This window comes from Algoriphagus persicinus, from assembly GCF_035156415.1.
Classification (GTDB): domain Bacteria; phylum Bacteroidota; class Bacteroidia; order Cytophagales; family Cyclobacteriaceae; genus Algoriphagus; species Algoriphagus persicinus.
Genome location: NZ_JAYEEY010000007.1, coordinates 57,672 through 115,342 on the forward strand (window position 1 = coordinate 57,672; position 57,671 = coordinate 115,342).

At 40.9% G+C, this 57,671-nt stretch carries 46 protein-coding genes (2 of these 46 cut by a window edge); 15 read left to right on the top strand and 31 right to left on the bottom strand.

Going from position 1 to position 57,671, the window contains the following annotated elements; genetic code table 11:
- A protein-coding gene (locus U3A58_RS07225; protein WP_323822736.1) for a hypothetical protein crosses the window boundary here: on the top strand, window positions 1-290 show its 3' portion. Its footprint begins 4 nt before the window's first position; only the last 290 of its 294 coding nucleotides appear in the window; its start codon lies off the left edge, out of view; it ends in the stop codon at window positions 288-290.
- 142 nt (window positions 291-432) lie between these two features.
- Here U3A58_RS07225 and U3A58_RS07230 read toward each other — a convergent pair whose 3' ends face one another.
- The 12 genes from U3A58_RS07230 to U3A58_RS07285 form a co-directional block, all read right to left on the bottom strand.
- On the bottom strand, window positions 433-1,599 hold the full coding sequence (locus U3A58_RS07230; protein WP_323822737.1) for an ATP-binding protein: 1,167 nt from the start codon (window positions 1,597-1,599) through the stop codon (window positions 433-435).
- A gap of 541 nt (window positions 1,600-2,140) precedes the next feature.
- A complete protein-coding gene (locus U3A58_RS07235) occupies window positions 2,141-3,721 on the bottom strand; it encodes a peptide chain release factor 3 (RefSeq protein WP_323822738.1) in 1,581 nt (526 codons plus the stop codon).
- A gap of 383 nt (window positions 3,722-4,104) precedes the next feature.
- Window positions 4,105-5,340 carry a sensor histidine kinase gene (locus U3A58_RS07240; RefSeq protein ID WP_323822739.1) on the bottom strand — a complete coding sequence of 412 codons (1,236 nt, stop codon included), beginning with the start codon at window positions 5,338-5,340 and terminating at the stop codon, window positions 4,105-4,107.
- 333 nt (window positions 5,341-5,673) lie between these two features.
- Window positions 5,674-6,984 carry an ABC transporter permease gene (locus tag U3A58_RS07245; protein ID WP_323822740.1) on the bottom strand — a complete coding sequence of 437 codons (1,311 nt, stop codon included), beginning with the start codon at window positions 6,982-6,984 and terminating at the stop codon, window positions 5,674-5,676.
- On the bottom strand, window positions 6,977-7,870 hold the full coding sequence (locus tag U3A58_RS07250; protein WP_323822741.1) for an ABC transporter ATP-binding protein: 894 nt from the start codon (window positions 7,868-7,870) through the stop codon (window positions 6,977-6,979). Before U3A58_RS07250 ends, U3A58_RS07245 begins: the two co-directional genes overlap by 8 nt.
- Window positions 7,871-7,887: 17 nt before the next feature.
- A complete protein-coding gene (locus tag U3A58_RS07255; RefSeq protein WP_323822742.1) occupies window positions 7,888-8,775 on the bottom strand; it encodes a hypothetical protein in 888 nt (295 codons plus the stop codon).
- A gap of 80 nt (window positions 8,776-8,855) precedes the next feature.
- Entirely contained in the window at window positions 8,856-9,971 is a 1,116-nt protein-coding gene (gene dnaJ, locus U3A58_RS07260; RefSeq protein ID WP_323822743.1) for a molecular chaperone DnaJ, read from the bottom strand.
- Between the two features lie 4 nt (window positions 9,972-9,975).
- Window positions 9,976-10,548, bottom strand: a complete 573-nt coding sequence (locus U3A58_RS07265; RefSeq protein ID WP_323822744.1) for a nucleotide exchange factor GrpE — start codon at window positions 10,546-10,548, stop codon at window positions 9,976-9,978.
- 77 nt (window positions 10,549-10,625) lie between these two features.
- Entirely contained in the window at window positions 10,626-11,621 is a 996-nt protein-coding gene (obgE, locus tag U3A58_RS07270; protein ID WP_323822745.1) for a GTPase ObgE, read from the bottom strand.
- Window positions 11,622-11,695: 74 nt separating this feature from the next.
- Window positions 11,696-12,268 (bottom strand): adenylate kinase, encoded by a 573-nt coding sequence (locus tag U3A58_RS07275; protein ID WP_323822746.1) that lies wholly within the window; start codon window positions 12,266-12,268, stop codon window positions 11,696-11,698.
- Window positions 12,269-12,283: 15 nt separating this feature from the next.
- A complete protein-coding gene (hpt, locus tag U3A58_RS07280; RefSeq protein ID WP_323822747.1) occupies window positions 12,284-12,820 on the bottom strand; it encodes a hypoxanthine phosphoribosyltransferase in 537 nt (178 codons plus the stop codon).
- A 9-nt stretch (window positions 12,821-12,829) separates the two neighbouring features.
- Entirely contained in the window at window positions 12,830-13,738 is a 909-nt protein-coding gene (locus U3A58_RS07285) for an aminopeptidase (RefSeq protein WP_323822748.1), read from the bottom strand.
- A gap of 172 nt (window positions 13,739-13,910) precedes the next feature.
- Between U3A58_RS07285 and U3A58_RS07290 the strand changes: the two genes are divergently transcribed.
- Window positions 13,911-15,197, top strand: coding sequence for an OmpA family protein (locus U3A58_RS07290; protein WP_323822749.1), 1,287 nt, complete (start codon window positions 13,911-13,913; stop codon window positions 15,195-15,197).
- Between the two features lie 481 nt (window positions 15,198-15,678).
- Here the strand turns inward: U3A58_RS07290 and U3A58_RS07295 are convergent, their stop codons facing one another.
- Complete coding sequence (locus U3A58_RS07295; RefSeq protein ID WP_323822750.1) at window positions 15,679-16,260, bottom strand: DsrE family protein; 582 nt, start codon at window positions 16,258-16,260, stop codon at window positions 15,679-15,681.
- Window positions 16,261-16,466: 206 nt separating this feature from the next.
- Here U3A58_RS07295 and U3A58_RS07300 point away from each other — a divergent pair, with 206 nt between their 5' ends.
- The 5 genes from U3A58_RS07300 to U3A58_RS07320 all read left to right on the top strand — a co-directional run bounded on the left by U3A58_RS07300 (window position 16,467) and on the right by U3A58_RS07320 (window position 26,861).
- Window positions 16,467-17,423, top strand: a complete 957-nt coding sequence (locus tag U3A58_RS07300) for a calcium/sodium antiporter (RefSeq protein WP_323822751.1) — start codon at window positions 16,467-16,469, stop codon at window positions 17,421-17,423.
- A gap of 22 nt (window positions 17,424-17,445) precedes the next feature.
- The gene (locus U3A58_RS07305) at window positions 17,446-19,593 is read left to right on the top strand and encodes a cation:proton antiporter (RefSeq protein WP_323822752.1); all 2,148 of its coding nucleotides are present in this window, start codon (window positions 17,446-17,448) and stop codon (window positions 19,591-19,593) included.
- A 171-nt stretch (window positions 19,594-19,764) separates the two neighbouring features.
- Window positions 19,765-22,167, top strand: a complete 2,403-nt coding sequence (locus U3A58_RS07310) for a TonB-dependent receptor (RefSeq protein WP_416377287.1) — start codon at window positions 19,765-19,767, stop codon at window positions 22,165-22,167.
- Window positions 22,168-22,247: 80 nt separating this feature from the next.
- Window positions 22,248-24,425, top strand: a complete 2,178-nt coding sequence (locus U3A58_RS07315) for a DUF5916 domain-containing protein (RefSeq protein ID WP_323822753.1) — start codon at window positions 22,248-22,250, stop codon at window positions 24,423-24,425.
- A 195-nt stretch (window positions 24,426-24,620) separates the two neighbouring features.
- A complete protein-coding gene (locus tag U3A58_RS07320) occupies window positions 24,621-26,861 on the top strand; it encodes a S9 family peptidase (RefSeq protein ID WP_323822754.1) in 2,241 nt (746 codons plus the stop codon).
- Window positions 26,862-26,909: 48 nt separating this feature from the next.
- Here U3A58_RS07320 and U3A58_RS07325 read toward each other — a convergent pair whose 3' ends face one another.
- Complete coding sequence (locus U3A58_RS07325; protein WP_323822755.1) at window positions 26,910-27,095, bottom strand: CPXCG motif-containing cysteine-rich protein; 186 nt, start codon at window positions 27,093-27,095, stop codon at window positions 26,910-26,912.
- A gap of 176 nt (window positions 27,096-27,271) precedes the next feature.
- Between U3A58_RS07325 and U3A58_RS07330 the strand changes: the two genes are divergently transcribed.
- Window positions 27,272-28,420, top strand: coding sequence for an ATP-binding protein (locus U3A58_RS07330; protein ID WP_323822756.1), 1,149 nt, complete (start codon window positions 27,272-27,274; stop codon window positions 28,418-28,420).
- Between the two features lie 227 nt (window positions 28,421-28,647).
- Here the strand turns inward: U3A58_RS07330 and U3A58_RS07335 are convergent, their stop codons facing one another.
- The 6 genes from U3A58_RS07335 to U3A58_RS07360 all read right to left on the bottom strand — a co-directional run bounded on the left by U3A58_RS07335 (window position 28,648) and on the right by U3A58_RS07360 (window position 36,179).
- Window positions 28,648-29,286, bottom strand: coding sequence for a GIY-YIG nuclease family protein (locus U3A58_RS07335; RefSeq protein ID WP_323822757.1), 639 nt, complete (start codon window positions 29,284-29,286; stop codon window positions 28,648-28,650).
- A gap of 12 nt (window positions 29,287-29,298) precedes the next feature.
- Window positions 29,299-30,099 carry a GIY-YIG nuclease family protein gene (locus U3A58_RS07340; RefSeq protein WP_323822758.1) on the bottom strand — a complete coding sequence of 267 codons (801 nt, stop codon included), beginning with the start codon at window positions 30,097-30,099 and terminating at the stop codon, window positions 29,299-29,301.
- 31 nt (window positions 30,100-30,130) lie between these two features.
- Window positions 30,131-31,246 carry an ADP-ribosylglycohydrolase family protein gene (locus U3A58_RS07345; protein ID WP_323822759.1) on the bottom strand — a complete coding sequence of 372 codons (1,116 nt, stop codon included), beginning with the start codon at window positions 31,244-31,246 and terminating at the stop codon, window positions 30,131-30,133.
- Window positions 31,243-31,734 (bottom strand): ATP-binding protein, encoded by a 492-nt coding sequence (locus U3A58_RS07350; RefSeq protein ID WP_323822760.1) that lies wholly within the window; start codon window positions 31,732-31,734, stop codon window positions 31,243-31,245. Before U3A58_RS07350 ends, U3A58_RS07345 begins: the two co-directional genes overlap by 4 nt.
- Window positions 31,735-31,937: 203 nt before the next feature.
- Window positions 31,938-34,556 carry an ATP-dependent chaperone ClpB gene (gene clpB, locus U3A58_RS07355; protein ID WP_323822761.1) on the bottom strand — a complete coding sequence of 873 codons (2,619 nt, stop codon included), beginning with the start codon at window positions 34,554-34,556 and terminating at the stop codon, window positions 31,938-31,940.
- A 366-nt stretch (window positions 34,557-34,922) separates the two neighbouring features.
- Window positions 34,923-36,179: a dipeptidase gene (locus U3A58_RS07360; protein ID WP_323822762.1), complete on the bottom strand. Its 1,257-nt coding sequence runs from the start codon at window positions 36,177-36,179 to the stop codon at window positions 34,923-34,925.
- Window positions 36,180-36,462: 283 nt separating this feature from the next.
- On the opposite strand from U3A58_RS07360, the gene U3A58_RS07365 reads away from it, so the two are divergent.
- The 6 genes from U3A58_RS07365 (at window position 36,463) to U3A58_RS07390 (ending at window position 41,938) form a co-directional block, all read left to right on the top strand.
- The gene (locus U3A58_RS07365) at window positions 36,463-36,702 is read left to right on the top strand and encodes a hypothetical protein (RefSeq protein WP_323822763.1); all 240 of its coding nucleotides are present in this window, start codon (window positions 36,463-36,465) and stop codon (window positions 36,700-36,702) included.
- Between the two features lie 153 nt (window positions 36,703-36,855).
- Window positions 36,856-37,110, top strand: a complete 255-nt coding sequence (locus tag U3A58_RS07370) for a hypothetical protein (RefSeq protein WP_323822764.1) — start codon at window positions 36,856-36,858, stop codon at window positions 37,108-37,110.
- Window position 37,111: 1 nt separating this feature from the next.
- A complete protein-coding gene (locus U3A58_RS07375; RefSeq protein WP_323822765.1) occupies window positions 37,112-37,996 on the top strand; it encodes an SMP-30/gluconolactonase/LRE family protein in 885 nt (294 codons plus the stop codon).
- 323 nt (window positions 37,997-38,319) lie between these two features.
- On the top strand, window positions 38,320-39,321 hold the full coding sequence (locus U3A58_RS07380; RefSeq protein ID WP_323822766.1) for an acyl-ACP desaturase: 1,002 nt from the start codon (window positions 38,320-38,322) through the stop codon (window positions 39,319-39,321).
- A 157-nt stretch (window positions 39,322-39,478) separates the two neighbouring features.
- Complete coding sequence (locus U3A58_RS07385) at window positions 39,479-41,017, top strand: carbon-nitrogen hydrolase family protein (protein ID WP_323822767.1); 1,539 nt, start codon at window positions 39,479-39,481, stop codon at window positions 41,015-41,017.
- 66 nt (window positions 41,018-41,083) lie between these two features.
- On the top strand, window positions 41,084-41,938 hold the full coding sequence (locus tag U3A58_RS07390) for a pirin family protein (RefSeq protein WP_323822768.1): 855 nt from the start codon (window positions 41,084-41,086) through the stop codon (window positions 41,936-41,938).
- Here U3A58_RS07390 and U3A58_RS07395 read toward each other — a convergent pair whose 3' ends face one another.
- The 11 genes from U3A58_RS07395 to bshC form a co-directional block, all read right to left on the bottom strand.
- Window positions 41,939-42,712, bottom strand: a complete 774-nt coding sequence (locus tag U3A58_RS07395) for a Rossmann-like and DUF2520 domain-containing protein (RefSeq protein WP_323822769.1) — start codon at window positions 42,710-42,712, stop codon at window positions 41,939-41,941.
- Between the two features lie 97 nt (window positions 42,713-42,809).
- Entirely contained in the window at window positions 42,810-43,721 is a 912-nt protein-coding gene (locus U3A58_RS07400; protein ID WP_323822770.1) for a DNA adenine methylase, read from the bottom strand.
- The gene (locus U3A58_RS07405; RefSeq protein ID WP_323822771.1) at window positions 43,711-45,192 is read right to left on the bottom strand and encodes a hypothetical protein; all 1,482 of its coding nucleotides are present in this window, start codon (window positions 45,190-45,192) and stop codon (window positions 43,711-43,713) included. The genes U3A58_RS07400 and U3A58_RS07405 overlap by 11 nt, the downstream gene beginning before the upstream one ends.
- 157 nt (window positions 45,193-45,349) lie before the next feature.
- The gene (gene lpdA / locus U3A58_RS07410) at window positions 45,350-46,747 is read right to left on the bottom strand and encodes a dihydrolipoyl dehydrogenase (protein ID WP_323822772.1); all 1,398 of its coding nucleotides are present in this window, start codon (window positions 46,745-46,747) and stop codon (window positions 45,350-45,352) included.
- A gap of 51 nt (window positions 46,748-46,798) precedes the next feature.
- Entirely contained in the window at window positions 46,799-47,152 is a 354-nt protein-coding gene (locus U3A58_RS07415) for a four helix bundle protein (protein WP_323822773.1), read from the bottom strand.
- A gap of 106 nt (window positions 47,153-47,258) precedes the next feature.
- On the bottom strand, window positions 47,259-48,797 hold the full coding sequence (odhB, locus tag U3A58_RS07420) for a 2-oxoglutarate dehydrogenase complex dihydrolipoyllysine-residue succinyltransferase (protein WP_323822774.1): 1,539 nt from the start codon (window positions 48,795-48,797) through the stop codon (window positions 47,259-47,261).
- Between the two features lie 87 nt (window positions 48,798-48,884).
- Complete coding sequence (locus U3A58_RS07425; protein WP_323822775.1) at window positions 48,885-51,677, bottom strand: 2-oxoglutarate dehydrogenase E1 component; 2,793 nt, start codon at window positions 51,675-51,677, stop codon at window positions 48,885-48,887.
- A gap of 239 nt (window positions 51,678-51,916) precedes the next feature.
- The gene (locus U3A58_RS07430) at window positions 51,917-53,581 is read right to left on the bottom strand and encodes a patatin-like phospholipase family protein (RefSeq protein WP_323822776.1); all 1,665 of its coding nucleotides are present in this window, start codon (window positions 53,579-53,581) and stop codon (window positions 51,917-51,919) included.
- Between the two features lie 239 nt (window positions 53,582-53,820).
- Complete coding sequence (locus U3A58_RS07435; RefSeq protein ID WP_323822777.1) at window positions 53,821-54,318, bottom strand: hypothetical protein; 498 nt, start codon at window positions 54,316-54,318, stop codon at window positions 53,821-53,823.
- A gap of 22 nt (window positions 54,319-54,340) precedes the next feature.
- Window positions 54,341-54,913, bottom strand: coding sequence for a 5-formyltetrahydrofolate cyclo-ligase (locus U3A58_RS07440; RefSeq protein ID WP_323822778.1), 573 nt, complete (start codon window positions 54,911-54,913; stop codon window positions 54,341-54,343).
- Entirely contained in the window at window positions 54,903-56,468 is a 1,566-nt protein-coding gene (gene bshC / locus U3A58_RS07445) for a bacillithiol biosynthesis cysteine-adding enzyme BshC (RefSeq protein ID WP_323822779.1), read from the bottom strand. The genes U3A58_RS07440 and bshC overlap by 11 nt, the downstream gene beginning before the upstream one ends.
- A 203-nt stretch (window positions 56,469-56,671) precedes the next feature.
- Here bshC and U3A58_RS07450 point away from each other — a divergent pair, with 203 nt between their 5' ends.
- Window positions 56,672-57,671, top strand: partial view of a M16 family metallopeptidase gene (locus U3A58_RS07450; RefSeq protein WP_323822780.1) — the 5' portion only. The gene runs 242 nt beyond the window's last position; 1,000 of the gene's 1,242 nt are visible here — the first part of the coding sequence; its start codon is at window positions 56,672-56,674; its stop codon lies off the right edge, out of view.

Here is a 57,671-nt window from a genome sequence, read left to right on the forward strand (position 1 = left end):
AAAATACGGAATTCAATATTCCATCTCAAATTCAAAAAGCCCATTCTATAGGAAGCATCGTGACGATGATCTCATTTATTATCAATGCTTTTGCAAGCAGAATTAGGGAGTTAGAATTTCTATCTATTTCGTTGATTATCGTCGTCTGTTTGACAATAATAGCCTCATCATATTACTTCTTTCAAAGTGTGAAGCATAAGGAAGAAATTGAAATACCACTCAAGAATAACATTGCCTTTATTATCAGAATAGGGATAAATCTTGGGCTGCTAGCGCTGATGATTCTTTAAAAAGGAGAATGCTTAATACTCCGAAGTAAAATAAAAGTCTATCTCAGGATAATTGTCCATCACCATCTGAAGCCAAACTTTTGGCTCGGCTATAAAAACAATGGCATCTGTTTTTCGGCACAAGGCAAAAAGTCAAAGATCACTACTGAAATAGCAAATCCAGTAAAATCCACTTCCAATTCATTACTTCGATACCACTGGATCTAGTTTGCTTCTGGTCACCAGCGTATAAAACTACCCCCTTTTCCTGACCGCTAAGTTGAAGCCAAAATTTTAAATTTTTAAAGTAATCTGAATTGATTGTCATTCCTGATTTGATCTCAATCGGTAGTAATTCAAGTCCTTTATCAACCACTAAGTCAATTTCATGACCAGTCTTATCCCTCCAATAAAAAAGATTGATCTCTTCCCCTCGGTTAGTTCTTAATTTTATCATTTCGGACACTACCAAATTTTCAAAAAGTGCTCCTCTTAGTGGATGCTGACTTAGCTGCTCAGGCATACTTATTCCCAGTAGAAAACTCACCAAGCCGGTGTCTAAGAAATAGACTTTGGGTCGCTTTACGATCATTTTATTAAAATTTTTGAAATGAGGTCGTAGCAGATAAATCACAAAGCTACTCTCCAAAACCCCAATCCACGACTGGATAGTCTTGCTATCCACACCCACTTCATTTCCTAAAGATGTCATATTCAGTTCCTGTCCGACTCTCCCCGCCAGTAACCTGACAAATCGTTCAAAAACAATCAGATCACTGATGTTTTTGATCTGCCGAACGTCGCGCTCTACATATGTCCGTAGATAGTTTGGAAACCAATCTTTAACGGGGATTCCCGGCTCATAAAGAGGCGGATATCCTCCTTTGAGTAATAATAAATTTTCATCTGGAATATCCTCCACCGATAGGTATATTTCACTTAAAGAAAATGGGAGTAATTGAAGAAATCCCACTCTACCTGCAAGGCTTTGGGTAATCGATTGTTGCAATAAAAAATTATTGGATCCGGTAAGAATAAATTGTCCAGGCTGAGGATTGAAATCCACGATTCCCTGCAGATAGGAAAACAGTTCCGGCGTACGCTGAACTTCATCAAGAATCGCGCCTTGTGGAAATGCAGACAAAAAGCCTCTAGGATCCTCCAAAGCAAATCTACGTTGATCAGGATCCTCAAGAGTGACGTAAGGTTTCTCCGAAAAAATAGCTCGAACCAAGGTGGTTTTGCCAGATTGCCTAGGGCCTATTACGGCAATTACTTTGAAGTATGTAGCTAATTCAATAAGCTTTTCTGTTGCTTTTCGAGAAATCATTCAGTAATATATGGAAAAATTCGGAATCCAATTCCGAATTTTTCCATATACCGACATTTCCCAACCTGATTAACAGATACAATTATTACAAAGTAAAAACAAAACTCAATCTCATAACAGTGAGATGTTACCTTATCTTCCTAGATATCACCTGCAAAAGCCTATTTAATGGGCAGAGATTTGAGTTTGAAGAGGTGTTTTTAACAGATCACTAAGCCTTCTTGGATATCTCAGTATGAAAAAAAATACAGACCTTAGTTTATCTCAAATCCAAAAAGCTCATTCCGTCGGAAGTGTGGTGACTATGATTTCTTTTATTTTGAGTATCCTTATTGGGAGAATAAATGGGCTAGAATTTCTAATCATTCCATTGATCATCATCGTCTCCTTGACCACTATCGGTTCAACTTATTTCTTTATTAAGAGTTTGAAGCACAAGGAGAAAATTGAGAAACCCCTTAATAATAACCTTTCCTTCATTGTCAGAATACTAATAAACCTAGCTATACTAATTCTTATCCTTCATTGAACAGAAGAATGTTTAATACTCCGAAGTAAAATGAAATTCTATCTCAGGATAATTGTCCATTACCATCTGAAGCCAGGCTTTTGACTCGGCCATAAAAACCAGTTTACCATCCTTATCGTGGGCGATGTGACGGTTTTTGGAGCGAACAAATTCATCCAACTGCTTCTTATCCTTACTTGTGATCCAGCAGGCTTTGTAGAGATTCATCGGATGAAACTCCACCGTGGCGTTGTATTCATTTTTCAATCGGAACTGTATCACTTCAAACTGAAGTTGGCCGACTGTACCCACGACCTTTCTTGATCCCATATCAAAAGTGAAAAGTTGAGCGACTCCTTCTTCCATGAGTTGCTTCAGGCCTTTTTCAAGTTGCTTAGTCTTCATCGCATCCTTATTCACCACTTCACGGAAGATCTCAGGAGAGAAACTCGGGATACCCACAAATTGCATGTCTTCTCCATCGGTAAGCGTATCTCCAATCTTCAGATTCCCGGTATCGTATAATCCGACAATATCTCCAGGGAATGCTTCATCGATCATTTCCTTATCCTGCGCCATAAATTGGGTCACATTCGAAAAGCGCAATGGCTTTGGACCACGCACGTGATTATATGGTTTATTTCGCTCAAAAGTCCCAGAGCAAATTCTCAAGAAAGCAATTCTGTTTCGGTGATTTGGATCCATATTGGCGTGGATCTTAAAGATAAAACCTGAGAACTTCTTTTCGTCAGGCTTCACTTCACGATCCTCCGTTCTACGGCTTTTTGGTGCCGGGGCTATTTTTATGAATGTATCCAGCATCTCATTGATTCCGAAGTTATTCACAGCTGAGCCAAAGAAAACCGGAGCCACTTTTCCCTCCAAATACTCTGTAGGGTCAAAATCTGGATAAACACCTTCAATCAATTCCACATCCTCCCGTAGTTGGTCGGCATAATTTTTCCCGATCAGCTCCTCCAGTTCAGGATCATTCACATTTTCAAATGACTGGCGCACATCGCTTAGCTTTCGCTGCGACGGAGTAAAAAGATTAAGTTTATGGTCAAACAAATTATAAACACCTTTAAAGCTTTTTCCCATTCCGATAGGCCAGGAAAGCGGTCGGCACTGAATATTCAACTTTTGCTCCACTTCTTCTATCAATTCGTATGGATCTCGCCCTTCTCTATCTAGTTTATTGATGAAGCAGATCACAGGTGTATTTCTCATCCGACAAACTTCCATGAGTTTCTCAGTCTGAATCTCCACGCCTTTCACGCAGTCAATCACCATAATCACTGAATCGACCGCAGTCAATGTACGGTAAGTATCTTCCGCAAAATCCTGGTGACCCGGTGTATCAAGCAGATTGATCTTGATGTCTTTGTATTCAAAACCCATGACAGAAGTCGCCACGGAGATGCCTCTTTGCTTCTCTATTGCCATCCAGTCAGATTTTGTCGCAGTATCGATTTTATTCGATTTCACCGCGCCGGCAGTCTGTATCGCACCACCAAAAAGCAGCAACTTCTCCGTCAAAGTGGTCTTGCCTGCATCAGGGTGAGCAATAATGGCAAAGGTTCTACGCTTTTGGATTTCTTCTTTCAAACTCATGGGAGACATCAAATTAAGGGGGCAAAGGTAGGGAAAAACCGCTAAAAATGAGGCCGGAGTTTTAAAGTTGAATTTAGGGAAATTTAGGATTTCCGAAGTACGAGTAACGAGATTCCTGATAGTGTTAAAATCTACCTATAATTCTGCGCGTTGTGAAAACGGAAGGGAAGCTAATGTTAGAGGTTCTTTGTCTGTTAAAACTTCATCATTCAGTATTCCTCATTCGAAATTCATTATTAAAAAGCCATCTCTTGCCCAAAATGGCAGAAGTTCAAAACCTTTTCTCTAATCTTCGATAAAGAACAATTCCGCCCATCTTGGGAATCCGAATTGGAGTTCAATAAACTCTCGTAAATCAAAATCTTAATTCGTAAATCCCGATGTCAATATTCCAGTATTCCTTCGGTAATAAACTGTGAGGCTCCTTCCTGACTTCCGTGCAGCAATATCCGAAAAGTAGTTCCCTTCCCAACTTCGGAGTGCTTGACGAAAATTCTTCCTCCATGGTAGCCTTCCACAATTCTCTTAGCCAGTGTGAGACCAAGCCCCCAACCTCTTTGTCGGGTAGAGAATCCAGGGTTAAAAACTCTTCTGAACATTTTTTTTTCCATTCCTTTACCTGTATCCGTGATGTCCACAATTACATATTTGTCACTATCCTGAAGAATTTCAATGTCAATTTGCCCTTTGCCTCGCATGGCATCAACGGCATTTTTGCATATATTCTCTATCACCCACTCGAAAAGCGGCTTATTCATCATGGCCTCCAGATCCTTTGAATCGGCCTGAATATTCAAGTCCACTTTCGTGGAAATCCTAGGCCGAAGGTAATTGATAGTCTCCTCGATCACCACATAGACATTTTCAGGTTGGATTACAGGCTTAGATCCTATACTACTAAATCGCTCCGTCACCATCCGCAACTTCACCACGTCCTTATCCATCTCAGTAATGATTTCCTTATTTTCTTTCCAGACTGGAGAATTGCGCAAGTAATCGATCCAAGCCATCAATGAAGCGATGGGAGTTCCTAGTTGGTGCGCTGTTTCTTTGGTCAGTCCCGCCCACACACGGTTCTGCTCAGCAATTTTGCTTTGGTTGAAAAGCGCATAAGCCAAGGCACCAAAAATCATGATAATCCCCAGCTGCACGTAGGGATAGTATTTCAGATTAATAAGCAATTCGGAATTTCTGTAAAACACCTGAATATCGGCCTCAGGAAGCAGGATAGGCTCGTACTCAGCCCGCATCTCCGCAAGTTCGCTTTTCAGCGTTTCTACAGAATCCTCGGCACTCGCATTATTTTTAAAAGGGATATTTCTGAATTCAATAGGATTGGCGGAATCATCCACCATGATGATAGGAATGGAGTAATTCTGCTGGATAATCTCCTGGTTGATAAAAGTCAGGTTTTCCATCGTAGTGGCAGCATATTCCAATGCACTGGAAAGCAATTCTATCTGCCTCCTCTCTCGCTCCCGAAGCTCCTCCACCAGACTATTGGTGTACCAGATTGAACCTGCCCCTATGACTAAGGAAGAAACAACCACAAGCCATTTGACTTGCTTCCTGTTGGTGTAAAAATCTAGTGATGTAAGGTCTTGAAATCTTTTTTTCATTAATCAACTTGAATTACTACCGTTACTAACTTCCCAATCACAAAGATAGTATGACTAGTAGATGGATTTTTCAGCAGGGAAACCAAAGACCTCCTGAGTAAATTTATACTTTAAATCAAGCTGAGAAAATTCACCAATTGAAATAAAGAAACGAATGAAATAGGAATTAAATCCAAAGAAAGAAAGATTTTGGGGAAAAAGCTTTCATCATGTGGAGAGAGACTTGCGATGTTTTCAGAATTTCATCACCAAAAAAGAAAATCCGGACTTCTAATCCGGATTTTCCTTTAATGAAGAATAGCTGGTGCAAAGCACAGCCACCTTTCTTAAAAATCAATTATTGGATTTGATCCACTTCCAAAGTGTTTTGTAGCTTGGCTTGGTTCCATGCATAAGAATTCCAATCCTGTAGATTTTTCCTGCCACCCAGGTAGTGAACAGAAATCCTATGATCAAAAGCCCCATGGATAAGGCTAGTTCCCAGAAAGGCACACCATAACTCACCCTTCCCATCATCGCAATCGGCGAAGTCAGAGGAACCACTGAGAGCCAAAATGACGTGGTGCTATTTGGGTCATTCAATACAAACACAAACAAGCCCATATAAGCAACAATCAACGGAATAGTCACCGGCAACATAAACTGCTGTGCATCCGAAGGGGCATCCACAGCCGATCCTATCGCTGCAAACAAGGCTCCATAAAGTAAATACCCACCTAAAAAATAGAATACAAAACTAAGCGCTATCTGAATATAATTGATGCCTGCGATTACCTGTAGGATTTCACCCATCTCTGTATTTTGAACCATACCTTGCGCCAATTCCGGATTGGCCAATTCCATAGCTTGCTGCTGCGGCATCTGCAAACCTAGAAAACCGGTCACAATCGTAGTCAGCGTCCCAATGAGTACAATCCAAATCAAAAGCTGGGTGAGACCTACTCCCGCGATACCAATTATTTTGCCCAACATCAGCTGAAATGGCTTGAGTGAAGACACCAATATCTCAACGATCCGACTGGACTTTTCCTCTATGACCCCCTGCATGATCTGATTGCCATAGATGAAAATAAACATGTAAATCAAAATACCCGCTACGAAACCTATCGCATAATTCACGGTGGCATCACTGACTGTTTCTGTTCCTTCTTCATCCAAGGTTATGGACTTGATCGCCACTTTGGTACGGACATCATTGATGATTTTTGGATCAATTCCACTTTCAAAAAGCCGCTGCTCTTCGATTTTCTTTCGCAGATTATTCTCCAAGTAGCTGATCAAGTTCATACTTGGATTTTCTTCTCCATAAAATGAAATCCCGGTAGGATCCTTTATGTCAAACTTGGGTATGTGTAAAAAGCCGTAGCGGTCCCCTTCCTGCACGAGCTTCTTGGCTTCCTCGGGACTAGCATCCGAAAATGAAAAGGCATATTGATCCGAACTTTCTAGGAAAAACAGTTTATTATCATCTACTACCTCGATGATCCTCAGCGCTTGACTATCTTCCTCTTCCAGAGCTATCCACACGAAAACCCCCATGATAGCAGGAAAAATCAATGGTGTTAATAAGGTGACGAGTAGAAAGGATTTCTTTTTGACACGAGCTACGTACTCTCGTTGAATCACTAACCAGACCTTATCCATTTTCTGTTGACTTTACCTGATGAATAAAAATTTCCTCCATGCTAGGAATCAGCTCCTGAAAGCGGTTCACTTGTCCGTATTGCATTAATTCATTGAGTAGCTCATTAGGATCCTTTCCGCTAAGTGGAAGTGTAAAGCTATAACTCCCCTCATCGTTCTTGGCTATCCACTCGGTAGGTAGATCTCTGTTAAGTTGATCTAGTGTAATGGAATAGACTTCTGGTCTATAGATTGATTTCACTTGCTTGATCGTACCATCAAGGATCTTCTTGGAGCGATTGATCATAGCTACTTGATCGCAAAGTAATTCTACTGATTCCATTCGGTGAGTACTCAGGATCACGGTAGTTCCTTTGGCTTTGAGCTCTAAAATCTCATTTTTGATTATCTCAGCATTCACGGGATCAAATCCTGAAAATGGCTCATCGAGAATCAAAAGAGGTGGATTGTGAATAATAGTGGAAATAAACTGGACTTTTTGAGCCATCCCTTTAGAGAGGTCTTCAATCTTCTTGTCCTTCCAAGTCTCCATTTCCAGCTTTTCCAGCCAGTATTTGATCTTTAGCTTAGCTTCCTGTGGACTCAGCCCCTTTAGTCTAGCGAAATATAGCATCTGATCCCAGACTTTCATTTTCTTATACAGCCCGCGCTCCTCTGGCAGGTATCCTATCGATCCAATATGCTTGGGCGCCAAGAGCTCCCCTTTAATGTAAACGTTGCCACTATCTCCATCGAGAATTTGATTGATTATTCGTATTAAGGTAGTTTTTCCTGCACCATTTGGGCCTAGCAGACCAAATACGACTCCTTCAGACACATTCAAATCTAAATCCGTAAGCGCTTTGCTGGCTCCGTAGGATTTATTAAGCTTTTCTATTTTCAGCATATTCCAAAAAGTAGGGATTATTCTACAGTTAATGAACCGACTCCTACATCAATGATCAATTCCATTAATCTCGGATCGGCAGCATCATAGCCCTTGGTGACATAGGTCCCTTTTTCAAGTGATTTTAAATATTTCGGCAAAGTTGTTTTACACATCGCCGTTGTTCTCATTTTTATTTTGATGGGAAAAGAATCAGAAGGTAAATGTAAATGAAGTGATCCGGCACCTACTGCGGCTATCACATGACTGGCATTGTGCATTCCATCAGAAAAATTGAGATCGATTTTACCATAATTAACCTCGAAAATCATTCTTTTGGCATTGGTGAAATTGGCATTTGTTACTACTACTGTTCCCATGTTCAAGGTCACCAAAAGTGTATCCATTTGAACCTGATTGGGGGATTCACTGCTGTAATTGATAGTCACGTCAGCACTGGCACTTTTCACTTTGAGTTGACTAATGGTGAGATTTGCCAAGTCAAAATCTGCCTTGCCCATTCCCAAATTAAAATCAAGATGATAAAGGAAATTGGTACTCAGGCCTACATTCCAGCTATGGGCAAAGTCATCCGATGCATTTGAGAAAAGTTTTGAAGTGATACTTTTTCCTAAGTTTTCAGACTCCACATTCTTATGAACTAGAGAGGTCTGAAGAATATTATTTGATACCTTCTGTGAAAAAACAGGGAGTATATTCGTTTGATCAAGGTGACCATGAATAAATACAGGGTCGGAAGATTTAGTTCGCCTAAGTTGGGTGGTACTTTTATAACTAGTGAACTCCAGAGCGACCATATCGAAGCCTTCCTTTTCTGTCGCTTTAAACTCTTTGACTAGTTGCGCCTTACTCACAGCTACCCATCCTATCATCATCAGAAAAAGCAGACACAATTTTCTAAGCATACGGTTAGGTTACGAGGCGACTATAAAAAGGTTTTTTAAAAATATAAAAAAAGCCAGAAATGATTCCGGCTTTTTTTGTATTAAAAAAACTCTTTCATCTTATCGAAAAATGATTTTTCGCTATTCTCTGGGTCAGGCTTGAAGTTATCTGAATCCCGAAGAATTTCTAATGTCTCTTTTTCCTCTTTAGATAAATGTGTAGGTGTCCACACATTAACCATGATAAGCTGGTCCCCCTTAGAATACCCATTGATATCTTTAATGCCTTTGCCTTTCAAGCGAAGCATTTTACCACTTTGAGTTCCCTGTTCAATTTTAATCTTCACTTTCCCTTCTATGGTGGGTACTTCTATGGAAGCACCCAGAGCTGCATCAATAAACGAAACATAGAGATCGTAAATGACATTGTTGCCATCACGCTGAAGGACCTTGTCCTCAATTTCCTCAATAACAATCAGTAAATCACCGGCAATTCCACCTGGAATCTCATTTCCTTTCCCAGACATACTCAGCTGCATACCTTCGGCTACACCTCCTGGGATATTGATGGATATCACTTCTTCTTTTATGATAAGTCCTCTAGCATCAGCTTCAGCAGGTTTTTTGTCAACGATCTGCCCACTTCCACCACACACACCACAGGTACTTGCTGAAACCATTTGGCCTAGCATGGTATTGACCACCTTCTTCAGTTGTCCTGATCCATGGCAGGCCGAACAAGACTTGAAAGTCACACCTTCAGCAATCAGATGACGTTTTACTTTAATCTTTTTTTCTACACCATTGGCGATCTCAGCAAGGGTCATTTTCATCTTCACTCGAAGATTTGTTCCTTTTTTGGTACGTCGGCCACCGCCTCCGCCGCCGAAGAAAGAACCAAATCCTCCTCCACCGCCGCCCCCGAAAATATCGCCGAATTGGGAAAAGATATCCTCCATGTTCATTCCGCCGCCGCCATATCCACCGGCACCGCCTACACCTTGATGACCAAATTGATCGTAACGCTGCTTTTTCTCTGGAGTACTTAGAACCTCGTAAGCCTCTGCTGCCTCCTTGAATTTATCTTCAGCTTCAGGATTGTCAGGATTCTTATCTGGGTGAAATTGAATAGCCAGTTTTCTGTAAGCTTTTTTTATTTCATCAGCAGATGCGGATTTTGTAACTCCAAGTACTTCGTAATAATCTCTTTTTGCCATAATATTATGCTCCTATCACCACTTTAGCGTGGCGTACTACTTTATCTCCTAAGACGTAACCTTTTTCGATCACATCGACCACTTTTCCTTTCGAATCTTCACTTGGTGCCGGGATCTGCGTGATTGCCTCCTGCGTTTCCGGATCAAAAGGCTTTCCAATAAGGTCTTCCATCGGTTTTAGGCCTTTTGAAGCTAGTATTCTTACTAGTTTTTGAAAAATAAGAAGGTTGCCATCTCTTACTTTTGACCCTTCCACTTCATTCTCACTTGCTTTGAACGCTCGCTCGAAATCATCGACCACAGGAATTAAATCCTTCAAAACTTCCTCTGAAGCAGTAGAAATAAGATCCAATCGCTCCTTGGCGGTTCTCTTTCTATAGTTCTCAAAGTCCGAATAAAGACGAAGGTATTTGTCCTTAAGATCAGCTACTTCATATTCTAGTTTGTTTTCTTCTGATTCAGCTTGAGGTTCTACCCCATCCAAATCCACTTCAGGAGTAGTCTTTTCAGCTGTATCCTCCTTGATCTTCTCGTCCTTGAGATTCATTTCTTGATCCACTTGTTCTTTATTATTCATAATTGAAATAGACAATAGTTGGCGCTATGGCTTCAACAATATTGTTGCCATAGCGCTTTCACTGACAAACTGACACCTTAACCTTCTTGAATAGCCTGCCAGATGAGATCCTTGAGCCTGTCAAGATTGAACTGCGAGACAGAAGAAATGAAAACGTGAGGAATCCCCTCAGGTACTTCCTTTGTCATTTCCTTCACAAGTTCATCATCCAGCATATCCGCTTTGGATATTGCTAGGAGTCTACGCTTATCGAGTAGTTCCGGATTATATTTCTCTAATTCTCCTAATAAGATTCTGTATTGTCCCCCAATGTCGACTGCATCAGCTGGCACCATGAAAAGTAAAATCGAATTGCGTTCTATATGGCGAAGGAAACGGATACCTAACCCTTTACCTTCTGCAGCTCCTTCGATGATCCCGGGGATATCTGCCATCACGAAGGATTGATCTCCTCGATAGGCAACCACACCGAGATTAGGCACTAGTGTAGTAAAGGGGTAATCTCCAATCTCTGGTCTAGCTGCCGAAATAGAAGAAAGAAGTGTGGACTTGCCGGCATTAGGAAAACCTACCAATCCAACATCTGCCAATAACTTCAGCTCTAAGATGATCCATTCTTCAATCCCCTCTTCGCCAGGCTGTGAATAATGAGGTGCTTGATTAGTCGAAGTTTTGAAATGATCATTTCCAAGACCTCCTCTTCCTCCTTTGGTAAGGATTACTTCCTGTCCATCTTCCGTGATTTCAAAGCGTTTCTCTCCAGTCTCCGCATCTTTTGCGATAGTTCCCAGGGGCACTTCTAATATCATATCCTTCCCGTCTGCGCCAGTTCTTCTTCCACCTTCTCCACTTTTGCCAGCCTCTGCTATCACATGCTTTTTATACTTCAGGTGGAGCAAGGTCCACACTTGGGTAGTCCCTCTCACTATAATATGGCCGCCTCTTCCACCGTCACCGCCATCAGGACCTCCTTTTGGGACATGCTTTTCTCTTCGAAAATGTGTCGATCCAGGCCCGCCAGCCCCTGATCGGGAGCAGAACTTTACGTAATCTATGAAGTTTGAATCAGCCATTTTTTGATAAAGAAAAAGGCTAAGCTTAAAAGCCTAGCCAAATATGAATTGCAAAATTAGGAAATTTAAGGCAATCAGTAGCTATCTATCACCGAAGTGATGTCTGAGAAGATTTGATCGATTTCTCCTACACCATTGATTATCTGGAGCTTGTTTTGCGCAGCATAATAATCTGCCACAGGAAGAGTTTCCTCCAAGTACACTTTAATACGTGTATTGATTTTCTCATCGTCCTGGTCGTCAACTCGGTTAGAGGTCTTGCCTCGTTCTTTGATTCTTGCTTTTAGTACGCTCTCGGGAACCTGCAATGCAATCATTCCATTGATTTCAAGATTATGCTTGGATAGCATTTTATCCAAAGCTTCTGCTTGAGCAGTGGTACGTGGAAATCCGTCAAAAATAAACCCGCGGGCATCTTTGATCTCATTGATTTTATCCTCGACCATGCTTATCACAACTTCATCAGGCACTAATCGACCTTCATTCATGTACTTTTTTGCAAGCTGACCAAGCTCCGTACCTTCCCCGAGATGCTTTCTGAAAAGATCTCCAGTGGATAAGTGAGTAAATCCGTATCTCTGAATAAGTTTTTCACTTTGAGTGCCTTTGCCCGCACCTGGAGGGCCAAATAATACAATATTATACATTCGTAAGTCTATTATTTAAGGAGTACTGAGTTGATAAATATCGGGTAGATTCCTACCCAACCCATCATAATCGAGGCCGTAACCGACCACAAATTTATTGGGAATTTCAAAACCCACATAATCTAACCCGTAATTAAACTTGAAAGCATCGGGTTTGTGAAGCAAAGTGACTAGGGATAGTTTGGCTGGTTTATATTCAGAAAGTGCCCTTAATAAATAATCCATGCTGATTCCTGTATCAACGATGTCCTCAACAATCAGCACATTTTTACCTTCAATTTTTTCTTCCAGCCCCAAAATTGAGCGAACTTTCCCTGTAGATACTGTACCAGAATAACTACTTATCTTAATAAAGGCTGTAGAAAGAGGCAAGTCAATATACCGGCAAAGGTCAGCCATGAATACAAAGGAGCCATTTAAGACCCCAATAATCACTAATTCTTGACCGGCAAAATCCTGAGTGATAGCTTGCCCAAGTCGGGAATTCCGCTGATTAATTTCCTCTGCACTGAGGTAGATTTCGAATTCTTTATCTTTTAATCTTATACTCATGCCAAATAATTATAGCCTGTCCACTAGATAAGGATAAATATTAACCATTGCTTCCAAGTCCGCCAATGAAACTTTTTCATCTGGCGTATGCACATTCTCCTCAGCTGCACCTATAAAACACCAGTCAATTGCATAGGGTGAAAACTGGACCTCTCTCCCATCACTACCTCCATGCTCTTCAACTTCCAACTGAAAGAGAACCCCACTCTCGATGGCGAGATCAAGAACTCTATCGAGGAACTTTTTTCTCGGGATAAATTTATCACGAATAGAGATCACAACTCCCTTGTGAAATTGAACACCCTCAGTAATCCAAGTGATATCAGAAATCAGTGCCTGCTTTATAGGAGCTGTCTCTTGTATGAATTTCAGTAGAAAAGGCATACTCCCTCCACCTTGTTCCTCATAGGTAGAGAAAACGACCCAACCATCTGAAATTGTTTCGCAAAGCTGTAATGCGGCGTAAATCCCTAACCTGTTGTCTAAATACGCCGCCTGAATGAATTCCTCATCCAATCGTATATTTTGAGCGAAAGATAGTCTGGTACCTGGATCAATTCCACGTGGAAAATCATGAGAAATCTCACTTTCATTACCTTTCAATTTACATGATATCTCTCCCAAAGAGTCTTTACCCTGTAAAACAGTGCCCTCAATTATCTCAGGACTACCAACGCTAATTAGCTGATTATGATACCTCGACATAAAGCCAATAGTGTCTATGTGGGCAAAAACAGCCGTTCTTGGTGCGCCAAATTTCAATAAAATACAATCATGAAAATTTCCACCCGAAAAGATTTCAGGTGAAACATTCCAATATTTCTTCCGTTGGGCAATATATTGTATAATAAAATCTGACGTTCTAGATTCATCACCCGAAACACTATTTTGTTTGAGGATTTCGAATAAAAATTTCATTGTGGCATAAATTATGTTAATATTTCATTCATATATTTGAAAAAAGGCAAGAATTTATTTTTTATCCACAATTGGGTTCTAAATAATTCAGCTAGATTTGTAGTAAATTAAAAGTTAATAAATTTGTATTCACATCAATCAACACTTAAAATTTGAACAAAAATTTTTTGTTATGAAAAAACTAATACTATCAACAATTATGGCAGGCGCTTTGGCATTCGGAGCTCATGCACAGGAATTCGACAAGTTCTCTCTTGAAGTGGGCGGAGGTTTTAACAAACCTATGGCTCCCTTAGGACCTAACTTCCTCTCTCCTACTTTAAACCTTGGCCATGTAGAAGTGGGCGCGAGGTACATGTTCAATGAGAAATTTGGCCTAAAGCTGGATTACGGGTTTGGATCTATGAAGGAGGCAGGAAACGAAGACGCTAATACTGGTTCTTTTGATACCAAATATTATCGTTTAGATCTTCAGGCGGTAACCAATTTAGGAAGAATCATGAATTTCGAATCATTCACTAGATCATTTGGTCTATTGGGTCATTTCGGAGCTGGTATCGGAAACGTCAAGCCACAGGAAAATCTTTACAATGACTTCACTGATGATGTTTACAACTTTATCATTGGCATCACCCCTCAATTGAAATTAGGCAAAAGTGTAGCATTAGTAGGCGATATTAGCACGATTATCAACGGTCGTCAAACCGTAACTTGGGATGGATCTACTGCAATCAGACCTGCTGTGGACAACGGCTTCTTCGGTGCAAACGGTACTTGGTGGACAGGTACAGTTGGACTTCAATTCTACCTAGGTAAAAATGAAGAGCATGCTGACTGGTACATCGCAGCTGACAAATATGCTACCAAAGAAGAACTTGCTACTCAGATCAACGGTATTAAAGATATGTTGAAAGATTCTGATGGAGACGGCGTTCCTGATTACCTAGATAAAGAGCCTAACACTCCAGCTGGAGCAAGAGTAAACTCTGCAGGTATGACTTTGGATTCTGATGGTGATGGCACTCCAGATCACATGGACAAGTGTCCATTCATTCCAGGTCCAGCATCAACCAATGGATGTCCTGTAGAAGAAGTACAAGAGCAAATTGATTTCTTCAAGAAAGCAATCAACGATGGCTATGTGAACGTGTACTACGCATTCGATAGCTCCAAGCCACTTGGATACTCTACTAGCGCAGCTAACTATGTATCTAACTTCTTGAAAAAGAATCCTGGCGTAAGTGTCGAGATCAAAGGATATGCAGATGAATTAGGCCCTGAAGACTACAACATGAAACTTTCTGAAAGAAGAGCTAAGTCAGTTTATGACATCTTAGTAGCTTCGGGAGTAAATGCTTCTCGACTTTCTTATAAAGGTTATGGTGAAGACACTAGCGTGGATAAATCTTCTGCTGATGCAAGACAACTGGCTAGAAGAGCTAGCTTCGAAGTGAAGTAATTTGCACAGACATAAATATTAAGTAAAAGGGCTCGATAAACTATCGAGCCCTTTTTTATTTAGATTCTGCCTTGTGATTTGTACAGTTGCGTTCTATGAAATTCTTCTGGGCTAATAATGAGTTCTTAAAAGAAAATCGGTCACTTGGGAGAGTGACCCAAAACCAAAACTATATTGTCAACGTCATAAGTAAAGTGAAACCTTTGATTTTCAAGTATTTTTAGTCCGTAGAAGAAATGCTAACACCGGGTTTAATCAAGACCTTCCTCAATTCGCAGTAATAAAAAGAAGAAGTGAGGATATTAAATTAAGTAGTAAATTTTCTAAAAGTCTATTTTAACCACGGTGGACGTGGTAGTCCGGCAAGCTCACCAACCATACCTTAGCCAGCTAAAACTGGTATATTTTTTTTAAGGGCACTCTACTCATCTACCAACACCAAAGACCCATTGTAAAGCCTAGTAAATCCTATTTCTTGGGTTCAATCATCACTCACATTGAGATAGGAATACCCCATTTGATCTAGGATGATAAAAGTAGTTTTTGCAGATATAGCCATTTTAACTAAAGGTGTAATATGATTAGAGCTATGATTATAGAAGCCCATACTCTGTCCACAAACATAAAATTTAACCCCAGCATTTTCCAAGGCTTTTATTGCAGCTAAATTGGGATTGCTCGTTTGATACTTTTTCTGATACGCTTCTTCAGAAAGAATCGCCTGAACCAGCCCTCCATGAATTACTGCTGCAATATGGATTTTCTCAGCAGGGACGCCATTCGCTATGTTGAGGTTGTAAGTCCGTGCAACTTCCAAAATGACTGGATGAATGGCAGTGGAATCTTTCACTTTGCCATAGAGATCTAATGCTACCTTATAATTGATCATTGGATCATAGGGCAATGCACTTTCGGCAACAGGCATTACGCCTACCCAAGGGTGGAAATCAAATACAGGATATGAAATTTTCTCTTTGATATGATCTGGCATATCACCTTGCGCAATAGCTGCTGAAAAATTAAAAAGAATAAACATAAACAATGAGTAAGAAAAATGTTTCATAATATTTTGATTTAAAGAGTATTATGAAACATATAAAATATAAACCAAAAAAAAGTAGTGAATTAAATTGATGAAAAATAGTCGAAACCTAAAGGGATTATCATTTAGAAATATTTATTGATATAGCGTGATATTTCATAAGCTTTTCAATCTACTTTTGATGAATTTTTGTACGTAGTTAGCTTTCAAAATAAAATCAAATTACTATGCTTCTTCAAAGTATCATTCTCATTGCCGGGCTTCTATTGTTGGTAAAAGGGGCTGATTGGCTGGTTGATGGAGCCTCCGTTTTGGCAAAAAAATACAAGGTATCTGACCTTGCTATAGGTCTTACAATCGTGGCTTTTGGCACCTCTGCGCCCGAACTGGTAGTGAACTCCGTCGCTGCTATGGGAGGTTATCCTGACATCGTTTTCGGAAATGTGATCGGCTCCAATAATTTTAACTTATTTATCATTCTCGGTATTGCTGGACTCATTACTCCGCTTGCGGTGCAATCAAGCACCGTTTGGAAAGAAATACCATTTTCCTTGATAGCAGCAATTGTCCTATTATTTCTAGCCAATAATTACTTTAGTGATGACACCCCTGGACTATCATGGGTGGACGGGAGTATTTTACTCGTGTTATTTGCAGGCTTCCTCTACTATGTTTTTACCCAGCTCAAATCAGATCCTAGTACTGACGAAATTGAGCTTAAAAACTACTCCAATGGAAAAATATGGGTTTTAGTCAGTATTGGATTGGCAGGCCTGGTGATTGGTGGCAAACTCGTAGTTGACAATGCCGTCGCCATGGCACAATCACTTGGTGTAAGCGAGAAAATCATTGGACTTACGATCGTAGCTGCAGGCACTTCACTACCAGAACTCGCCACTTCAGTGGTCGCGTCGATGAAAAAGAACAATGACATAGCCATTGGCAATATCATCGGATCAAACATCTTTAACATCTTCTTGATTCTAGGTGTGAGCTCACTCATCAGTCCCCTGGATTTTTCCCTGGCATTCAATACCGACATTTACATTTTGGCGGCGGGAACGATCTTTTTGTTTCTAGCGATGTTTACCGGCAAGCGCAAAAAACTAGATCGCTGGGAAGCCGCCATACTTCTCATGTTTTATATAGGATACACTACCTATCTCGTCAGCAAGGAATTGTGAGTTCTCACTAAAACAAAGCACGATGCACCTAGATCAACTTTCGGAATTTATTTTACCCATCGATAATCCGGTACTCAAATTCCTGTTGATATTGTTGATCATATTGCTTGCACCGATTGCTCTCAATCGGATAAAAATTCCGCCATTGCTCGGATTAATCATAGCTGGTGCTATCATCGGCCCCAATGGGCTGAATTGGATAGAGCGTGATAGCGGCATCATCCTTTCGGGTACAGCTGGAATGCTTTATATCATGTTTTTGGCAGGGCTGGAGATCGATATGGCAGATTTTCGTAAAAACAGTAAGAAAAGTATAGTTTTTGGCATATACACCTTTCTAATTCCTATGCTATTGGGAATGATGGCTGGGATTTATATTCTGAATCTAGGCATGCTTTCCTCAATTTTGCTGGCAAGTATGTTTGCATCCCATACCCTGATCGCCTATCCGATGATCTCCAAGATGGGCATTGCGAAAAATCAAGCCGTCAATATCACTGTAGGCGGTACGCTCATCACGGATACCCTTGCCTTATTGGTACTTGCAGTCGTCGTAGGAGCCACTCAAGGAGAAGTAAACACTACTTTTTGGATTAAATTAGTCCTATCCTTAATCCTCTTTACAACCATTATTTTATTTCTACTTCCAATGGTAGCACGCTGGTTTTTGAAAACATATGAAGACAACGTCTCTCAATATGTGTTTGCATTAGCGCTAGTATTTACGGGGGCTGCATTAGCAGAATTGGCAGGAGTAGAACCCATCATTGGTGCATTTCTAGTTGGTTTGGCTGTAAACCCACTAATTTCGCATACCTCACCTTTGATGAATAGAATAGAGTTTGTAGGCAATGCGATCTTTATTCCTTTTTTCCTAATTGGTGTTGGGATGCTAGTAGATTTCACAGCATTTATTGATGGCTGGAATACGTTCATTGTTGCGATGGTCATGACCGTAGTAGCCACGCTGGCAAAGTTCCTGGCCGCTTTAGCCACGCAGAAAACTTTTGGGTTCTCAAAAGATGAACGTAAAGTGATTTTTGGCTTGAGTAATGCACAAGCAGCAGCAACTTTGGCAGCTGTCACAGTCGGGTACAGGATTATTATTGGCACAGATGAAAGTGGAGAGCCCATCCGACTCCTCTCCGAATATGTGCTAAACGGCACTATCGTTATGATCCTGGTGACCTGCACAATTGCATCACTTGAAGCTCAAAAGGGTGCAAAAAGAATCGCATTGGCGGATTCACCACTGGATGAAGAGGCAGGTGAAGAAATAGCAGAACGTATCCTGATCCCAGTGCGAAACCAAGAAACCTCAGACGAGCTAATTCATCTAAGCATCATGCTAAAATCACCTCAGAAGCAATCTAATCTTTATGCACTCAGTATTATCAACCCGGATCTGCAAGATGTGAGTGCCGAAATGAAAGCTCAAAAAACGTTAAATCAAGCCAGCAAGACCGCAGGTTCGACGGATCATTTTCTATATGAACTACTACGATATGACACGAATATTGAACATGGGATATCGAGCGTAATTCGCGAAAACAAAATCACTGACTTAGTACTGGGCCTACACGAAAAGGCTGCCGTAGAAGATAGTTTTCTGGGTGATCTCACCGAGAGACTCCTTAGTAAATGTAATACAACGACGTTCATTTATAAGCCACATCAGCCCTTCGACACCCATAGACGCCATTTGGTTTTCATCCCTCCTCATGCTGAGATGGAACTAGGCTTTCCTTTTTGGCTGGTAAAAGTCTGGAATATAGCGCGGAATTCCGGTGCAAGAATGATTTTCTATGCTTCACCCGAAACAAGAGAATACCTCAGGGATATTCTCACAAAGCATCCTATTCGCGTGGATTTTCGGCGTTTCCCTGAATGGGATGAATTGGAAAGTCTAAATATTCTCCTCAAACCAGACGACAATCTGATCATGGTACTAAGCCGAAAAGGAGAAACTTCCTATCACCCGCGCTTGGAGCGTGTCCCTAAACTGATTAACATCTGGCTAAAAAACCACAGCTTCATCCTAATCTACCCCAACCAACCTAAGGCAGGCGGCATGCTTGTAATGGACATGATGCATGGCTCACTCATCGGCCCCATAGAGCGACTGGATTGGATAGGCAGGACGGTCGCTAGCCTTTTGAAAAGAAAATAGGTATTCCAGCAACTGGCAAAGCCGTTTTCTACTCGTCCGTAATATTCAGCCTTTAGTCATTTTTTAACTGCTTTTCCCAGAAAATCAAAATATCTTTCCATGATTTTAATCCCTTGAAAGAATTATTTCGGATTTCAATCTTCTCAAACCTAAAACCTAACCCGACATCTAATGTCTATTGCTTTCCATAGTTCTTTCGGTAAGATCTGTCTCTCGCTTTTTATGAGCCTACTTTTTTGCGGGGCCATCCTTGCCCAACAATCCTCAAAAAAGGGAGTTTTGAGTGGGGTAGTTCTGGCTGATGGAGCTGGTTCTCCGCTGCCCTTTGCTTCTATAGGTATATACACCAAGACTGATAGCCTCATTTCTGGAGGTCTTTCTGATGATGATGGTAGATTCCAAATCGATATTTCAACCGGACAATATTACGCCTTAGTAGAATTCATGGGTTACGAGCCTTTCAAAACTGATTCATTTTCTATTTCAAAAGACGCTCCATCACATGATTTAGGCCAAATCAACATGCAGAGCACAGCTGGAGATTTGGAAGAAGTTGTAGTTCAGGGAGAAAAGACCACTATGGAACTTTCACTAGACAAAAGGATCTTTAATGTGGGGAAAGACCTGGCTAATGCAGGCGGGACTGCTAATGATATTTTGATGAATTTGCCTTCTATTTCTGTAGATCCAGAGGGAAATGTACGCTTGAGGGGATCTGCAAATGTTCGGATTTTGATCGATGGAAAGCCCTCTGGATTAGTAAGTTTCAAAGGAAGTAGTGGCCTGCGTCAGCTGCCTGCCAATATGATCGAGCGGGTGGAAGTCATCACCAATCCTTCCGCCAGATACGAAGCCGAAGGAATGGCAGGCGTGATCAATATCATTCTGAAAAAAGAGAATAATCAAGGCTTCAATGGTTCCTTTGAAGTAATCGTAGGTACACCCACCAATCTTGGATTCACTGCCAATTTGAACTATCGCCACAAAAAAATCAATTGGTTTATAAATTATGGACTGGCATATAGGCGCTCACCAAATGTGGGCGAATTGTACCAAGAAGTTTATGGTCAAGATACTACATTCATCCTCAATCAGAGCAATGAAGGAATTGTCAGCGGTTTGAATAATAATATCCGAGGGGGACTGGATTATTACTTCAATGAAAAGAGTATTCTAACACTGTCATACCTCTGGCGTAGAAGCGATGCACACAGAATCACGGATATTCGCTACGAAGACTCCTGGGATACTGTTGACAACCTGCAGAGCTATACCTTGAGAAGGCAGGATGAAACCGAAGAGGAACCAAACTCAGAGATTTCGGCCAACTATAAGCGGACCTTTGAGCAAAAGGGACATGAACTTACGACGACTTTCACCTACCTGAATTATTGGGAAAATTCAGATCAACTATTCACCCAAAACACTTTTTCACCCGCAGGAATCGAAAACAAAGCCCAAGAGCAAGTCCAAACTTCTCTGAATGACGAATATGAAAATCAGTATTTAGCAATGCTGGATTACGTCAAGCCATTTGGAAAAGAGGGAAAGTTCGAAACTGGATTCCGCACGAGTTTTCGCAGGATGAAAAATGATTACATCGTTCAGGAGAAAGGTAATGATGGTGAGTTTTCGCCCATTCCAGGATTAGACAATATTTTTCTATACGATGAAAATATCATGGCGGCGTACGGGATCATTGGCAATAAAACTAACAAATGGAGCTACCAAGGAGGTTTGCGAGTAGAGAACACAGATGTAAAGACCATTTTGCAAGAGACTAATGAAGAGAATCCAAGAAAGTACACCAACCTCTTCCCTAGTGCACATTTGACCTATAATATCACCCCAGAAAATGCCTTTCAGCTTAGCTACAGCAGAAGGGTGCAAAGGCCTGTTTACAATGACCTCAGCCCTTATGTAACCTTCTCAGATTCCAGGAATTTCTTCAGCGGAAATCCTGATTTGAATCCCGAATACACCAATGCGTTCGAGCTGGGGCATATCAAGTATTTTGACAAAGGAACGCTGTTCTCGACGGTTTACTACCGAAGTACAAATGACAAAATCGAGCGGCTTCGAACTGTCAACGACGATGGACACTCAGTAACTAAACCATACAACTTGAATGGGGAAAACTCTTTTGGTGTAGAACTAAGTGGCGATTATCGCCCAAAAGAATGGTGGAAAATCGATATGAACGTGAATTTCTTCCATGCGAATATCGATGGAAGTAATATTCAGGCTGACTATACTGCCACAACTTACTCTTGGTTATTCCGCCAAACATCTCGCTTTACGTTAAATAATGGCTTGGATCTACAGCTTCGGGCAAACTATGAAGCTAGACAAAAAACAGCCCAGGGGGTCAGGAAAGGGATATTCTTTATGGACATATCTGCAAGCAAAGGCATCATCCAAGATCGAGGAACCGTGACTTTGAATGTGACTGATGTGCTCAATTCCCGAAAAAACAGATACATCACAGAAGGTGCAAATTTCTTTACTGAAGGTAGTTCACAACGTCAAATGAGACAAATTAATCTGACAATGAATTACCGCCTTAAGCAGTAAATTATTGCTATATCAGAGCCACTAATACATTTCAGCCTTATGAGTAATTACAATTGTACCCTTAGAAATACTTCTTTTGCATGCGCAAACTCCTTTTATTCCTATTTCTAAATTTATTATTAGCAGCTTCACTTTCAGCTCAAAAAATCAATTCGAATTATCAACTTCCTATCCAAAAAGCAAGCTCGATGATTCTAATTGATGGAGCTCTTGATGAGCAAGCATGGCTGGATGCGGAAGTAGCTACAGATTTCTTCATGATTACTCCGATGGATACCAGCTTTGCGAGAGTAAGAACGGATGTTAGGATGACTTATGATGATGAAAATCTCTACTTACTCGTGGAGAATTTTCATGCAGTCGAGGGCCCATATATGGTCGAGTCCCTTCGACGGGATTTTAGTTTTGGCAAAAATGATAATTTCCTGCTCTTCATGGATCCTTTCGATGATCAGACCAATGGATTTTCCTTTGGAGCAAATGCAGCAGGAGCCCAATGGGATGGAATCATGTACAATGGCGGCAACGTAGATCTAAGCTGGGATAACAAGTGGACTTCCAAAGTCACCAATTACGAAGACAAATGGGTCTTCGAGGCTAAAATTCCTTTCAAATCCATACGCTACAAAAAAGGCATTACCGAATGGGGAATCAATTTTTCCCGACTAGATCTGAAAACCACTGAAAAATCAGGTTGGGCTCCGGTTCCACGACAATTCCCCTCAGCTTCTTTAGCATATACGGGAGTACTCGTATGGGACAAAGCCCCACCCCAAACTGGAGCAAATATTTCTGTGATTCCTTATGCTCTGGGAGGGTTTAGCAAGGAAGTCGCAGATGGAGCACCTGCCGTGTACAGAAAGGAAGTAGGAATGGATGCCAAAATCGGATTGACTTCCTCTCTGAATTTGGATCTGACCGTAAACCCCGATTTCTCCCAAGTGGAGGTAGACAGGCAGGTAACCAATCTAGACCGATTTGAATTGTTTTTCCCTGAGCGAAGACAGTTTTTCCTGGAAAACGGAGATTTGTTTGGGGGCTTTGGCTATAGCACTATCCGCCCTTTCTTCTCCAGAAGAATAGGCTTAAATGCCCCAATTCAATTTGGTGCAAGACTGAGTGGGAAAATAAATAAAAACTGGCGAGTCGGAGGAATGAATATGCAGACTGGAAAAGTGGATGAAGATGAATTGCCCTCTCAAAACTTCACCGTATTAGCACTGCAAAGACAAGTAGGGGCAAGATCAAATATCACAGGGATCTTTATCAATAAGCAATCGCTGAACTATAATCCAGATCCAACTACCGAAGCGCCTATTTATTCCCAATTCAACCGTAATGTGGGTTTGGAATACAACCTAGCCTCTTCTAATAATCTCTGGACAGGGAAAGCTATGATGCTACAGAGTTTTGGCCCAGGCAATGTAGGCAATGGATTTGTCCATGCAGCAAACCTGAAATATACCGCAGGAAATCTTACCTGGGCCTGGCAACATGAATATGTCTCTGAAAACTACACAGCAGAAGTAGGTTATGTGCCGAGAAGAGGATTTTACAAAATCAATCCTCAGGTGGGCTATCGCTGGTTTCCAAAAAGCGAAAAAATCCTAAGTCATGGCCCTGATGTAAGTACCACTTTCTTTTTTAACAAAGACGGAGAGAAAACAGACAACACAACTTTTCTCGCTTATAATCTAAAGTGGAGAAGTCAAAGCACCTTTATGCTATGGACGAGCACAGACTATGTCAAATTACAGCGCCCCTTTGACCCTACAAATTACAGCGGAGATACGCTGGCCACAGGCACAGAACATCAGTGGTATGCCATGGGTGCTGAATATACATCCAAGCCCCAAAGCTTATTCACTTATGCCTTCAGCGCACGTGCAGGAGGATACTATGCCAATGGTCAGCGATACAATGCTACCGCCGAATTGGGCTACCGATTCCAGCCTTATGTGAGCCTGGCAATGTCAGCTGCATACAATGAAATCTTGTTACCAGAACCATGGAATACTACAAGCTTTTGGTTGGTTGGACCTCGGGTGGATGTCACCATGACCAATACACTATTCTTCACGGCCTTTGTTCAGTACAATGAGCAAATCGAGAACATCAATCTGAACACCCGCTTCCAGTGGCGATTCAAGCCCGCATCTGACCTATTTTTGGTTTACACAGACAATTATCTTCCTGCTCCTTTTTACACCAAAAACAGATCTCTGGTATTGAAATTTACATATTGGTGGAATTTGTAGATCCAAGAAAGACAGAATAGCCTCCTTGAAATCCACTCATCGAGACTTTGAAGATGCCATTCAAATAGGATGAGCTGAGTCAATGAGCAATATCAATTACATTGTAAGCCGGAATTTGAAGGATTTCAAAACATCATCAATTCCCGCCATTTCAGTTCAGGAACTACTCTCTAAGATTGATTAACACTTATAAATATGAACCTTCGATCCATTTTTACCACATTAGCATTTGCCTGTTTTCAAATCTTTACGGTTTTTGCCCAGCAGGTTTCAGGCCCAGAGCTACTCACCCTGGACAGAATTTACAACTCAAGAGAATTCGCTCAGGAAAGGCCTCAACCCATTCAATGGATTGAAAATGGAGCAGCTTATGTGACAGTGGAAAATGGAAATGAATTGAGTCGCTGGGATTCTAAAACCTTAGAAAAAAGCATTTTTGTACCTGGATCAGCTTTGCAAAATGGTGGGAAACCAATTTCAATTGAATCGTTCACACTCTCTGATGACGGAACAAAAGTTTTGATTTTCACAAACTCCAGCAGAGTTTGGAGATCAAATACCAAAGGCGATTATTGGGTTTATGATCTTGCTTCCAAAGAATTAAAGCAACTCGGCGGTAAATTTGAAGGTTCTTCCCTAATGTTTGCGAAATTTTCTGCTGACAATGAATTCGTAGCCTATGTGCAAAAATTCAATTTATATAAGGAAAACTTCAAGACCGGAGAAATCACTCAGCTAACCAGCGACGGTACTGGCAAGATCATCAATGGTACGTTCGACTGGGCTTATGAAGAAGAGTTTGGAAAACGTGACGGCTTTGCCTGGAGTCCAAACGCGGCCCACATCGCATTTTGGCAGATCGATGCCTCTAAGATTGGCACTTTTTACATGATCAATAATACCGACTCGGTTTATTCCAAACCAATTCCTTTACAATACCCCAAAGTGGGTCAAGAGCCTGCAGGAGCCAAAATCGGTCTAGTAGATATGGCTTCGAAAAAGACCAACTGGATACCAATTCCTGGTGGAGAAAAGGAAAATTACCTTCCTGGTATGCAGTGGATCAATGCCGATCTCCTTTTAATTCAGCAAATGAATAGAAAGCAAAATCAACTGACCATTTGGATTTTCAAACCTTCAAGTGAAGAACTAAAAAAGATCTATGTGGAAACGGAGAAAACCTGGGTTGATCTGGCATATCCTGATTTGTCTCGATATGGCTGGAGTGATAATAGTTTGTCACTGGTAGATGGTGGAAAAGCATTTCTACGAATGACAGAGAATGATGGCTGGAGACATATTTACAAAGTTGAAATAGCTACGGGAAATAAAACCTTGATCACACCTGGCGAATTTGACGTAGCCTCTTTTGGCGGAGTGACGGACAAAGAGGTTTACTTCATCGCTTCTCCAAACAATGCCACACAGCGCTACCTGTATGCCATTGATTTGGCTGGAAAAGGTGATCTCCGACGAGTAACTCCTGAGGCTTTCGAAGGAGTAAACACCTATGATATTGCTCCAAATGGCCTGGTTGCTATACACATTAACCAAAGTACCAAGAATCCATTAACGGCTAGGTTAATCAGTCTACCCAAACATACGATCATTAAAAACCTTGTAGAAAACACCGCCTACTCCCAAAAACTAGCATCACTTAAAACTCCTGATATCAAATTCACGAAAGTGACTACTTCCGAAGGAGTGACAATGGACGCAAGAATAATCTACCCAGTTGATTTCGATGAATCGAAGAAGTATCCGGTACTTTTTCATGTGTATGGAGAGCCATGGAGCACCGTGGCCACAGACACACAGGTTGGGCTTTATAATATTATGCTGGCTCAAAAAGGCTACTTCATCATTGATATGGACAATCGCGGGACGCCATCTCTAAAAGGAAGTGATTGGAGAAAAATTATTTACAGAAAAATCGGAGTGATCAATGCCAAAGACCAAGGTTTGGCTGCCAAAGAGCTACTAAAGTTACCCTTTCTGGATGAAAACCGGGTAGCCGTTTGGGGCTGGAGTGGTGGTGGCTCTATGACACTGAATCTGATGTTTAAATTTCCTGAAGTTTATCAAACTGGTATGTCCATTGCCGCAGTATCCAATCAACTGATCTATGACAATATCTACCAAGAAAGATACATGGGCTTACCTCAGGAAAACATGGAGGATTTCATAAACGGATCCCCTATCACTTACGCCAAAAATCTGGAAGGGAATTTATTGATCATACATGGCACTGGCGATGACAATGTCCACTATCAAGGCGCAGAAATGCTGATGAATGAATTGATTAAACACAATAAGCAATTCCAGATGATGCCCTATCCTAACCGATCCCACAGCATCAATGAGGGGTCTGGAACTAGTCTTCATTTATATACCTTGCTGACAAGGTATCTGATGACGCATACTCCAGTGAATTAATACCCAGAGAATTGGGTGAAATCATCTTAAAAAAGGAAGCCGAATAATTTACTGCTCTATTGATTTTGCATCAAAAGCGATAACCTCCCCTTCCTGAAGCTCAACGCTAATTTCGATTGGATTGCAGCAAACTTCGCAATCTTCGATGTATTGCTGTCTGTGGATGGAAGGATCAATGAGTACTGAAATCTCTTCTAGGCAATAGGGACATTGAAAGTATTGTTCGAGCATCATTCAAGTTAAGTAAATGAGAAACAATACTCAACTGACGGGATTTACATTAATTGCGTCATCAGACTGACGGTATTAACGTTAATTAAGTCATTAAACTGACGGTATTTACGTTAATTTCGTCAGTCATATTGTATTTCCAAAAAATAATCAGCTCCTTTGTACTGTAATTCAACTAGATGACAGTGCAAAATATCCCGAGAGCTCTACAAGCCAATTTTCATCACAAGCTCAAGCCAAATAAGGTATTAATGATCCTGGGCCCGAGAAGGTCTGGGAAAACTGCACTTGTACAGCAGTTTACCAAGGATGTCGATCCACAACAAAGCTTGATCCTCAATGGGGAAGATGTGTTGGACGCAGCACTTTTGCAGGAAAGATCAGTGGCAAATTACAGTCGATTACTGGCGGGAAAAAACTTGCTAGTCATCGACGAGGCACAGCATATCCCAGACATCGGTTTAATTCTAAAACTACTAGTGGATAGTATTGATGGGATACAAGTGATCGCCACGGGCTCATCTTCATTCGACATGCATCAGCAAGTTGGCGAACCCCTAGTGGGTAGGAAAAACACACTTTTCCTTTATCCATTGGCCCAGATGGAATTTGCTAAACGTGAAGATTTCAAGACTACTATAGAAAAACGTGAAGAGCGTTTGATTTTCGGAGGCTACCCAGAACTCACCCACTACACGGATTGGAAGGACAAGGAAGACTACCTCTATCAGATCATGAACGACTACCTTTTGAAGGACATCCTGATGGTAGATGGGGTGAAAAACTCTGACAAACTCTACTCATTGCTCCGCTTGGTTGCATTCCAAGTTGGAAAGGAAGTTTCGCTTGAAGAGCTCGGGAAGCAGTTGGGGATGTCCAAAAACACGGTGGAGCGCTATTTGGATTTACTTTCGAAAGTATTTGTTGTATTCAAAATCGGAGGATATAGTAGAAATCTCCGTAAAGAAATCGTGAAGAACAGTCGTTGGTACTTCTATGATAACGGAGTCCGAAATGCCATCATCCAAAATTTCAACCGCTTAGATATGCGGGCAGACGTGGGAGATTTATGGGAAAATTACTTGACGGTAGAACGTAGGAAATTTCAGAATTATAGCCATATGCATTGCCAAAACTACTTCTGGAGGACATACGATCAGCAGGAAATCGACTGGGTGGAAGAAGAGGGAGATTCACTGCGGGCATTTGAATTCAAATACCAAAGCTCCAAACCTCCCAAAGCTCCAGCTGCCTGGGCAAAAGCCTATCCTCATGCTAGCTATGAAGTCATCCATTCAGGCAATTATCTGGATTGGATAGGGGCGTAGCATCCAAAAAAAACTTGAGGTCAAACGACCTCAAGGGCTAAGGTTTTACTATTCAATCAATAAATCCTTGAAATTCACCAAAATTCCTTTTCCAAATATCCTATAGTGGTAAGCTGACTTTGTAATGATGCTCTAATGTGTGTAGTAGAATAAATCCCATTTTTCTTTTTAGCTTTTTTTGCATCATTTTTATCTACAGTCTCAATCCAGTCAATTTTTACGACATATTATGACTTTCCATTTTCACAGTTTTCATAAATATTCTGAACTAATAAATCATATTGATGAAGAGGCATCCCTTCTATTTTAAAATCACTTACTCTTACAGCCTTTTCTTTAACTCTGCCAATGCCGACGTATCCATAGCCCTTAGCATATGCTGCTACAATATCACCTTTCACTAACCTTCTGATTGGATCACTCCACTTTTTATCTTGTCCTGCTGACAAGAATCCATACTTTTTGCAATCTTCCCAGCATCTATGAATTCCTTCACCCACATTTACATAGTAAAGTCCATTTCTAAAATCAAAATAAGGCAAATCAATATGAAAGGTGTCATGTGGTCTGAATTTTTCAGTAAAATGTCCAGATGATGAATTTGTCAGGGTCTTCCCTAGTTTCAAAATCAAGGTTTTTTCGATAAGAAAAGCTTCTCTTTTTGTCAAATATTTGGCAATCACCTTTATTATTGGTTCCTTTCCAGCATTCTTTATTGAATTTATACGTTCTGTTTTTTCAGAATCTGATTTATCAGTCAAATGTGCTTCTTTTCTATTCCCTTTACCCATCCCGTAATAAAATTCCTCAAAATTTCTCGGGTCAATATAAACGTACACATAGTGTTCAGAATTAATTTCTTCCATTTTTTCTATTGTTTAATTCTGATTTAAGCCAAAGGAGTTTGTACCAAGTTTATTTTTAAATAAACGTTCCATTCTAATGGTTTCATCAGGAGTAATGGTTTTTGGCAAAAGCATCAAAATAGAAAATTGAAAATGGCTACCATAGTTAAATTCATTTTTGATTAACTCTTTGAGCATCTTGTTGTCCCCATGACCATTAGTTAAAACATACTTGCACCATCGTCCCCAAATCCCATATTCTCCATAAGCCGATCCAACATACAATTTACCAGTTTTTGTGTCACTTATCAGGTAAATTCCCTTAGTCGATGAAAGCATTTTTTCCCAATCTCTATATTGATTTGCTACAATTCCCTTTAGCTCATCAAAAGTCAGAATAAAATCAAAGAAATCCCTAAACTGTCTATAGTGCAAACCAGGATGGATTTCTACGACTTCCATTTCGTTTTTTATCCATTGATGCCATGAAATCGCATTGTTCCATTTAATTATTACTCTTTCTTTTAAATCATCAAAGTGACTGCAAACTTCAGTCATCGAATATTCAAAATGATCTTCTTTTAAAGTTGTAGATTCAACTTTGTAAACCCCAATAAATCTTGCCATCACTCCTTTTTCACCAATAAAAGTCACTATGTAATCTACCCCTTTAAACACATCTTTAGTATTCACATTTTGATATTCTAAAAACTTGGGTCTATTTGTTTTATAAAGATTGTAAACATCTTGACGACTATCTTTATGTCTGACCAGTTTCACCTTTGAGCTTCTATCAAGCCCCCGATTATAAAGCAATTCTTGTATTGTAATCATATATCATCTTTTTATAGCTTAAAACATAAATTCAATTCCCAGGATACTTATTCCACCATTCTTTATCCTGCTCAAAGCTGTTGCCCTTCACTCCAATGGCTAGATCCTCCGCTATCTCTAGCACAATTGCTGCTCCATGCAGCTTACTTTGCCATTTTTCAGGGATGCTTCCTTTCCCATTGATAAGCCCTAGAATATTCCCCACAATTGCTCCTGTACTGTCAGAATCTCCCGAATGGTTCACTGCAGCAATCACCCCCTTATCAAAATCATTTTCATAGCGAATTGCACATAATAAACTAATGGCCAGTGCCTCTTCAGCAATCCAAGCTTCGCCAAGTTTTTGCAAATCTTCAGGCTCCAGATCTTTGGATCCTACCTCTTTCAACACTGAAAACATGTTTAGAACTGCATCTTCGACTTCATCGTGATTAGGTACCTGGGTAAGGATTTCCAGACATTTCCATGTTGCGCTTTTGATGCTTTCCCCTTTAATCAGAAATGCTATTAGTGCAGCAAAAAAACCTCCACTGAGATACCCTGAGGCATGTCCATGTGTAAGAGCAGATAAATGACAGCCTTCATTGAAAGCAAGTATGGGATTATCGCCAAACATCAATCCAACCGGCGCCATTCGCATGATCGTGCCACACCCCTTGCTTTCATTAATAGGATTTTCCATGCTTCCCATTTTGCCATTTCTCAATGCTTGCAGGCAAGTATTCCCGGGCGCTCTACATGAATAGAGTTCCTCCTGCGAAAGCAACCATCCACTATAAAGCATAGTGGGTTCTGTCATTTGACTTTGAACCGCCGCATAGGAATGGGTCTGGGTAAGCAACCATCTCAAATAGGAATAAAATGTAATCTGATGCAGGGCTCCCTCTATGCCTCGCAGCATCGCCCGATGTCTAGCTCTGAGGAGCCCTTCTGCAGTAAACAAAGTCATTTGCGTATCGTCAGTAAACCTTCCTTTACCTTCTTTGAATTCCACAAAATCACTAAGTCCCGACTGACCAAAATTCTTCCTTATCTGAGCAATTGTATAAAATTCAATAGGAGCTCCCAATGCATCTCCCACTGCACCACCTAACAAACTGCCCTGATAAGCATCCTTTTTAGCTAAATATGTTTGCTCATCTGTCATTTTACGAACCCCATATTTTTGCTTAACTCAATACTCTCTACAAACCCTTCATAAATTTCCAATACATAGGGAAATAATAGAGAGGAAGAAAAATATCCGGGTTCGTTTTCCGCACCTATCAGCCGCACTTCCCTTTTATCCGCGTCGCAAGCAATCATCACCAATGAAGTATGAATTCCAATCTTTGTTGAACGCTCTATTAAATTAGTAAAAGGCTCCTCACCTGCAGAATCTGCACAAACTTCGATAACTACCGATTTCCCTTCGAAGAATGCTTCGAGCATATCACCATTCAACTGATTGTAAGTTCCTATCAATAGGTCAATTTCCACATCGCCTGTGCCTTTCAACTCCTCGAGAAACTCAGCTGGAAATTCAACAATAAAAAAATCATCACTCCGATAATTTTTCGCAATGAAGGTACTTTTTCCAGCCCCATTCTCACCAACTACATAAATAACTTTTCCCATATCTAACTGATCATCCATAATTTATAAGTGTCTATTGGTTAATTTATCCTGATACAAGATAGGGAAAACTAAGGCTATTTTAATATTTTTGACACATATTGTCATGGATGGATTTTTAAAATCTCTACTTATGAAATCGAGCCATTAAGACACTCTGAGTAAAAAAAACCCCTTGAAATCTTAACGATTTCAAGGGGTTTGACTAGTGAGTAAGCTGATGGTTATAATTCTACAGTCTCCACATTTTTGAAATAAACCTGATTATCCGCATCCAAATCAACCAGCACAGCAGAATCATTTTTGATATAACCTGACAAGATCTGCTTCGAGAGCTCATTTAACACCAATCGTTGCATGGTTCTTTTCAAAGGTCTTGCCCCGAAATTCGGATCAAAACCAACCTCGCCCAGGTAATCCAAAACTTCAGTCGTGGCGTCGATTTCTATGTTAGCTTCTGAAAGTCGCTTTTGAATCTCTCTCCATTGAATATCCACTATCTTTCGAATAACCTGCTTGTTCAACGGTTCAAACATGATCGTCTCATCGATTCGATTTAAGAATTCAGGACGCACTGCTTTTTTCAAAAGTTCATATACTTCGATTTTGGTTTTTTCAAGAATCTCCTCCTTGTTCCATTCTTCCATGTCTGCGAATCTCTCTTGGATCAGATGCGAACCGATATTGGTAGTCAAGATGATGATGGTATTCTTGAAGTTTGCCACACGACCTTTATTATCAGTCAAGCGCCCATCATCCAAGACTTGCAAGAGTATGTTGAACACATCAGGATGTGCTTTTTCGATCTCATCCAGCAAGACCACAGAGTAGGGCTTTCTCCGCACTGCCTCTGTCAATTGACCGCCTTCGTCGTATCCCACGTACCCTGGAGGCGCTCCTACCAATCGACTGACCGCATGTCTTTCCTGATATTCAGACATATCTATTCTCACCATGGCATTCTCATCATTAAAGAGATATTCTGCCAGAGCCTTTGCCAGCTCAGTTTTACCCACACCTGTGGTTCCCATGAAGATAAAACTACCGATGGGACGCTTTGGATCTTGTAACCCCGCCCGACTTCTACGGACAGCATCTGACAAAGCTGTAATTGCTTCCTTCTGGCCTGCCACTCTATTGCCGAGCTCAAGCTCCAAGTGCAATAACTTTTCACGCTCTGATTGGATCATTTTATTCATCGGAATTCCCGTCCATTTGGATACCACAGCTGCAATATCTTCCTGGTCCACTTCCTCTTTCAACAGCGGAGATCCAGCCTGCATCTCTGCTAACTGAGACTTGAAGGATTCTAGCTTCTTCTCAGCTTCCACGATCTTACCATATCGGATCTCAGCTACTTTGCCAAAATCCCCAGCTCTCTCCGCTTGCTCTGCTTCCAGTTTGTGGTTATCAATACGCTCTTTCTCCCGTTGGATACCGGTAATGACAGCTTTCTCGCTTTCCCACTTCGCTTTTACGCTATCTCGCTTTTCGGCAAGCTCAGCAAGCTCCTTACTTAGGACAGTTTCCTTGTCCATATTTTTTTCCCTACGAATAGCCTCTCGCTCAATCTCCAACTGCATGATTCGGCGATTCAATTCATCGAGTTCTTGCGGCAAAGAATCTATCTCCATTCGCAATTTTGCACCGGCCTCATCCATCAAGTCTATCGCCTTGTCAGGCAAAAAACGATCAGAAATGTATCGCTGTGAAAGTTCTACTGCCGCAATTACCGCGTCATCTTTGATCCGAACTCCGTGATGCAATTCATACTTATCCTTGATCCCACGAAGGATGGAAATCGCATCCGCAGCATCTGGCTCATCGACTATTACAGACTGGAATCGACGCTCCAGTGCCTTGTCTTTTTCGATGTACTTCTGATATTCCTTAAGCGTAGTCGCACCGATAGCATGCAGTTCTCCTCGTGCCAAAGCAGGCTTCAGTAGGTTCGCCGCATCCATAGCGCCTTCGCCACCTCCACCAGCACCAATCAACGTATGGATCTCATCGATAAAGAGAATGATCTCGCCTTCAGCATCAGTCACCTCCTTGATCACTGCTTTCAATCGCTCTTCAAACTCACCTTTGTATTTGGCTCCTGCTACTAGCAAGCCCATATCCAAAGAAATCAAGGTCTTGGATTTTAGATTTTCAGGTACATCACCAGAGATAATTCGCTGCGCTAGTCCTTCGACGATTGCCGTCTTTCCCACTCCCGGCTCCCCAAGAAGGATTGGGTTGTTTTTGGTTCTACGAGCCAAAATCTGTAGCACTCGCCTGATCTCTTCATCACGGCCAATCACAGGGTCAATCTTGCCCTTTTTGGCCATTTCGTTTAGGTTTTTGGAGTATTTCTCCAATGCCTGATACTTACTTTCTGCGTTTGGATCGGTCACTTTATTGCCTTTTCTAAGTTCTTTAATTGCCTCGATCAATGGTTTTTCAGAAATGCCTTGTTCTTTTAAGATCTTAGCCGTCGCATCTCCTCCAGACAAAATGGCCAGTAACACATGTTCTATCGCTACATATTCATCCCCAAAAGTCTTAAGATAATCTTTTGCTTTTGCCAACACCTGATTCGAATAATTGGACAAGTACGGCTGTTGCTGCCCACCACTTACTCTTGGCATTTTAGCTAATTGCTCTTCTAGTTTTTGACTGATTAACTGCTTGTTGCTCCCAAGCTTTTTGAATAAAAAGTCAGTAACATTCTCGTCCTCGGAGAGAATCCCTTTTAATAAATGTGCTGGTTCAATAGCTGGCTGCCCAGCTCCAGAGGCTAGCTCAAGAGCCTTTTGAATAGCCTCCTGAGATTTTATAGTGAATTGCTTGAAATCCATAGCGTAATCGGGTTAGTAGAGGTAACTACTTTAAAGGGGCGGAACTGGAATATTGACATTCCACTATCCGTCTCATCCTCAACTATCAAATCTATCTCCAATTACTTCTTTCGGTCAAAATGGCTGATAAACCTCGAATCTCATACCTAAAACGGAAAAATTGACAGAATTTTATTCAAATCTGAAAGCCAGGATTCCTAAGCGCTAGAATCCTACCACCAGAGGAATCATTTTTTTGCTAAAAACTTTCAGATCGCTGAAGCAATCTTAAAACTAATTTTAGTAGCGTGAAAGAAGATAGAAGTCATAAAAATATCCTGCTCTAGTACTAAAGCAGGATATGAAAATTTAGAGATTAGCTCTAAGTCACTCGGCCTTTGTTGCATAATCCTCTACTGCCTTCCAAACCCGGAATATATTTTTGTAACAGATCATCTCTATCTCTGCTCTTGAATAGCCACGCTTCAAAAGCTCTGCAATCAAATTTGGATACATGGAAACGTCCTTTAAACCCGTAGGCAAGGAATCTCCAACTCCATCAAAATCAGAACCCAACCCTATATAATCAACCCCAACCAAGTTTTTTACATAATCGATGTGATCCGCAACTCGCTGAACGGAAGGGAAAGGACTATTTGCAGCAATGTACTCCGCCGAATATGCTTCAAATGCTGAATCACTTCTGCTCAAATTATTCTCAGCCATGTAGTTCACCAAATGCTCAAGGACTTTATCTGCAGCCGAAGCATAGGCAGAATCAATAAAAGACCCACCAAAATTGATCATCATGATACCTCCATTCTTTGCCAGGGCCTGAATCAGCTCGTCACTCATGTTTCGCTCAAAACCAGGCGTGAAATCTCTTACTGAAGAGTGAGAAGCAATCGCTGGAACTTTCGTAATCGCCAAGGCATCCTTAAACGTATCATCCGAAACATGTGAAAGGTCAACCATAATTCCCACTCGGTTCATCTCTGCCACAACCTGCTCTCCATATTCACTCAAGCCATTGTACAACCTCACTGAATCATAACTACTATCTCCAATCAGATTGGCTTTGCCATGAGTAAGCGTGATGTAGCGAATCCCTCTCTTTTGGAAATAGGCCACATTGGTGATATCGTCTTCAAGTGCAGAGCCATTTTCCATTCCCATAGGAAGGGAAATTTTACCTGCTGCAAAATTAGCTTCTACATCTGCAGGGCTATAAGCCATGGCAAATTGATCTGGGAAAGTATCAGCCAAACGCTCCGTCATCAGTATTAATGAATCTGCCAAAGCCTTGGAAGAACCTGGAGTCTGCTGTAAGCCAGCAGGAATATAAATGGACATAAAAGGTGCATCTAGCCCGCCTTCTTTGGCTCGTGGAAAATCAAAATTACCATCTGGCGTACGAACCGATACATCAAGAATTTCACGCTGAAGCGTAAATCCTCCTACTTTCATGCGATAAGGCAAGTCCACATGTCCATCGACAATGATAGTTTCCTGCGCTATTTTGGTGGCTACTTCCAATCGTTCTTCATCAGATAGCTGAGTATAATCAATTGCCTCATTTTTTTCTTGCGGTGAACAGGCTAACGCCAAACTAGCGCATAACGCTAGGCTTAAATATTTTCTCATAAGTTGGTGGGTTAGAATAAATCCTAAGATAAGTGGTTTTTCTCATGGAATCCTCATTGATCTAGTTATGGTCTTTATCACAAAATATCTGGTTAGGCTAGCTTATTTAGAGCCCTCAACGCCATTTATCTATAGATATTTAGGTGAATTTCAATTCAAAACCACCTAACATGAAACATTTCTGGATAGTATTATTCTTGCTACTTACAAGTTGGGCGTGTAGGCATTTATTCAAAAACATGAAACCTTTGCTCGCTCAGATGGCCATACTGTCAAACTCCCTATGGATCAAGGAAAAGGCAGACAATGGGCTTCCGCTCCAAAAAACATCTATAGCAAACCGGTTTTGGTAGATTGGAAAAGTGCACAAGAGTTTAAATTGACCATAGACCAGATCATACCTGAAATCAAAGAACCGGAGGACACAGAATACATCAAGCACATAAAACTCAAGTCTGATTTGCTATCAGAGTTCTGGGGACGAGACATGTATCTTGAACGTACTCCTTCCGGAGGGCTTTGATGAAAACCCATTTGGGACAAATATTCGGGAGAAATTGATCCAGAAGTTGCTTCGTATTGGAAGGAAAATTACGATCTTCGCTATATCATGGAGCGTGACTGGGATGTTTTAGGTTCAAAATTGGAAGGTAAAATAAATATATTCTGAGGCGACATGGATAACTATTACTTAAATAATGCGGTTTATTTGACTGAGGATTTTTTAGAGCAAACGCAAAACCCTTATTATAACGGGACGGTAGCATATGGCGACCGGGCAGAACATTGCTGGAACGGAGATCCTACCCTTCCCAATTATATTTCCAGACTCAGATATAATACGCTCTATCTGGCGGAAATTGGAGACAGACTCAAAGAAACAGCCGCAGCTGGGTTTAATCAACAAAACTGGACACAAACCAAAAACTAATATGAAATCAACATCAATCAAACTTGGCCTTTTAGGTCTATCCACAGCATTCTTTTTTGCTAGCTGTTCTTCTCCCAAAACAGAAGAAAATACCGAAGTGGTCGCAGTAGAGGAAGCAAAAACGCCTACCCTGACTAAAATCTGGGAAACAGATTCAACATTGACGACGAATGAGTCTGTCCTGTATGATGCAGCTACTGGCAAGATTTACGTAGCGAATATCGATGGAGATCCTTCCGGAAAAGACGGGAAAGGCTCGATATCTATCCTTGACAAAGACGGAAAAATAGTTAACCAGAATTGGGTGACCGGCCTGAATGCTCCTAAAGGAATGGGGATTACTCAAGGGAATTTATACGTAACAGATATTGATCAGGTAGTAGAAATCAACCTAGAATCTGGAAAAATCATAAAGAAATACGCGGTGGAAGGCGGGAAGTTTCTTAATGATCTGGCTACCTATGACGGCAAAGTTTATTTCACTGATATGAACACCGGTAAAGTCCATTTGCTGGATGCCGGTAAAATATCAACAGTAACAGAAGGACATGAATCAATTAATGGTATTGCTATCGGTGAGGATGGAATGCTGTATGGATTGGATAAATCTGGGTTGAAAACACTTCCATCGGACGACACCTCCGAGCTATTGAACGGAACTGTTACAGGCGGAGATGGACTTGTGATTTTAGGAGACGGAAATTACATTGCTTCTCGATGGGCAGGAGAGATTTACTTTGTAAGCAGTGATGGCGAAACCTTGCTTTTGGACACTAAAGACGCTGAGTCAAATACTGCAGACATAGGCTTCATACCAGGAGATAACATTGTTTTGGTTCCTACTTTCTTCAAAAATAAGGTAGTTGCCTACAAACTGGAATACTAATTCGCCCAGTTTACCTATCAAATAAAAGCCTTCTTTTGAAGGCTTTTTTGAGTTTATTGAACGCAGAGGCCCTAATTTTCATTATATTAAAAAATAGGTGATCAAAGGAAATATCACCAATCTTAGGAAAGCAAAGAGCAAAACATAAAAAATCCCTATCAAGACCCCCATGTTATGCTCAGCTAATCCACTGTAAGCTGGCTACTTATGGATTCCTAAATCATTGATAGGTACTTTCTATCAGTATTTTGTCCATTTGTGAGTAAATTTGTCCCAATTCAAAACCGCACCGAGTTACTTATTATTCGGACCTAAATTTATCCATGATGAAATCAGGAGAAATAAATTACGAACTAGAAAAAAACATAGAGGTCATCTCTCAGTTGGATGGTCTTGTAGGTGAAGCAGTAGATAATATTCTGGTTGATCCAGACAAGTGCTGGCAACCATCAGATTTCCTACCCGATTTTGGAGATCCAGATATTCATGACCAAGTAAAACAATTACAGAAAAGATCAGAAGGTATTCCTGATACGGTTTTGACTTCTCTTATCGGCAATATGATTACCGAGGAAGCACTCCCTAGTTATCAGACATATTTCAATCTCCTGGAAGGCATAAATCCGGAAAGAAACCTGCTATCACCTTCTGGCTGGGTTAGATGGTCAAAATCATGGACTGCTGAAGAAAACCGCCATGGTGACCTTTTGAATAAATACTTGTACATGACTGGTAGAGTGGATATGAAGGCGGTGGAACAGACTATTCATAGACTATTGATGAATGGATTTGATCCCAATTCCGGTGGAGATCCCTATCAGGCTATTGTATATACCTCATTTCAAGAAAGAGCTACTAAAGTCTCTCATGTAAACACTGGTAAATTGGCAGACATAGCAGGAGATGCAGTTCTTGGGAGAATCTGCAAGCAAATAGCAGGAGACGAAGCTAGACATGAAAAGGCATATAAGAGCTTTATGTCCGCAATATTTGATATCGATCCAAATGGAGCCATCATCGCTTTCGAGAAATTAATGAGAAAGCAGATCGTCATGCCGGCAGTGCTAATGGGTGAGGGCGGTTCAAACCCTTCCTTATTTACCCAATTCTCAGCTATCACTCAGAAAGTAGGCATTTATACCGGTTGGGATTATGCTAGGATTATTGAACACCTAGTAGGTCTCTGGAAAATAGAAAGTCTGACTGGATTAAATGACGTAGCATCCAAAGCACAGGATTACCTTGTGAAGCTATCAGACCGATACATGAGATTAGCAGATAGGATGAAAGCCCCTGAAGAGGTAAAGCTCGCCTGGCTTAAATAATTTAATGCCCTTGCTACTCCTAATCCTTTCCGTAATGGAAAGGATTTTTTGATTGTATCTACTCTTCTTATCTTAATAAACATTAAGCGATTTTTATTCAAACCCTCTAAATCTCAGATTTCGAAACACGCAAAAAATCGCCTTTCTAGCCTACTTTATGGACAATACCCAATCAGAAAATATATCATTAGCATACCTTCAGCCTTCGGATTACAAGGACCTCAAAGAAGCCATGATCGATGCATACAGAAATATGCCTGGCTCTTACTGGGCTGAAAGCCAGATTGACATTTTGATTAATAAATTCCCTGCCGGACAAGTGGTCATCAAAATAAATGATCAGCTGGCAGGCTGTGCGCTTTCTATCATAGTAAATGATGCCGAACTGGAAGGAGAGCATACCTACAAAGACATCACGACCAACTTTACCTTTGAGAATCACAATGATTCCGGTGACATGCTCTATGGCATTGATGTCTTTATCAAACCGGAATTTCGTGGATTAAGGCTTGGCAGAAGATTATATGATTACCGCAAGGAACTCTGCGAAAAGCTAAACTTGAAAGGAATTGTATTTGGTGGGCGAATCCCAAATTACCACAAGTATGCTGATCAGATGGGGCCAAAAGAATACTTAGAAAAGGTGAAGATGAAGGAGGTTTACGACCCGGTTTTAAATTTCCAACTGGCGAATGACTTCCATCCGGCACGGATCATGAAAAACTATCTGGAAGGAGATTCTGCGTCCAGTGAGTTTGCCGTATTACTGGAATGGAATAATATTTTCTACGAAAAGCCGAACAAAAAAGCATCGACAAACAAGACCATAGTGCGTCTGGGCTTGATCCAATGGCAAATGCGTTTGTATGATAATCTGGATGAACTGATGCAGCAGGCAGAGTACTTTATAGATGCCGTTTCTGGCTATCGCTCGGATTTTGCGCTATTTCCAGAGTTATTCAATGCCCCACTGATGGCAGAATTCAATCACCTGAGTGAAGCGCAGGCAGTCCGTGGGTTAGCAAAATACACCGATGAGATTGTCAAGCGTTTTGCGCAGCTGTCTGTATCCTACAATATCAACATCATCACCGGCTCCATGCCGAAGGTGAAAAATGACAAGTTGTACAATGTAGGTTACCTCTGCAAAAGAGATGGCTCTATTGAATCGTACGAGAAACTCCATATTTCACCACTGGAAGCCAAAGTATGGGGAATGCAAGGTGGTAACATACTCAAATCATTTGACACCGACTGCGGCAAAATCGGGATTTTGATATGCTACGATGCTGAGTTCCCAGAACTGAGCCGGATTTTAGCTGATCAAGGAATGGACATTTTATTCATCCCCTTCTTGACAGACACTCAAAACGGCTATTCTCGAGTAAGAAACTGCGCCATGGCACGTGCAATTGAGAATGAATGCTATGTCGCCATGGCTGGAAGCGTGGGGAATTTACCGAAGGTTCATAACATGGACATGCAATACGCTCAATCCATGGTAATCACACCTTGCGATTTCCCCTTCCCTAGTAATGGCATCAAAGCCGAAGCCACGCCAAATAATGAAATGACGTTAATTGCAGATGTGGATCTATCCTTATTGAGGGAGTTAAATCAATTTGGTAGTGTAAGAAACCTCAAAGACCGACGAACTGACTTGTTCGAACTTAGGTTAAAAGACATTCCAAAATAATTGGGGAGAAAGTGAAACTTATTCTCTTCAAAACCATTTAATGTATAGACATCAGTTGGAAAAATCATGAGAGCAATCAAAAAAATACATCAAGCAGAATATAGACCTATTGCGGATTTGGTGACTTATAGCCCTATGCCGACGCGGGTCTTAGCTCATTTAGACCCATTCATATTTTTAAATCATCACGGTTTACAGACTTATCCTACCCACAATCAAGGATTGCCTTTCGGTCCACATCCTCACCGAGGGATGGAAACCGTCACTTTTATTCTGGAAGGGGACATCACGCATTTGGATTCTTCGGGCCATGAGTCTGTGATCGGCTCTGGGGGCGTTCAATACATGACAGCTGGAAGTGGCCTGATCCACTCTGAAGTGAGCAGTTCTGAATTCAAAAAAAATGGGGGAGAACTCGAAATCCTTCAGCTTTGGCTGAATCTTCCTGCTGATAAAAAAATGATTGCTCCTAAGTATAAGGGACTTCAAAAAGAAGAAATACCAACATTTACCCTAGATAATGGTAAAGTAAAAGTGCAGCAATTATTCGGGGAATGGAAAGAAACAAAGGGAGCTTTCGAAGGTAATTTCCCAATCAACATGAGTACAATTCATCTGGAAGAAGGCGGAAAGTTTGAAAAGTCTATTGCAAAATCAGATACTATATTCTTTTATATCGTACGCGGAGCACTGCAAGTAAATGGGGCAGTAGTAGATTTCAGGCATTTGGTAGAATTTGAAAATACTGGCGAGAAAGTCCAAGTAGAAGCTACCGAAGACACAATCCTAATCCTAGGGAATGCCGCTCCTTTCAATGAACCCATAGTCGCTCAAGGTCCATTTGTGATGAACACACATAAGCAGATCCAAGAAGCTTACGATGACTACCAAGCCGGAAAATTCGGCACTTGGAAGCACTGATCAGCTGTCAATAATATCCTGGGAGATCAATCGGTAGATTTCGGCGATTCCATCGTTGTAACTCAAAAATCGATGGTGGTCTTCCAGGGTCTCATAATCTTCCCTTATCGCAGGACCGGTTTGAGCCGCTTTCGCCCCCATTTGAAGACTTTTGGAAATCGTCTCAATAATCAGCGGCTTCAGCATATCGAAATCCAATCCCTGCCTCTGCATCACTTCTTCCGCAATCCTGATCATATGATTGGAAAAATTACTAGCGAAAACCGCGGCGATATGCATGGCTTTTCTATCCTTTGATCGCACGGTATAAGTCAAGTGAGATAAACTTTTTGCAAGCTTTTTCAGCTTTTGTAATGTCTCTTCATCATCAGATTCCAGCAAAAAAGGCACTTCGCCAAATTCGATTTTCCTTCCCTTTGTAAATGACTGTAAAGGATAAAATATACCGGTATAGGTAGCCGAACTATAATTCAACATATCCAACCCCACAGATCCTGAGGTATGAACCAGTATTGCATTCTCCGGCAAAATAACCTCGTTCGCCACATCCATTATTGCAGAATCCTTTACTGCAAGAATAAATATCTCTGCCTCACTATCGGTGAAATCAAATTCATCTTTTGGCTCTCCAGCATATACCCGTTCCGTGATTTGTGCAGCACTTTTGATCGTGCGCGCATACACTTCAGTAATTGAATGTCCCGCATCTTCAAGGGCTGGAGCCAGGTGCCAGGCAACATTTCCGGCACCCAGTATGGCGATTTTAAACTTCATGATGGAAGTAAGTTTAACTGAATCGAAAACTCATTTATAATTGATTGGAACAACTAACGTGACAAAAAACATAAAGAAAGCCTGGAGAATATATAGCTCACTTTTTAGAGTTTACAGCAATTCCTTCTTCCATCTGCCTACTTTCTTTAATTTTGTACCGATCTGGCAAAAGACAATCATCACTAAATATCATTAATTCACGTCCAACTTTGGCTTTATTTGCGAAGTAGTTAAATTTCAAAAAACTTTGGTTGCTACTTTCAAAAAGTTCTCGTATAAAATCACTGTCATCATAAGATATTAACCACCTAAAACTTTCAAGTCTTCTAAAATAATCAGCAAAGTTAATGTGGTCATTCTTTTTGAAAGCATGCCGATAAAGATCGTTTCCTTTCTTATAGTAAGGGGGATCTAAGTAGACAAGTACTTTTTCCGCTTTTAATGGTAAGTGGGTTATGTATTTTTCAAGAAAAGTTATTGCGTCTAGATTGAATATTTCTATTCGCTCTTCATAATCCGCTATTAACTGGATTCTTTCAATTAAGTCTCTCTTATTAAACCGAGCGTCTACTTTCCATTCTCCTTTTTGTTCTCTTCCTCCAATCGGACCTGCCCGAAGTATTCCTGAACGATTACAGCGATTCATATAAAAAGCTGCAAAACCTTTTTCTAGGACACTGTACTGCTTTATATCTCCATTAATAATTTCCTTTTGTAGATAGTATTCCTCTATATTGACTGAGGTATTCTCAATTTTATAAATAAATGTATCTGTCTCTCGTAAAATTGATTTCCAAAAACAATACAAATGGTGGTCAATATCGTTCAAAACGATCTTGTAAACCTTTTCATTCATGAGAAGGTTTAAAGCTGCTCCTGCACCGCCAGCAAAGGGTTCAATATAACTACCACCTTCTAAGTCGTTTAACTCAATTAGTTCTGAGAAGAATGGAGCTAATGATTGCTTTCCACCTGGATAACGAAGTGGGCTGTAATGACTATGATTCATCTTCTTTGACTGATTTTAGTAATATTTTCTTTAGGTAAGGTTCGATGTCCTTCCATATGTTTCTAAGCTTTTCTTCGTTAGGGTGCCACTTGCTATTATGTACAAATTGATTCATAGAACGAAGGATTGGTTTTGTGCTGTCTTCGCGCATAATTAAACCTAAGTTTCTCAACATGGCCGGGTCATCTAAAAGTTTCTTGACCATAATTCGATTCAACATTTCAGACATTTGAGGCATCCATTCTTTGAGTTCTTTTTTTGGCTTCCCTTTTGCCTCTAATTCACCTCTCCAAACTTGCAATTCCCCTATGCTATCTAAATACTCATATGTACTTAATTCTAACAGCATTCGGATAATCATAGCTGACGAATTCGGATATTTCCTAGGGCTAAGCGTTGTTAACTCAATGATTATATCCTTGATTTTCTGATTATCCAATTCACAATTCAAGGAACTTTTGAAGAATAAACCTGTAGGTTTTCTAGTTAATGGTGTGGGTTTTGGCAACGGTGAAGGAGTTTGTTCTTCAGGCTCATCCACTATTTCTTCCTTTTCAAAAATATCTGCAATTGATTGGCCTTCTTTCTTTTTACTTAAGTTGGGTCTATCATCGTTACCAATACGCTCACCAAAATATTTGTCAATGTCTTCTACTTTGTTGAGTGTTCTTGAAGTTTCTTTACTTGTTGCAATGTCAGTAACAATTCTTTTTAATCCTTTTTTGAATTCGGAGCTTTCAATATCAACGACAATATTTCCTTCCGTATCTTGTTGCACACCCAAGAATGTTTTACCCGAAGGCTTACTTACAACACGATCAAAGGTGGATAAGCTAAAAGTGTATTCATTGTGAACTATCTTTTTTACTTCATCCTCTAATTCTATTTTTTTTGCAGCTTCATAAAGTTGTAATAAGTAGCGAGCATCTTTAATATCTCCCTCAGTTACTCCTAGTCTTTCTGCTGCTTCTTTAACTGTCAAACCATCTTCTAAAGGCTGAACATAGAAGTGGGCTTTCATTATTGGCTCCCATTCTTTAACAGTTTTTTTAGTATGTTTCCTTACAATCATTTTCAAGGCTGAATCTCGATCTGGTGCAAAGAGTACTTGAAGCTTGCTTATCTCATTAGGATCAACCTTCTTAGCTAGCTTTTTAAAATAGGCTTGATGCTCTTCTGGTGCAAGATTTGGGTTTCGAAGAAGCTTACATGCAGTTAATCTTCTGTTACCTTCTAAAACATATTTTTTACCATCTGCTTCATTTTGATGAGCAATCATCTGTTCTAAAGGAGAATATCCATCTTCGGAAATTGAAGAAGCTATCTCTTTAACATTGCTATGATTTACCAATTCTTCTATGATTTCATTTTGCAAGTAAGGATCAGATCTTTTGGGTAATCTAGGGTTCTTCGGATCTAAAAATAATGCGCCTAATCGCTCTTTTTTGCTAGGCCAATCCATGTAGCTCATAAGTATTTACTTTTTTAATCCCCTCTAACCATTCAGAGGTTATGGTATTTTTAACCAACCTCAACTTAATTATTATTTTCTTAATAATTAGAACGTATTATATAAAAAGCCACTCGAATCTCTCCGAATGGCTTTTTCAACAACTATATTATTGTGCTTAAATATGTAGCGCTCTATTATCTGTAGCTGCCAGACAGGCTTCTTTGAAAGCTTCCGTATAAGTCGGGTGCGCATGTGACATTCTGGAGATATCCTCAGCTGATGCTCTATATTCCATAGCCACCACTGCCTCAGCAATCATATCAGCCGTTCTTGGGCCTATCATGTGTACGCCAAGGATCTCGTCAGTCTCAGCATCTGCCAGCACCTTCACCAATCCATCGGTATCCATAGAAGCCCTCGCACGTCCTGAAGCCAGGAAAGGGAATTTACCGGTTTTGTATTTTATACCCTTTTCCTTCAATTGTTCTTCGGTAAAACCGACAGCCGCTACCTCAGGCCAAGTATATATTACACCTGGAATTAAGTTATAATTGATATGTGGCTTTTGACCCAAGATAGTTTCAGCTACAAAAACGCCTTCCTCCTCCGCTTTGTGAGCAAGCATAGCACCTTTCACTACATCACCGATTGCGTAGATATTTGGCACAGTGGTTTGCAAATGATCATTGACTTCGACTTGGCCTTTTTCGGTGATTTTCACACCCGCAGCCTCAGCATTCAAGCCATCCGTATATGGTTTTCTACCGATAGAAACCAAGACATAATCGCCTTTCACTTCGATCGTTTCACCTTTTTCATTTTCTGCGTTGACTGTCACCTCTTTCCCTTTGCTTGCTACAGCAGTCACTTTATGCTTCAGGTAGAACTCAAAGCCTATCTTTTTCAAGGACTTCTGAAGTTCTTTGCCCATGGTGCGATCCATGGTGGGGATAAGAGAATCCATGAATTCAATTACAGATACTTTGGCTCCCAATCTGGCATATACAGAACCTAATTCCAAGCCGATTACACCACCGCCGATTACGACCAGATGCTTAGGGATTTCTTTTAGGTTCAAAGCTTCCGTAGATGTAATCACCCGATCTTTGTCCAGTTTAATAAATGGCAAAGATGATGGCTTAGATCCAGTGGCAATAATGATGTTTTTGCCTTGAATATCTGAAGTAGTACCGTCATCCTTGGTGACTTTCACGGTGGTTTTATCCACGAAGGAACCCACTCCTAGCAGCACATCAATTTTATTCTTCTTCATCAGGTACTGAATACCATCTGTGTTTTGCTTTACTACATCGTCCTTTCTCGTGATCATCTGCTTTAGATCTACTTTCAAATTGCTCAACTTTATTCCATGAGTATCGAAGGTATGCGCAGCATTATGGTAATGCTCAGATGAATCTAAAAGGGCTTTGGAAGGAATACAACCTACATTCAGGCAAGTCCCTCCAAGCGTGGGATATTTCTCAACAATGGCCGTTTTCAGCCCAAGTTGTGCACAGCGAATCGCTGCAACATAACCACCTGGCCCAGAACCAATAACTATAACGTCGTACATTTTTTTGTCTTTGTACCAGGTACTAAGTACAAAGTACAAAGTAGCCGGAAATTAAACATTTAGACTTTTCTTAAGCTTCGCTATCATATTCTGAATATGCTCAAGCTGTAATTCTACTTTTTGATATTCGTCTTTCGATATAAAATTCAGGCGATTAGAGATAATCAGCTGGGTATCTAATTCAAAAGAGGATCCTTGGGCTATTCCCAAGAAATTATTAAATTCTTTGTTTGTGTTTCTCCCAGCACCTTCTGCAATATTAGATGGAATTGAAATAACACTTCTGTTGATCTGGCTTATCAAACCGTACCGTTCTTCTTTCGGTAATTTCTTGGTGATATGGTAAAATTCAACAGCTAAATCGATGGCTTTTTGCCAAACAAGTAATTCTTTGAAACGATTCATAGGAATTTGATTTGGATTAAAAATTTAACCTCCAATTTAATCCATAACCACTAGATTACCTATGTGTCTACACTTTGTACTTGGTACTCTATACTTAGGACGATAATTACACTCCAAACAACAATCTGGTCGGGTCTTCAAGCAATTCTTTTACCCGTACAAGGAAGCTTACTGATTCACGACCATCGATGATACGGTGGTCATAAGAAAGCGCTAAGTACATCATCGGAAGAATGACTACTTCACCGTTAACAGCCATTGGGCGCTGCACTATGTTGTGCATTCCCAAAATTGCAGACTGAGGAGCATTTATGATAGGGGTGGACATCATGGAGCCGAAGATTCCACCGTTAGTCAAGGTGAATGTTCCTCCGGTCATTTCCTCGATAGAAAGTTTATTGTCCCTGGCCTTGCCGGCAAGTCTAACAACTTCCTTTTCTATTTGGTCAAAGCTCAATGTCTCTGCATTTCTGATCACCGGCACCACCAAGCCTTTTGGTGCAGATACGGCGATAGAGATATCGCAGAAATCATTGAAAACCATTTCGTTCCCATCAATCTTGGCATTTACAGAAGGCCATTCCTGAAGTGCTACGCAAACAGCTTTGGTAAAGAAAGACATAAACCCAAGTCCTACACCATGCTTCTCTTTGAATTGCTCTTTGAATTTGGATCTCAAATCCATGATCGGCTTCATGTTCACTTCATTGAATGTGGTGAGCATTGCTGTCTCATTTTTCACAGACACCAATCTTCTTGCAACAGTTTTTCTCAACGAGGACATTTTCTCTCTGCGCTCATTTCTAGAGCCGGCAACTGGAGCTGGTGCAGCAGCTTCAGCTGATTTGCTTTCAGATTTTGTTGTTCCAGAAGCCTGTTTTTGAGCCGACTGGGCGTCTTCTTTGGTGATTCTACCGTCTTTCCCGGTTCCTTTTACAGACTCAGGGGAAACGCCTTTTTCTGCTAGAATCTTTGAAGCTGCCGGAGATGCGTGTCCCGTGGCATAGTTGGTATTTCCTGCATCAGTAGCCGAAGCTGGCGCAGCTGATGATTCGGAAGAAGCAGCCTCGGCCGGCTCGCCTTCAGTCACTTCGATCTTACATATCATTCCACCAATCTCAAGCACATCGCCTTCTTTAGCTACATGGCGCAGAATTCCAGATGCCTCAGCCGGCAATTCAAAAGTTGCTTTGTCCGAATCGACTTCAGCGATTATCTCATCCAACTTCACATAATCCCCGTCACTTTTTAGCCAATTGGCCAAAGTCACTTCAGTGATAGATTCACCTACAGTAGGCACCACCATTTCTTTCACCTCTCCGGTTGTTTTTGCCCCAGATGATTTGGTTTCTTCTTTGCCTTTACCTGATTCCTCCTTAGGCTTATCATCCGATGCTTTAGCCGGTGTTCCTGTTTCGTCAATTTCGCAGATCACAGCTCCTATTTCCAGTACATCACCTTCTTGGGCTTTGATGCTTAGCACTCCTGAAGCTTCTGCGGGCAGCTCAAAAGTAGCTTTATCGGATTCCAATTCACACAGGACCTCGTCCATTTGAACCTCATCTCCGTCTTTTTTAAACCATTGGCCGATGGTAACTTCCGTGATGGATTCACCTACAGCCGGAACTTTAATTTCTTTGCTCATAAGTTTTTCTTTTTTCTCTGTTATACTCAAAAAGAGAGGAACAAAATGATATGATTATTTTGGATGTCTTTATAAAAGGAGCAGTAATTATTTCAATTTAAGGGCTTGAGCGACAATATTCTTTTGCTCCTCTACGTGAACTTTATTGTATCCAGTCGCAGGAGAAGCACTAGCTTTCCGAGCAATTACCTCCATTGGTAATTCCTTGTGAAGCAATCTCAAAATATAATTCCAGTAACCCATATTAGACGGTTCTTCCTGAACCCATACAATTTCAGCCTCTGGATAAACAGCGAGCACATCAAGCATTTGCTTTTTTGGGAGGGGGTGAAGTTGTTCGATTCTTACGATAGCTACATCTTTCACTTTCTCCTTTTCTCTCGCCTCATCAAGATCGTAAAATATTTTGCCAGAGCAAAGCACCACTCGCTTCACCTCTTTAGCATTCACGGTAGTGTCTGGAAGCACTTCTCTGAACGTACCTGAGGTAAACTCAGCAAGGGGAGAAACAACTTTTGGATGTCTCAAAAGAGACTTTGGTGACATTACAATACATGGCTTTCTGAATTCCCATGCGAGTTGTCTTCTCAATAAATGAAAGAAGTTGGAAGGTTCCGTGATGTTTGCCACGATCATATTGTATTCGGCCGAAAGCTGCAAAAAGCGCTCTGGACGAGCATTGGAATGCTCTGGCCCCTGGCCTTCGTAGCCATGGGGAAGCAGCATCACCAATCCGTTCATTTTCTGCCATTTTGATTCGCCCGAAGAAATAAACTGATCAATCATCGTTTGAGCACCATTTGCAAAATCTCCAAATTGTGCTTCCCAAATCGTAAGTGAATGAGGGTTAGCCATGGCATATCCATATTCAAAACCAAGCACAGCATATTCAGAAAGTAGGGAATTGTAGATATAAAACTCTCCTTTTCTATCCTTCATTTCCTTCAGTGAATTGTAGGCCTTATTGGTATTGGCATCATGAAGTACAGCGTGACGGTGAGAAAATGTACCTCTCTGCACATCTTGACCTGTAAGTCGCACTGTCTTTCCTTCCAACGTCAAAGAACCGTAAGCAAGCAATTCAGCTGCTGCCCAGTTCAATATTTTTGACTGGAAGAACATGTCCTTGCGCTGCTTCAACTGAGCTTCAATTTGCTTAAGCGGCTTAAACCCTTTAGGAATGATAGTAAGTGCCTCAGCTACTTTTTCAATCAAATCTTGGCTAATTCCAGTTTCTGGAGATTGGTCAAAATCTTCCGGCTTTGATCTTCTCAGGCTGCTCCACTCCTCTTCGAAGCGAGTAGCCTGGTAAGGAAGTGGCTTTTCTTTCACCAAGTTCAATCGGTCTTGAAGGAGCTGCCTGAACTCCTCGTCCATTTGAGAAGCCAATTTAGCCTCCACATCTCCACGCTCGGTCAAGCGCTTTACATAGATCTCACGTGGATTCGGGTGCTTGGAAATAATATTATAAAGTTCTGGCTGTGTGAATTTTGGTTCGTCAGATTCATTATGTCCATGGCGTCTGTAACAGACCATATCTACGAAAATATCTCGGTTGAACTTCTGTCTGAATTCTGCTGCAAGTTTAGCTGCGAAAACCACAGACTCAGCATTATCACCATTCACGTGAATAACGGGTGCATCGATGATTTTAGCTACATCTGTACAGTAAATAGAGGAACGAGCATCATCGAAATCAGTCGTAAAACCAACTTGGTTATTGATCACAAAATGTATCGTGCCACCTGTATTGTATCCTTTTAGATCCTCCATCTGAGTGACTTCATACACGATACCCTGTCCGGCTACGGCAGCGTCGCCATGTATCAAAATAGGAAGTGCTTTTTTGTAATCTCCTTTGTATTCAGAATCTATTTTGGCACGAAGGAAACCTTCAACCACCGGATCCACCGCTTCCAAGTGTGATGGATTTGGAGCAAGCTTTAGGTGGACCTTGTTTTCGCTGTGTGTCACGATATCGCTGGAATAGCCCATGTGATATTTCACATCGCCATCACCCATAGTCAAATCTGGCTTAGCAGTGCCCTCGAATTCAGAGAAAATCTGCTCATAGGTTTTGCCCATGATGTTTGCCAGTACGTTCAAACGACCACGGTGAGCCATTCCTATCATTACTTCCCTCACTCCTAGCTGGGAGGAGGTATTGATCACTGCATCCAAAAATGGGATGGTGCTTTCCCCACCTTCTAGTGAAAATCGCTTTTGCCCAAGATATTTAGTATGCAAAAAGTTTTCAAATACCACCGCTTGGTTCAACTTCGAAAGGATCCTCTTTTTCTCTTCATGGGTAGGACTAAAAGCCAAAGCTTCTTTTTCAACCTTGGTCTTAAACCAATCCAGCATCTCTGGATCACGGATGTATAGGTATTCAAATCCCACTGATCCTTCGTAAATGGATTTCAGTGACTCTAAAATCTTGGAAAACTTAGCATTCCCTATTCCAATTTCCTTTCCAGCCTGGAACTCGGTATTCATGTCCTCCTGTCCTAACCCAAAATCCTGAGGATCGATCAGCGCTTTTCTATCTCTTCGCTCTCTCACTGGATTGGTCTTTGATCTCAGGTGAGCTCTGGAGCGATAAGCATGAATCAATGCTCTCACCTTGATCTCCTTAGGTAATTGCTCCATGTCCATAATAGTGCCGGGGGTTGCAAGTGCACCGTTTTTGGCAGGAGAGCTAGCTTTACCATTAGACGCAGCAGCATTTTCCTCGTCACCGTAATTGGTCAGGGCAAAGTCAAAGCCATCGAAAAACTCTTTCCAGCTTGGGTCGATTGATTCAGGTTCACTCTTGTACGAAGTGTATAGCTCATCTATGTAGGTCACGTGAGCGTTTGCGATATAAGAAAACTTATCCATAATTGATCCTTAATAGGGAACCAAAGCTAAGGTCTTAAATCAATAATAAAAAATTGCTTATTTGCCTTTCCGAATGTATAATATATTCCAATAAAAATGCAAAGTATAAATCCTACAAACAAAATAATAAAGACACAATAAGTTAAACTAGCCAATAAAAAAGCATCCATCAAGTTTTGCATTGAACTTCTGAATTTCGAATCCCATATCTCAGCATCTGAAACGCTAAGACGAGGATATTATTTGCTCACAAATACTAAAGGATCTTCTTCAAATTTCTTCCAATCTTCTAAAAGCGCCTGTTCGAGCCTATTCACCTCATCCCTATGATATTCATCTGGCAGATTCTGAATATACCTTATCAGATTGTAGCAAGTAGTAAACTGCCCACAAGCTATAAGGTTGTCTTGTCTCCGCACTTTTAGATCTTCTGCATCCCACCAAAGTGTAGTAGGCATCTTAGAAGCGATTAGGGCTGAATCCATGATCCGCTTTGTAATTGTGATGACTTCCGTTTTCTCCTTCTGCTTCGCGACACTAAGTGTATTTTGCATTCCGTTTAATTGGTACACAGTAGAAGTAATTCTTCTGTCGATAAACCGAGAGGACTTATATAGTAAATCAAAATTCAATCGTCTAATTTGCCTCAGGAAGATTTCATTAATCATCAGCATAGCAGATGTCCATCTGTTTATAATCATTTTTTTAATCTGACTTACTTCTAATTGAGCGAATTTCTCCACATCATTTAGCACTGCATGAGGTATAATAGCCTGAATTTTAGCCTGTACTTCTCCCTTGACTTTCTTGACTATCGAATCTCCCAAAAGTCCGAGCCCTGTCAATAAGGCAAACCCGCCAATCAATCCTGAGGAAACACTGTAAAGTACAGGCCAAGTCTTACCATAAAATACACTTAATATACAAGCAGTCATTAATCCCAATATTCCTACCAACAGTCCTATCCAATAAATAGGCTTCAATTGTAAGTACCCTAACCACCCAGCTAGGTAGGATGAAAGTGATTCCTTTCCTCCTTTCGTGCCTGCGCCTTGATACGGCTCCCAGATAGGCATTACAAAACCATCTACATCATTTACAATAAGTAAGTCCAACGGAAAGCCTTCATGAGAACTTTTATCAAAATTCACCATACTTCCTATGCCTTGATTGTCTACGATTCCTCCATCCATTACGCCTACACCCTTGGAGAAATTTGGCTGATTGATTAAGTCCAAATATTCCTGACCTTCATGATTCTCCAGGTAATCATTGGGAAATACCATGGGATCGAAACCCACCGGAAAACAAGAAGATGAGGCAATAGCATCCGCTATCCGAATATCTCCCTGCACCGCTTGAAGTTCATCACAAGACAGCTGATAATTGCCAAACCTATTGACATTCTGAAACCTGAAAGCCAAACCATATGTGAACTCAGTCGCATTGAAACACATGTATTTCAGATGGCCTTTTAGATTCTCTGGCTTTAAGGCATCAAAACTTTCACTTACCAATTTCTCATAATACGTGAGTGCAAATCCATTAATGACGGATCTGCTCCTTGTCGTGCTGCGCCAAAATTTAGTATCCATAAACTTCCCTGTAGCTTCATCCAACAGCTTATCTTCCTTCAAAAAAGCATAAAGCTTGGTGTAAAAAGTTTTGAAGGAATCACCTCTGCCATTACTGACCGCAAAAAAAGCAGCTGTGATAGTGCCACCACTCACTGAGCTGATCGCAATGACATTTTCTAGCAACGGCTTTTTGTCAAAATCAACTCTGTCAAGATAATCTAGCACGCCAAGACTAAAAGCAGTAGCTCGGTAGCCTCCACCACTAAAACAAAGGCCTATAGATTCAAATGGTTTTAATGGGTCGGGAGAGTTTGTTGTCAATGCCATAAAAATATAATTAAAAAGCCATCATGTAAAAACAGATAGCTAATATAATGATAATCAGTTACATAAATCAGCCGTTGCGATTAAATCAATTCCCACTGCACACTGCTCCATCGGAATCTTAGTTTACTTAGCATTTAAGCAGACAGTAGTTGTATCCACGCTGAAAATGCATTTACCCGCTGACTATGCGACAAAATGACCATTATTCTAAAAAATCTAACTGCTAACTCTAGCCTATCTTATAACGAATACCTTAACGTAAAGGCAGCATCATCTTCCCATAATTTCGTGAATTCATTGAAATTATAAGCCGGCTTCCAATAAAGCCCCACATAAAAATTACTTTGATTGATATTGTATTCCAATCCCATAATCGCATCTATTCCATAGACATTGTAATCCCTATCAATCTTATACACCCAAGGAGGCTCACCCTTTCCATCTTTCCACATTCCGTAATGTGCACCACCACCTAAATACCACTCTAACCCCCTGAATTCTCGAATATCCATGTGGTGCTCATACAAGACTGCTGCCACCCAGCCTTTCCATCTTCTATAGACCAAAAGATCAACAGCACCTTGCGCTGCAATAAATTGCTTAACTGTGCCGCCTATATTGGTTCCGCCTGTAACCCCAATCATGGTATTATAATCGCTCATCTGAGCCTTTGTCTGCAAAGGAGATGAAAACACAAGAAATAGTGTGGCTACAGCCACCAAAAGAGTAAATCGCATAGAATAACTTATTAATAGAAGATCAAAAAGTAAGAATATTTTCTGGCGTAATGCAATAATCAAGAACTATATCGTGCAATTCAGTTGGAATAGTTAATTCTGCCGCAAAAAAACTCAACCCAACCTTCAAAACAGAAGAATCTAGGTTAGCCAAAAAAACATCATAATAGCCTTTGCCAAAACCGATTCTATTTCCTTTTTGATCAAATGCTAGCAGTGGGACAAATACGACTTGGATCAATTCATTAGATACCAACTTAAATTCTAGCGGGACGGGAATCCCCCATTTATCTAACTGAAACGTAGTATTTGGCTTCAAAAGTAACGTCTGTAATGCCAGTGAATCATGCTGCACCCTAGAGGTATAAATATGGCCGTCTCTTTTCTCCAGATAATCTCTGATTAGAAAAGTATTGATCTCGAGGTGGTGTGGGATGGGGAAAAATAAATGGAAATGCTTGAGCTCTTTTCTCTTATCCAAAAAAGCTTTCACATTCTCAGTGATCTGAAATGACTTTTTCTCAAGTTCCTCATCAGACAAAGCCGCTCGAAGCTCTTTGTAAAAAGTTCTTAACTGCTGCTTATCAAGACTCATTTGCAAATACCATCATCCTAAAATCCAAGGGATCAAAATTGTTCAAAAGCTCAGAGATCAATTCAGGATTGCTCAAGTAAAATTGCATCATATTTACAACCCGCTCTTGAGGAATGCCCCCAGGTTTCACTTGCTCCTGAATGCAACCGGCACGCTCTATCTGTGTGTGCAATCTGCGCTCCTCAGCTTTGCGAAGTTTTCTAGCCATCTGATCGATGATCTTTAATGAGCGAACTTTCCCAGCTTCAAAAGCATTCCCCAGGCTTTTCTCCAAATGTGAAGCTTCCTTTCCTTTTGCGTCAAACAAGGTAGAAATTACTTCTTTTTGCTTAGTCAACTCAATATCCATACTCGCTTCAGCCTTCACAAAGGTCTTTTTCCAATGCGCTACATCCACAAATAGATCTTCTGTATCCCAATTCAATTGGGCCATTTTCCTTTGTGCTTTCTTAGGGAGAAGCAAAGCAAAATTACGCGGCAATACCATCGGAAATGGAATCTCAAAATACTCAAAAACTCCTTTCAACTGTAGCCAGTAAACCACCTCAGACGGACCACCTAAATAAGCCAAATTTGGAAGGATTACTTCCTGATATAATGGACGCATCACCACATTGGGACTGAATCGCTCAGGATGCTGTTCTACTAGTGCTCGCATTTCTTCATCAGTGTACCGCAACTCAGTATTTACCACGCCAAAACCAGATTCCGTTTTTTCAATTCGCTCGCGAACACCCTTATCGAGGTAGAAAAAATTAACTTCTCGGGGAAAAATTTGACTGCTATACCCAAGATTTTCCAAGGCCTCAGTAGCCTCGGTTGCTTTATCAAAAGCCTTATGCTCAAATAAATCGGAAAGAATTACTTCCGAAAACTCTCTTTTTAATTTCGAATTATCCCCATCCACGACTAGCAACCCTTCTTCCCCAAAGAGCGAATTAACATACTTTCGCACTGCCTCAGCAAGAGTCTTAGACGAAGAATATGCCTCTAAAAACACTTTTGGGGCGAAGGAAACTGACTTGAGAAACTCTTTGAAACTCTCATTCAACTCAAAATCTCCGACTGCACCCCGCTGCTCTGAATTCCACTGGTACTTCTTACCATCAAGCTTAAAGTAATTAATCTCGTCAAAATCGTGATCTTCGGTAGCCATCCAGTACACCGGCACAAACTTGTACTCAGGATAAGTCTGAGCTAGTTTTTTGGCAAGATTAATCGTGGAGACAATTTTATAAATGAAGTATAAAGGGCCGGTAAAGAGGTTCAGTTGATGACCTGTAGTCACTGTAAACGTACGTTCAGAGGCTAAAGATTCAATGTTTGAAGACACCGCATCGCTCACTTTCTGGCTGGCGTATTGACCACGGAGGGCATCGCATAAAACTTTACGATTTTCTTCGGAGAAAGCCTTCTGCTCAATTGCCTGCTTGAAGCTCTCCAATTTGGGAGAATGAGTATAAAAAGGTTTCAGCTCCTTTTTCCCATCGATATAATCCAAAAAAAATTGTGAAAACTGTCCGGTTTGGTGGAGTTCTACGCAATGTTTTATCATAAGGGATTTGAGCTGAAGGTTATATTGGGAAATCAACTTAGGTAATCTTTCCAAAGTTCGTTTTTTTTACGGAAAAATCAGGAAAGCTTACATCAAAGGGATAGTTCCTGATTAAACTGAAGTTTTAGCCCAAAGGTTTATTTAAAATCAGCCTTCCAGATTAGCCAGAATTGTCAATTATCTTAGCTTTGCAAGCTACAATTATGCTACCCTACACAAGATTTTTCCTAGAAAACGGACTGGAAGTGATCGTCCATGAAGATCACAGCAGCAAAATCGCTGTTTTCAACCTGCTTTATAAAGTCGGTTCCCGAAATGAAAAACCCGGCAAAACCGGCCTTGCGCATTTCTTCGAGCATTTGATGTTCGGAGGTTCTGCTAATGTGCCTGTCTTTGACCGAGAACTGGAACGTGTCGGAGGCGCATGCAATGCATTTACCAGTCCTGACATCACCAATTATTACATCACCATCCCAGCGGCGAACCTGGAAACGGCATTTTGGCTGGAGTCAGACCGCATGCTGCAATTGACGCTGAGTGAGAAAACCATAGAAACTCAGCGTAAAGTGGTGATGGAAGAATACAAACAGCGCTACCTCAATCAGCCGTATGGCGATGTATTCCATCATTTGCGGGATCTGGCGTACGATACGCATCCCTATCGCTGGCCCACTATAGGTCAGAATCTAGGCGATATTATTAACTATACTCAAGAAGATGTCTGGGACTTTTATCAAGCAAACTATAGACCTGACAATGCCGTGCTGGTGGTTGCAGGTGCCGTGACACAGACAGATGTAGAGCGATTGGCTAAAAAATGGTTTGAACCAATTCCGAATCTGTCAAAACCACATCTACAGATTCCGATCGAGCCTCCTCAACACACTAAAAAGATCAAAGTGGTGGAAGCCGCTGTGCCTACCGATGCATTATATAAAGCCTATAAAATGCCGGCAAAATTGGCCGAGGGATACCTGGAAGCAGATTTAATTACCGATATCATAGGTTTTGGAAAATCTTCCATACTTGAGCAAACTTTGGTCAAAAACGGGAAATTATTCGCTGCCGTAGGAGCTTATATTTTAGGTTCTGTAGATCCCGGACTATTAATTTTCTCCGGGAAAATGGAGTCAGGAATATCGGCAGAAGAAGCCGAAAATGCCTTGGATCAAGTGGTCTCAAAATTTCTGACTACTGAAGTTT

Excerpts from the sequence above, each read along its gene's own strand:
- U3A58_RS07310 (WP_416377287.1), top strand. The coding sequence starts at position 19,765 with ATGTCTATTGCTTTCCATAGTTCTTTCGGTAAGATCTGTCTCTCGCTT.
- U3A58_RS07370 (WP_323822764.1), top strand. The coding sequence starts at position 36,856 with ATGGATAACTATTACTTAAATAATGCGGTTTATTTGACTGAGGATTTT.
- hpt (WP_323822747.1), bottom strand. The coding sequence starts at position 12,820 with ATGAGTATAAGATTAAAAGATAAAGAATTCGAAATCTACCTCAGTGCA.
- U3A58_RS07295 (WP_323822750.1), bottom strand. The coding sequence starts at position 16,260 with ATGAAACATTTTTCTTACTCATTGTTTATGTTTATTCTTTTTAATTTT.
- U3A58_RS07380 (WP_323822766.1), top strand. The coding sequence starts at position 38,320 with ATGATGAAATCAGGAGAAATAAATTACGAACTAGAAAAAAACATAGAG.
- U3A58_RS07320 (WP_323822754.1), top strand. The coding sequence starts at position 24,621 with ATGAACCTTCGATCCATTTTTACCACATTAGCATTTGCCTGTTTTCAA.
- dnaJ (WP_323822743.1), bottom strand. The coding sequence starts at position 9,971 with ATGGCAAAAAGAGATTATTACGAAGTACTTGGAGTTACAAAATCCGCA.
- U3A58_RS07275 (WP_323822746.1), bottom strand. The coding sequence starts at position 12,268 with ATGTATAATATTGTATTATTTGGCCCTCCAGGTGCGGGCAAAGGCACT.
- U3A58_RS07230 (WP_323822737.1), bottom strand. The coding sequence starts at position 1,599 with ATGATTTCTCGAAAAGCAACAGAAAAGCTTATTGAATTAGCTACATAC.
- U3A58_RS07340 (WP_323822758.1), bottom strand. The coding sequence starts at position 30,099 with ATGATTACAATACAAGAATTGCTTTATAATCGGGGGCTTGATAGAAGC.
- U3A58_RS07430 (WP_323822776.1), bottom strand. The coding sequence starts at position 53,581 with ATGGCATTGACAACAAACTCTCCCGACCCATTAAAACCATTTGAATCT.
- U3A58_RS07400 (WP_323822770.1), bottom strand. The coding sequence starts at position 43,721 with ATGAATCATAGTCATTACAGCCCACTTCGTTATCCAGGTGGAAAGCAA.
- U3A58_RS07235 (WP_323822738.1), bottom strand. The coding sequence starts at position 3,721 with ATGAGTTTGAAAGAAGAAATCCAAAAGCGTAGAACCTTTGCCATTATT.
- U3A58_RS07395 (WP_323822769.1), bottom strand. The coding sequence starts at position 42,712 with ATGAAGTTTAAAATCGCCATACTGGGTGCCGGAAATGTTGCCTGGCAC.
- U3A58_RS07290 (WP_323822749.1), top strand. The coding sequence starts at position 13,911 with ATGAAAAAACTAATACTATCAACAATTATGGCAGGCGCTTTGGCATTC.
- U3A58_RS07285 (WP_323822748.1), bottom strand. The coding sequence starts at position 13,738 with ATGAAATTTTTATTCGAAATCCTCAAACAAAATAGTGTTTCGGGTGAT.
- U3A58_RS07240 (WP_323822739.1), bottom strand. The coding sequence starts at position 5,340 with ATGAAAAAAAGATTTCAAGACCTTACATCACTAGATTTTTACACCAAC.
- U3A58_RS07360 (WP_323822762.1), bottom strand. The coding sequence starts at position 36,179 with ATGAGAAAATATTTAAGCCTAGCGTTATGCGCTAGTTTGGCGTTAGCC.
- U3A58_RS07375 (WP_323822765.1), top strand. The coding sequence starts at position 37,112 with ATGAAATCAACATCAATCAAACTTGGCCTTTTAGGTCTATCCACAGCA.
- U3A58_RS07325 (WP_323822755.1), bottom strand. The coding sequence starts at position 27,095 with ATGATGCTCGAACAATACTTTCAATGTCCCTATTGCCTAGAAGAGATT.
- U3A58_RS07300 (WP_323822751.1), top strand. The coding sequence starts at position 16,467 with ATGCTTCTTCAAAGTATCATTCTCATTGCCGGGCTTCTATTGTTGGTA.
- U3A58_RS07335 (WP_323822757.1), bottom strand. The coding sequence starts at position 29,286 with ATGGAAGAAATTAATTCTGAACACTATGTGTACGTTTATATTGACCCG.
- lpdA (WP_323822772.1), bottom strand. The coding sequence starts at position 46,747 with ATGTACGACGTTATAGTTATTGGTTCTGGGCCAGGTGGTTATGTTGCA.
- U3A58_RS07330 (WP_323822756.1), top strand. The coding sequence starts at position 27,272 with ATGACAGTGCAAAATATCCCGAGAGCTCTACAAGCCAATTTTCATCAC.
- U3A58_RS07265 (WP_323822744.1), bottom strand. The coding sequence starts at position 10,548 with ATGAATAATAAAGAACAAGTGGATCAAGAAATGAATCTCAAGGACGAG.
- bshC (WP_323822779.1), bottom strand. The coding sequence starts at position 56,468 with ATGATAAAACATTGCGTAGAACTCCACCAAACCGGACAGTTTTCACAA.
- U3A58_RS07365 (WP_323822763.1), top strand. The coding sequence starts at position 36,463 with ATGGATCAAGGAAAAGGCAGACAATGGGCTTCCGCTCCAAAAAACATC.
- U3A58_RS07250 (WP_323822741.1), bottom strand. The coding sequence starts at position 7,870 with ATGCTGAAAATAGAAAAGCTTAATAAATCCTACGGAGCCAGCAAAGCG.
- U3A58_RS07435 (WP_323822777.1), bottom strand. The coding sequence starts at position 54,318 with ATGCGATTTACTCTTTTGGTGGCTGTAGCCACACTATTTCTTGTGTTT.
- U3A58_RS07425 (WP_323822775.1), bottom strand. The coding sequence starts at position 51,677 with ATGGATAAGTTTTCTTATATCGCAAACGCTCACGTGACCTACATAGAT.
- U3A58_RS07385 (WP_323822767.1), top strand. The coding sequence starts at position 39,479 with ATGGACAATACCCAATCAGAAAATATATCATTAGCATACCTTCAGCCT.
- U3A58_RS07440 (WP_323822778.1), bottom strand. The coding sequence starts at position 54,913 with ATGAGTCTTGATAAGCAGCAGTTAAGAACTTTTTACAAAGAGCTTCGA.
- odhB (WP_323822774.1), bottom strand. The coding sequence starts at position 48,797 with ATGAGCAAAGAAATTAAAGTTCCGGCTGTAGGTGAATCCATCACGGAA.
- U3A58_RS07390 (WP_323822768.1), top strand. The coding sequence starts at position 41,084 with ATGAGAGCAATCAAAAAAATACATCAAGCAGAATATAGACCTATTGCG.
- U3A58_RS07255 (WP_323822742.1), bottom strand. The coding sequence starts at position 8,775 with ATGCTTAGAAAATTGTGTCTGCTTTTTCTGATGATGATAGGATGGGTA.
- U3A58_RS07405 (WP_323822771.1), bottom strand. The coding sequence starts at position 45,192 with ATGAGCTACATGGATTGGCCTAGCAAAAAAGAGCGATTAGGCGCATTA.
- U3A58_RS07305 (WP_323822752.1), top strand. The coding sequence starts at position 17,446 with ATGCACCTAGATCAACTTTCGGAATTTATTTTACCCATCGATAATCCG.
- U3A58_RS07350 (WP_323822760.1), bottom strand. The coding sequence starts at position 31,734 with ATGGATGATCAGTTAGATATGGGAAAAGTTATTTATGTAGTTGGTGAG.
- U3A58_RS07315 (WP_323822753.1), top strand. The coding sequence starts at position 22,248 with ATGCGCAAACTCCTTTTATTCCTATTTCTAAATTTATTATTAGCAGCT.
- U3A58_RS07415 (WP_323822773.1), bottom strand. The coding sequence starts at position 47,152 with ATGAATCGTTTCAAAGAATTACTTGTTTGGCAAAAAGCCATCGATTTA.
- U3A58_RS07345 (WP_323822759.1), bottom strand. The coding sequence starts at position 31,246 with ATGACAGATGAGCAAACATATTTAGCTAAAAAGGATGCTTATCAGGGC.
- clpB (WP_323822761.1), bottom strand. The coding sequence starts at position 34,556 with ATGGATTTCAAGCAATTCACTATAAAATCTCAGGAGGCTATTCAAAAG.
- U3A58_RS07245 (WP_323822740.1), bottom strand. The coding sequence starts at position 6,984 with ATGGATAAGGTCTGGTTAGTGATTCAACGAGAGTACGTAGCTCGTGTC.
- obgE (WP_323822745.1), bottom strand. The coding sequence starts at position 11,621 with ATGGCTGATTCAAACTTCATAGATTACGTAAAGTTCTGCTCCCGATCA.